48 protein-coding genes (2 of these 48 running past the window's edge) are annotated in these 57,671 nt (G+C 52.2%); 24 read left to right on the forward strand and 24 right to left on the reverse strand.

Annotation, left to right across the window (positions count from 1 at the left end; genetic code table 11):
* The 5 genes from OGX98_RS16635 to OGX98_RS16655 all read right to left on the reverse strand — a co-directional run.
* Positions 1-1,375, reverse strand: the 5' portion of a protein-coding gene (locus OGX98_RS16635) for a multidrug ABC transporter permease/ATP-binding protein (protein WP_286595600.1). 308 nt of this gene lie to the left of the window's left edge; only the first 1,375 of its 1,683 coding nucleotides appear in the window; it begins with the start codon at positions 1,373-1,375; its stop codon lies off the left edge, out of view.
* Between the two features lie 75 nt (positions 1,376-1,450).
* The gene (gene alkB / locus OGX98_RS16640) at positions 1,451-2,101 is read right to left on the reverse strand and encodes a DNA oxidative demethylase AlkB (RefSeq protein ID WP_045445403.1); all 651 of its coding nucleotides are present in this window, start codon (positions 2,099-2,101) and stop codon (positions 1,451-1,453) included.
* The gene (ada, locus tag OGX98_RS16645) at positions 2,101-3,165 is read right to left on the reverse strand and encodes a bifunctional DNA-binding transcriptional regulator/O6-methylguanine-DNA methyltransferase Ada (protein WP_286595601.1); all 1,065 of its coding nucleotides are present in this window, start codon (positions 3,163-3,165) and stop codon (positions 2,101-2,103) included. The genes alkB and ada overlap by 1 nt, the downstream gene beginning before the upstream one ends.
* 79 nt (positions 3,166-3,244) lie before the next feature.
* A complete protein-coding gene (apbE, locus tag OGX98_RS16650) occupies positions 3,245-4,300 on the reverse strand; it encodes an FAD:protein FMN transferase ApbE (RefSeq protein ID WP_225761202.1) in 1,056 nt (351 codons plus the stop codon).
* Positions 4,301-4,415: 115 nt separating this feature from the next.
* The gene (locus OGX98_RS16655; RefSeq protein WP_045445412.1) at positions 4,416-5,540 is read right to left on the reverse strand and encodes a porin OmpC; all 1,125 of its coding nucleotides are present in this window, start codon (positions 5,538-5,540) and stop codon (positions 4,416-4,418) included.
* Between the two features lie 740 nt (positions 5,541-6,280).
* Between OGX98_RS16655 and rcsD the strand changes: the two genes are divergently transcribed.
* A complete protein-coding gene (gene rcsD, locus OGX98_RS16660) occupies positions 6,281-8,950 on the forward strand; it encodes a phosphotransferase RcsD (protein ID WP_045445415.1) in 2,670 nt (889 codons plus the stop codon).
* 16 nt (positions 8,951-8,966) lie between these two features.
* A complete protein-coding gene (gene rcsB / locus OGX98_RS16665; RefSeq protein WP_045445418.1) occupies positions 8,967-9,617 on the forward strand; it encodes a response regulator transcription factor RcsB in 651 nt (216 codons plus the stop codon).
* Between the two features lie 65 nt (positions 9,618-9,682).
* On the opposite strand, the gene rcsC is transcribed toward rcsB, so the two are convergent.
* Complete coding sequence (rcsC, locus tag OGX98_RS16670; RefSeq protein WP_045445421.1) at positions 9,683-12,529, reverse strand: two-component system sensor histidine kinase RcsC; 2,847 nt, start codon at positions 12,527-12,529, stop codon at positions 9,683-9,685.
* Between the two features lie 166 nt (positions 12,530-12,695).
* On the opposite strand from rcsC, the gene atoS reads away from it, so the two are divergent.
* The 6 genes from atoS to OGX98_RS16700 all read left to right on the forward strand — a co-directional run bounded on the left by atoS (position 12,696) and on the right by OGX98_RS16700 (position 19,959).
* Positions 12,696-14,534, forward strand: coding sequence for a two-component system sensor histidine kinase AtoS (gene atoS / locus OGX98_RS16675; protein ID WP_286595675.1), 1,839 nt, complete (start codon positions 12,696-12,698; stop codon positions 14,532-14,534).
* A complete protein-coding gene (atoC, locus tag OGX98_RS16680) occupies positions 14,531-15,916 on the forward strand; it encodes an acetoacetate metabolism transcriptional regulator AtoC (protein ID WP_286595602.1) in 1,386 nt (461 codons plus the stop codon). The genes atoS and atoC overlap by 4 nt, the downstream gene beginning before the upstream one ends.
* A 196-nt stretch (positions 15,917-16,112) precedes the next feature.
* Positions 16,113-16,772, forward strand: a complete 660-nt coding sequence (gene atoD / locus OGX98_RS16685) for an acetate CoA-transferase subunit alpha (protein ID WP_286595604.1) — start codon at positions 16,113-16,115, stop codon at positions 16,770-16,772.
* A 2-nt stretch (positions 16,773-16,774) separates the two neighbouring features.
* A complete protein-coding gene (locus OGX98_RS16690; RefSeq protein WP_045445441.1) occupies positions 16,775-17,425 on the forward strand; it encodes a 3-oxoacid CoA-transferase subunit B in 651 nt (216 codons plus the stop codon).
* On the forward strand, positions 17,422-18,744 hold the full coding sequence (locus OGX98_RS16695; RefSeq protein WP_286595605.1) for a TIGR00366 family protein: 1,323 nt from the start codon (positions 17,422-17,424) through the stop codon (positions 18,742-18,744). The genes OGX98_RS16690 and OGX98_RS16695 overlap by 4 nt, the downstream gene beginning before the upstream one ends.
* A gap of 30 nt (positions 18,745-18,774) precedes the next feature.
* Positions 18,775-19,959, forward strand: a complete 1,185-nt coding sequence (locus tag OGX98_RS16700; protein WP_286595606.1) for an acetyl-CoA C-acetyltransferase — start codon at positions 18,775-18,777, stop codon at positions 19,957-19,959.
* 43 nt (positions 19,960-20,002) lie between these two features.
* Here the strand turns inward: OGX98_RS16700 and gyrA are convergent, their stop codons facing one another.
* Positions 20,003-22,639, reverse strand: a complete 2,637-nt coding sequence (gene gyrA / locus OGX98_RS16705; protein WP_045445460.1) for a DNA topoisomerase (ATP-hydrolyzing) subunit A — start codon at positions 22,637-22,639, stop codon at positions 20,003-20,005.
* Between the two features lie 158 nt (positions 22,640-22,797).
* Between gyrA and ubiG the strand changes: the two genes are divergently transcribed.
* The 4 genes from ubiG to yfaE all read left to right on the forward strand — a co-directional run bounded on the left by ubiG (position 22,798) and on the right by yfaE (position 27,748).
* Entirely contained in the window at positions 22,798-23,526 is a 729-nt protein-coding gene (ubiG, locus tag OGX98_RS16710; RefSeq protein WP_045445462.1) for a bifunctional 2-polyprenyl-6-hydroxyphenol methylase/3-demethylubiquinol 3-O-methyltransferase UbiG, read from the forward strand.
* 439 nt (positions 23,527-23,965) lie between these two features.
* Positions 23,966-26,251, forward strand: coding sequence for a class 1a ribonucleoside-diphosphate reductase subunit alpha (gene nrdA / locus OGX98_RS16715; protein WP_045445465.1), 2,286 nt, complete (start codon positions 23,966-23,968; stop codon positions 26,249-26,251).
* A 112-nt stretch (positions 26,252-26,363) separates the two neighbouring features.
* The gene (nrdB, locus tag OGX98_RS16720; RefSeq protein ID WP_045445468.1) at positions 26,364-27,494 is read left to right on the forward strand and encodes a class Ia ribonucleoside-diphosphate reductase subunit beta; all 1,131 of its coding nucleotides are present in this window, start codon (positions 26,364-26,366) and stop codon (positions 27,492-27,494) included.
* Positions 27,494-27,748: a ferredoxin-like diferric-tyrosyl radical cofactor maintenance protein YfaE gene (yfaE, locus tag OGX98_RS16725; protein WP_045445471.1), complete on the forward strand. Its 255-nt coding sequence runs from the start codon at positions 27,494-27,496 to the stop codon at positions 27,746-27,748. The genes nrdB and yfaE overlap by 1 nt, the downstream gene beginning before the upstream one ends.
* A gap of 37 nt (positions 27,749-27,785) precedes the next feature.
* Here yfaE and glpQ read toward each other — a convergent pair whose 3' ends face one another.
* Complete coding sequence (glpQ, locus tag OGX98_RS16730; protein ID WP_045445474.1) at positions 27,786-28,856, reverse strand: glycerophosphodiester phosphodiesterase; 1,071 nt, start codon at positions 28,854-28,856, stop codon at positions 27,786-27,788.
* A gap of 3 nt (positions 28,857-28,859) precedes the next feature.
* Positions 28,860-30,218: a glycerol-3-phosphate transporter gene (gene glpT, locus OGX98_RS16735; protein WP_045445476.1), complete on the reverse strand. Its 1,359-nt coding sequence runs from the start codon at positions 30,216-30,218 to the stop codon at positions 28,860-28,862.
* A gap of 270 nt (positions 30,219-30,488) precedes the next feature.
* Between glpT and glpA the strand changes: the two genes are divergently transcribed.
* The 3 genes from glpA to glpC are packed head-to-tail and all read left to right on the forward strand — an operon-like array spanning position 30,489 to position 34,553.
* Positions 30,489-32,117: an anaerobic glycerol-3-phosphate dehydrogenase subunit A gene (glpA, locus tag OGX98_RS16740; protein ID WP_286595609.1), complete on the forward strand. Its 1,629-nt coding sequence runs from the start codon at positions 30,489-30,491 to the stop codon at positions 32,115-32,117.
* On the forward strand, positions 32,107-33,366 hold the full coding sequence (gene glpB / locus OGX98_RS16745) for a glycerol-3-phosphate dehydrogenase subunit GlpB (protein ID WP_286595610.1): 1,260 nt from the start codon (positions 32,107-32,109) through the stop codon (positions 33,364-33,366). Before glpA ends, glpB begins: the two co-directional genes overlap by 11 nt.
* A complete protein-coding gene (gene glpC / locus OGX98_RS16750) occupies positions 33,363-34,553 on the forward strand; it encodes an anaerobic glycerol-3-phosphate dehydrogenase subunit GlpC (RefSeq protein ID WP_003834686.1) in 1,191 nt (396 codons plus the stop codon). Before glpB ends, glpC begins: the two co-directional genes overlap by 4 nt.
* Positions 34,554-34,601: 48 nt before the next feature.
* Here glpC and yfaU read toward each other — a convergent pair whose 3' ends face one another.
* From yfaU to OGX98_RS16780, 6 genes are all read right to left on the reverse strand, one after another.
* Entirely contained in the window at positions 34,602-35,405 is an 804-nt protein-coding gene (gene yfaU, locus OGX98_RS16755; RefSeq protein WP_200010178.1) for a 2-keto-3-deoxy-L-rhamnonate aldolase, read from the reverse strand.
* A gap of 25 nt (positions 35,406-35,430) precedes the next feature.
* Positions 35,431-36,720, reverse strand: a complete 1,290-nt coding sequence (locus tag OGX98_RS16760) for an MFS transporter (RefSeq protein WP_045445490.1) — start codon at positions 36,718-36,720, stop codon at positions 35,431-35,433.
* 56 nt (positions 36,721-36,776) lie between these two features.
* Complete coding sequence (gene rhmD / locus OGX98_RS16765) at positions 36,777-37,982, reverse strand: L-rhamnonate dehydratase (protein ID WP_200010180.1); 1,206 nt, start codon at positions 37,980-37,982, stop codon at positions 36,777-36,779.
* Positions 37,983-37,996: 14 nt separating this feature from the next.
* Positions 37,997-38,779: an IclR family transcriptional regulator gene (locus OGX98_RS16770; protein ID WP_045445492.1), complete on the reverse strand. Its 783-nt coding sequence runs from the start codon at positions 38,777-38,779 to the stop codon at positions 37,997-37,999.
* Positions 38,780-39,049: 270 nt separating this feature from the next.
* Positions 39,050-40,246 (reverse strand): nicotinamide mononucleotide deamidase-related protein YfaY, encoded by a 1,197-nt coding sequence (locus OGX98_RS16775; protein ID WP_045445495.1) that lies wholly within the window; start codon positions 40,244-40,246, stop codon positions 39,050-39,052.
* A gap of 105 nt (positions 40,247-40,351) precedes the next feature.
* Positions 40,352-40,894 (reverse strand): YfaZ family outer membrane protein, encoded by a 543-nt coding sequence (locus OGX98_RS16780; protein ID WP_045445497.1) that lies wholly within the window; start codon positions 40,892-40,894, stop codon positions 40,352-40,354.
* A gap of 228 nt (positions 40,895-41,122) precedes the next feature.
* On the opposite strand from OGX98_RS16780, the gene nudI reads away from it, so the two are divergent.
* The 8 genes from nudI (at position 41,123) to arnF (ending at position 49,183) form a co-directional block, all read left to right on the forward strand.
* On the forward strand, positions 41,123-41,548 hold the full coding sequence (nudI, locus tag OGX98_RS16785) for a nucleoside triphosphatase NudI (protein ID WP_045445500.1): 426 nt from the start codon (positions 41,123-41,125) through the stop codon (positions 41,546-41,548).
* Positions 41,549-41,809: 261 nt separating this feature from the next.
* Entirely contained in the window at positions 41,810-42,949 is a 1,140-nt protein-coding gene (gene arnB, locus OGX98_RS16790; RefSeq protein ID WP_286595676.1) for a UDP-4-amino-4-deoxy-L-arabinose aminotransferase, read from the forward strand.
* Positions 42,950-42,951: 2 nt separating this feature from the next.
* A complete protein-coding gene (gene arnC / locus OGX98_RS16795) occupies positions 42,952-43,935 on the forward strand; it encodes an undecaprenyl-phosphate 4-deoxy-4-formamido-L-arabinose transferase (RefSeq protein WP_200010183.1) in 984 nt (327 codons plus the stop codon).
* Positions 43,932-45,914 carry a bifunctional UDP-4-amino-4-deoxy-L-arabinose formyltransferase/UDP-glucuronic acid oxidase ArnA gene (gene arnA, locus OGX98_RS16800; RefSeq protein WP_286595611.1) on the forward strand — a complete coding sequence of 661 codons (1,983 nt, stop codon included), beginning with the start codon at positions 43,932-43,934 and terminating at the stop codon, positions 45,912-45,914. Before arnC ends, arnA begins: the two co-directional genes overlap by 4 nt.
* The gene (arnD, locus tag OGX98_RS16805; RefSeq protein WP_286595612.1) at positions 45,911-46,810 is read left to right on the forward strand and encodes a 4-deoxy-4-formamido-L-arabinose-phosphoundecaprenol deformylase; all 900 of its coding nucleotides are present in this window, start codon (positions 45,911-45,913) and stop codon (positions 46,808-46,810) included. Before arnA ends, arnD begins: the two co-directional genes overlap by 4 nt.
* Positions 46,807-48,465, forward strand: a complete 1,659-nt coding sequence (arnT, locus tag OGX98_RS16810) for a lipid IV(A) 4-amino-4-deoxy-L-arabinosyltransferase (protein ID WP_286595613.1) — start codon at positions 46,807-46,809, stop codon at positions 48,463-48,465. Before arnD ends, arnT begins: the two co-directional genes overlap by 4 nt.
* Positions 48,462-48,797: a 4-amino-4-deoxy-L-arabinose-phosphoundecaprenol flippase subunit ArnE gene (gene arnE, locus OGX98_RS16815; protein ID WP_045445513.1), complete on the forward strand. Its 336-nt coding sequence runs from the start codon at positions 48,462-48,464 to the stop codon at positions 48,795-48,797. The genes arnT and arnE overlap by 4 nt, the downstream gene beginning before the upstream one ends.
* Positions 48,797-49,183 carry a 4-amino-4-deoxy-L-arabinose-phosphoundecaprenol flippase subunit ArnF gene (arnF, locus tag OGX98_RS16820; RefSeq protein WP_045445515.1) on the forward strand — a complete coding sequence of 129 codons (387 nt, stop codon included), beginning with the start codon at positions 48,797-48,799 and terminating at the stop codon, positions 49,181-49,183. Before arnE ends, arnF begins: the two co-directional genes overlap by 1 nt.
* A 2-nt stretch (positions 49,184-49,185) precedes the next feature.
* On the opposite strand, the gene pmrD is transcribed toward arnF, so the two are convergent.
* The 9 genes from pmrD to OGX98_RS16865 all read right to left on the reverse strand — a co-directional run bounded on the left by pmrD (position 49,186) and on the right by OGX98_RS16865 (position 57,481).
* On the reverse strand, positions 49,186-49,449 hold the full coding sequence (gene pmrD / locus OGX98_RS16825) for a signal transduction protein PmrD (RefSeq protein WP_048220993.1): 264 nt from the start codon (positions 49,447-49,449) through the stop codon (positions 49,186-49,188).
* 106 nt (positions 49,450-49,555) lie between these two features.
* Positions 49,556-50,923, reverse strand: coding sequence for an o-succinylbenzoate--CoA ligase (menE, locus tag OGX98_RS16830; protein ID WP_286595614.1), 1,368 nt, complete (start codon positions 50,921-50,923; stop codon positions 49,556-49,558).
* Complete coding sequence (menC, locus tag OGX98_RS16835; protein WP_286595615.1) at positions 50,920-51,882, reverse strand: o-succinylbenzoate synthase; 963 nt, start codon at positions 51,880-51,882, stop codon at positions 50,920-50,922. The genes menE and menC overlap by 4 nt, the downstream gene beginning before the upstream one ends.
* Positions 51,882-52,739 (reverse strand): 1,4-dihydroxy-2-naphthoyl-CoA synthase, encoded by an 858-nt coding sequence (gene menB, locus OGX98_RS16840; protein ID WP_045445537.1) that lies wholly within the window; start codon positions 52,737-52,739, stop codon positions 51,882-51,884. The genes menC and menB overlap by 1 nt, the downstream gene beginning before the upstream one ends.
* A gap of 14 nt (positions 52,740-52,753) precedes the next feature.
* Entirely contained in the window at positions 52,754-53,512 is a 759-nt protein-coding gene (gene menH / locus OGX98_RS16845) for a 2-succinyl-6-hydroxy-2,4-cyclohexadiene-1-carboxylate synthase (RefSeq protein WP_286595618.1), read from the reverse strand.
* Positions 53,509-55,179 (reverse strand): 2-succinyl-5-enolpyruvyl-6-hydroxy-3-cyclohexene-1-carboxylic-acid synthase, encoded by a 1,671-nt coding sequence (menD, locus tag OGX98_RS16850; RefSeq protein ID WP_286595619.1) that lies wholly within the window; start codon positions 55,177-55,179, stop codon positions 53,509-53,511. The genes menH and menD overlap by 4 nt, the downstream gene beginning before the upstream one ends.
* 87 nt (positions 55,180-55,266) lie before the next feature.
* A complete protein-coding gene (gene menF, locus OGX98_RS16855; protein ID WP_045445548.1) occupies positions 55,267-56,565 on the reverse strand; it encodes an isochorismate synthase MenF in 1,299 nt (432 codons plus the stop codon).
* Between the two features lie 104 nt (positions 56,566-56,669).
* Positions 56,670-56,975: a stress response protein ElaB gene (gene elaB / locus OGX98_RS16860; protein WP_045445550.1), complete on the reverse strand. Its 306-nt coding sequence runs from the start codon at positions 56,973-56,975 to the stop codon at positions 56,670-56,672.
* A 53-nt stretch (positions 56,976-57,028) separates the two neighbouring features.
* Entirely contained in the window at positions 57,029-57,481 is a 453-nt protein-coding gene (locus OGX98_RS16865; protein WP_045445553.1) for a GNAT family N-acetyltransferase, read from the reverse strand.
* Positions 57,482-57,549: 68 nt separating this feature from the next.
* On the opposite strand from OGX98_RS16865, the gene rbn reads away from it, so the two are divergent.
* Positions 57,550-57,671, forward strand: partial view of a ribonuclease BN gene (gene rbn / locus OGX98_RS16870; RefSeq protein WP_200010207.1) — the 5' end (the start) only. 796 nt of this gene lie beyond the right edge of the window; the window shows 122 of its 918 coding nt (coding positions 1-122); its start codon is at positions 57,550-57,552; the stop codon falls past the right edge of the window.

Genomic DNA, 57,671 nt, shown 5'->3' on the forward strand with positions numbered 1-57,671 from the left:
CCACACGTTTTTTCTGCCCTTTAGACAGCTTCAGATTGAGGATGCGACCATCATTCAATTCCAGCTTGTGCGCCATCTTCAGATGATCCAACCACTTCGCCACCAGTTGCGGATTTGCGTCTCTCCCTTCAGGGCCCAACAGTTTGTCGAACAACCAGACGTCGGTGAACACCGCCGAGAATAGCTTGCGATAATCTTCTGGTTTTTCAATCGCTACCGCCTTGCCATCCAGTAAAATCTCACCAGACTGCGGCTGGTACAATCCGGTAAGCAGCATCGCCAGAGTAGATTTTCCACTGCCGTTGCCGCCAATCAGGAAGATCAGTTCGCCACGATGGATGGTCAGATTAATCGGCCCAACGGAGAACGCATTATCCTGATAGTGAAATACCACATTGCGCATTTCCAGCGTTTGCCAGTTCGGAAACGCGGTTGGTCGCGGAAACTCTGCCTTGAATGGTGCCAGTGAGAACTTATTCAGTTTGTTGAAAGCCACCTGCGCGGTGAGCAATGTGGGCAGCGCGCCGACGGCAGAGAGTAACGGCGTACGCAGGAACAGCAGCGTCAGCGAATAGGTCGCCGCCACTGCGGTATCTGCCCAGCCCAGACTATTAGCCATCCAGAACACCAGGCCAATTGCGCCCAGCATCATAATGTTGGACCAGTTGACTGCGCTCAGGTGGAAGGTATCGGCACGGATAATATGATGGCGATACTCTTTGGCATCCGGGACGTACAATTGGTTAAAGATATGCTCGGCACGTTCACGGTTGAGCGTCAGTTCTTTGCGCCCTTCCAGCACCGTCTGATAATCGTTATACAACTTGTCTTCTGTTTCACGCAGGGTAGCCATATGTTTGTACACCCGCGCCACCAGTACAAACCCGCCCCAGATAGTGATCGCCATCCAGATTGCCGTTACCAGCAGCATTTTGGTCGACAGCATCGCCAGATACGCCGCCGATCCTATGGTCAAAATAATTCCCTGTACCAGCTCAGGCAGACGGACGAAAGCGATGGTAATGTTGCGGATATCACTGGTCAAACCGGCCAGTAATGAGGCGCTACCAAGCTGCTCGATGCGCTCAACGTGGGTATCCAGTATACGTTTGATAAATTCGCTACGCAGGCGGTAGACAAAGTGGTGGCCCAGCGTGGTCAGCGCCAGCTGTGAGCCAAGCGTGACGACCATAAGTAACAGCAGCAGGCCGAGAAACTCCGGCAGCACCATCAGCGTGGTGTCGACCGTCTCAATCAGGCGCTGATTTATAAACGCAATCAGCCCAATTCCCAGCGCAGCGCTGGCAAGGCTGAGCGCCATTACGCTGATAAATGGCCAGCGATACTGCCGCCAGACAAGAAGTAAAAGTTCCATGTGTACAACCCGGACAAGTAATAACAGCCCGCAGTTTAAACATCTCAACGCTTACAGCAATAATAATTCTTATTTTTATTCCGCTTTACCCGCCTGGCGAAATGTCAGATTGTAACGACAGTCGGCCGTCAACGGATGATACCCCGTCTTAAGCGGCTGGATACCATGGTAAAACAGACGCGATTTCCCTCCCCATACCACCACATCACCATGTTCCAGCAGCAAACGTTTTAACGGATCATTACGCTGCAAACCACCAAACTGAAAGATCGCCGGTAAACCCAGCGACACAGATACAATAGGCGCTCGCAGATCGGGTTCGTCTTTATCCTGATGTAACGACAGTTTTGCGCCGGGGTTATAGCGGTTAATCAAGCAGGCATCCGGGTGAAAGTCAGGATAGCCTGCGGCAATTGCTGCCTGTTGACACAGGTCGACAAAAACGTCCGGTAATGGCGGCCAGCCTGCGCCAGTCAGCGGATCAACCGGAGAATAAAGGTAACCGTGCTGATCCGTCGTCCAGCCCAGATGACCACAGTTGGTCATCGCCACCGACATCGTATAACCGCCGGGCGTAACCATCTGGCGAAAAGGCGACAAGGTGGCGACAGATGAGATCGCCTGTAGTAAGGAAGGTGCGGCGTCAAACGCAAAACGTCGCAAAATTACCGCACCGGATGCCAGTGGCTCTTGCCAGGGTTTCGCATCTGCAAAGAGATCGAGCATTATGTTTCCTCGCCGGTAGTTTCACGTTGCAGGAGTTGTGCCTTACGCGCAACGCCCCAACGATATCCCGAAAGCGCACCATCACCGCGGATCACCCGATGACACGGGATCACAATCGCCAGCTTATTCGCCCCGCAGGCGCTGGCCACCGCGCGAACAGCCTTCGGTTTGCCGATTGCGCTGGCCAGTTGCTGATAGCTAACCGTCTCACCACAGGGAATAGCGCGTAGCGCCTGCCACACCTGCTGCTGGAATGCGGTTCCCCGGATATCCAGTGGTAAGGACAGTGGCCTGTTGCGCGTGTTAATCACGGCAATCACCTCACGCACATGCAGTTGGAATTGCGCATCTGCAGGTTCGTCAAACGCGGTGGGAAACAGTTCACGGAGCTCCGCTATCAACGTGGCATCGTCATCGCCAAGTAAAATCGCACAGATACCGCGTTCACTTTCCGCCACCAGGCAGCGACCCAGAGCACTGTCCGTAAGCGCGTAGCGCACAGATACTCTGTCGCCGCCTTTACGAAATTGTTTCGCCGTCATGCCCAGCGCCGCATCCGCTTTACGATAGTAGCTGCTGCTGTCGGGGAACCCGGCGTTAAGGATCGCCTGCGTTATCGGCTCCCCTTTCGCCAGCGCATCGCGCAGACGGCGAGCGCGCCAGGACTGCTGCCACGCTTTCGGGGTCATTCCTGTTGTCGCTTTGAACAGACGATGTAAATGGAACGGGCTCATCGCCACCTGTTGCGCTAATTCATCCAGCGTGAGGGGGGACTCTTGCTCTAAAAGCTGACAGGCGCGGGTAATCTTATCCAACCGATGTTGTTGCGCATTGTCTTTGTCCGGCTGACAGCGTTTACACGGCCGATACCCGGCAGCCAGTGCCTGCTGTGCATCCGCAAAGAAGCTGACATTTTTGCGCAGCGCATGTTTCGCCCGGCAGGAGGGACGACAAAAAATACCGGTAGTTTGAACGGCAAAGACAAACTGACCGTCGGCGTCTGTGTCGCGATCCAACACAGACTGCCAGCGGTCATCATCAGTCAGGCGTAAGATATTTTTCATTTTGGACTCCTTGGTTAAGCATAGCGCTTAGGCTCAGTGTGTCCGCATTGCATGATACAAAAACCCGTATTCTTGCTTTTTAATTTTTGTCGCTGACCAGAAAGCTTTTAAACTGTGGCGACATCCAGGTTTTAAACTCATCGCCCTCTTTCACGATCATATAAACTGCCAGCCCTTCACGACGCACGACCTCTTTGGCTTTATCCGTTCCGAGAACCATCAGTCCGGTATCCCAGCCGTCGGCTTCAAGCGCCGTCGGAGCAATTACCGTCACGGACACCAGATTGTGTTCGATCGGTCGACCGGATTGCGGCTCGATAACATGTGACAGACGCTTGCCATCCAGTTCGTAATAATTACGGTAACTACCGGAAGTACTGATCCCGTGCCCGTTAATATCCACAATCGCCTGCACCGCGTTTTCGCGATCGGTTGGTTTCTGAATCGCCACACGCCACGGATGCCCCTCGGCGTTCATTCCCCGGCTATTCAGCGCACCGCCCACGGAGACCAGATAACGAGCGATCCCCTCTTGTTCCATCAGGCGGGCCAGATGATCAGCGGCATAACCTTCTCCCACGGTGGAGAGATCAACGTACAATTCCGGCAAATCTTTTTGCAGGTAGTTCTGATGGGCCTCATTAACGACCTTCAGATGCGAAAGGCCAGTCTTCGCTTTTGCTGCATCAATTTGCGCCTGAGCAGGAATATGAACAGGTTGCTGATCCGGACCAAACCCCCACAGATTGACCAGCGGCCCAACGGTGATGTCCATAGCCCCATCCGTTTTTGCGCCGATACGTAACGCAGACGTTACAATATCCGCCAACGCGTCATTTACCGGCCATGGTGAAAGGCTTTTCGACAGGTTAAAGCGCATCAATGCAGAATCGTTTTTATAGGTAGAGAGAAGCTGATCGTCAGCATCAAGCTGAGTCTGGATCTTCGCCTGCAATTCCCCGGCGCGTTTGGCATCTATTCCCACCACACTGACCCGCCAGAAGGTTCCCATTGTTTTACCTTCCAGTACCGTGGCGGTCGGTGACGGGAGCTGAGCCGATTTCGGGGCCTCATCGCACCCGACAAAAAAGATCGTTGCAGCCAACAGGGCTACACGACAAAAATTCATATCCATACGTGATTATCCTCATGCAAACGGGCGCAAGAGTACACCAAAAATAGTTGTTTGTACGTCAGAAAAACGGCATTAAAAAAGGGCCCGCAGGCCCTTTGACAGAGATAAATGCAGATTAGAACTGGTAAACCAGACCCAGTGCTACGATATCATCGGTAGCAATGCCTGCAGCCTGGGTGAACGCATTGTCATCCAGCAGGTTGATTTTGTAATCAACATAGGTAGACATGTTTTTGTTGAAGTAGTAAGTCGCGCCAACATCAACATATTTCACGATGTCCTGGTCACCGAAGTTAGTGAAGCCATTGCTGATGTCTTTACCTTTTGACTGCAGGTAAGCAACGGACGGACGCAGACCGAAATCAAACTGGTACTGAGCCACAACTTCAAAGTTTTGTGCTTTGTCTGCGAAGCCATAAGCAGCAGTCTGGTTGCTGCCATTAGAGGTACCGAAACGGGTAGCGTTGTAAGACTGGGAGTACTGTGCTGCCAGGTATACGTTGTTCGCATCGTATTTCAGGCCACCGGTATAAACCGTTGCACGATCGCCGTTGCCGTATACGCCAACAGCATTTTGGTCAGCAGTACGTTTAGAGGTAGTAATCGCACCACCGATACCGAAGCCAGCACCCAGATCATAAGTCAGTGATCCGCCGTAACCGTCACCATTCTGAGTCAGCAGGCTACGACCACTTACGTTTTCACCGCTTACGCTACCATTTTTACCCTGGTACTGCAGAGCAAAGTTCAGACCATCAACCAGGCCGAAGAAATCAGTGTTACGGTAAGTCGCATAACCGTTACCACGCTGCTGCATGAAGTTATCAGCACCGTAGGTGTCGCCGCCAAATTCTGGCAGGACGTCAGTCCAGGACGTAACATCATAAGTCACGCCATAGTTACGACCATAATCGAAAGAACCTGCATCAGCGAATTTCAGACCTGCGAATGCCACACGCGTCCAGGCGTCGTTGCTGGCTTCACTCTGGTTACCCTGAATCTGGTATTCCCACTGGCCGTAACCGGTCAGTTGATCGTTAACCTGGGTTTCGCCTTTGAAGCCGATACGCATGTAAGTTTTATCACCATCATCACCTTTGTTATCGGAGAAATAGTGCAGACCATCGACTTTGCCGTACAGGTCTAATTTGTTGCCGTCTTTGTTGTAAATTTCAGCCGCATTTGCTGCGCCTGCCACCAGCAGAGCTGGTACCAGGAGGGACAGTACTTTAACTTTCATGTTATTAACCCTCTGTTATATGCCTTTATTGCTTTTTTATGCCACTGCATACTGATTAACGTTCATTAACCAGTCGGCAACTTCATTCTCCGCAAAAACACAGAATAATCCAACACGAATATGATACTAAAACTTTTAAGGTGTTTCATTTATCACCATAGATGTTTCAAAATATTAATATAAGGGAACTTTTTTAAATGTAAAAAACAGCCAAAATAAGCACGAATAATCAAGATTCATTACAAAATGCATAAAAATCAAATAATTGAGTTAGATTTACTCATAGCACTGAATGACAAAACAAAATCTTCACTCGCAACTAAAATAGTTCCGCTATCATCATTAACTTTATTTATTACCGTCATTCATTCATGAATGTCTGTTTACCCCTATTTCAACCGAATGCTCTGCGTTCGGTTTTTTTTTACCCTTCTTTACACAAAACTTACCATCCTGTGCTAACTCTCCTAAACTATAACGATTATTAACCCTCTCATCTCACATTCATCACGTATAAATTCATTAAATAATTTCTTGTTATTTAATGCTAAATTCTTAGGTCTTGCATTTATATTTGTACTTCACCCTGTACGCTGTACACCTTTACAGCGCTATGGCAGCAGCGAAATGCGCGGTAAAAAATGCTGTACTACGGGCGTTGCGTTAGTATGGCAATTCATACATTACCCTTTATACTGCCCCATCATCTTTAGCGTCGTTTTAACAGGTCATAAACACGAATGAGTCAGTCAGACACAACGGTTTCTACCCGATTCTCCCTGTTGCCGGGAAGTATTACCCGTTTCTTCTTATTACTGATCGTTGTGCTGTTGGTGATGATGGGCGTGATGGTCCAGAGTGCGGTTAACACCTGGTTAAAAGATAAAAGCTATCAGATAGTTGATATCACTCATGCTATCCATAAAAGGGTCGATACCTGGCGGTACGTAACCTGGCAGATCTATGACAACATTGCCGCCACAACCACCTCCTCCACCGCCGACGGGCTACAAGAGACTCGCCTTAAACAAGATGTTTACTATCTTGAAAAACCCCGCAGAAAGACCGAAGCGCTTATTTTCGGTTCACACGACAGCTCGACGCTGGAGATGACCCAGCGCATTTCGACCTATCTGGATACGCTGTGGGGAGCGGAGAATATTCCGTGGTCAATGTATTATCTGAATGGTCAGGACAATAGCCTGATCCTTATTTCAACGCTGCCGCTAAAAGATCTCTCTTCCGGCTTTAAAGAGTCAACGATAGGTAATATCGTCGATTCACGCCGTGCTGAAATGCTGCAGCAGGCCAACGCGCTGGACGAACGTGAAAGCTTCTCCTCCCTGCGCCGCCTGGCCTGGCAAAACGGACATTACTTCACGCTACGTACTACGTTTAATCAGCCGGGGCATCTGGCAACCGTCGTCGCTTTTGATTTGCCAATTAATGATCTTATCCCACCAGGAATGCCGCTGGACAGCTTCCATCTGGAACCGGATGCCACCTCAACGGCCGAACATCTTAATGAAAAAGAATCACCTGACAGCGTCAGTATCAGCTTTAACAACAGTAAAATTGAGATCTCCTCTGCGCTGAATTCAACGGATATGCGACTTGTCTGGCAGGTACCGTTTGGTTCATTGCTCCTTGAATCTTTGCAAAGCATCCTGCTACCGCTATTACTGAATATCGCCCTGCTTGCCCTGGCGCTGTTTGGCTATACCACCTTTCGCCACCTCCCTGCCCGCTCGACCGACGTGGCGCCAAACCTTGCCGCCAATAATGAATTACGCGTTCTGCGGGCCATTAATGAAGAGATTGTTTCCCTGCTGCCTCTGGGTTTACTGGTACATGACCAGGAGGCGAACCGTACGGTCATCAGTAATAAAATTGCCGACCACCTGCTGCCGCATTTAAATCTGCAAAACATTACCAGCATGGCGGAACAGCATCAGGGCATGATTCAAGCCACTATTAATAATGAACTGTATGAAATCAGGCTGTTCCGCAGTCAGATTTCACCGCGTACACAGATCTTTATCATTCGTGACCAGGACAGAGAAATTCTGGTTAATAAAAAGCTGAAACAAGCACAGCGTCTGTATGAGAAAAACCAACAGGCCCGCGCTGCCTTTATGCAGAATATAGGCAGTGCTCTGAAAGAACCCGCCAGAATACTTGCCGTCAACGCTGCCGCGCTAAATACGCCTGACAGTCAGAAACTGGCAAATCAGGCTGATATTCTGGTTCGTATGGTGGATGAAATCCAGTTGGCTAATATTCTGGAGAGCGACACCTGGAAAAGCGACCCAACGCTGTTTTCCATTCAGACGTTAATTGATGAAGTGGTCCCTGAAGTTCTGCCGGTGATTAAACGTAAAGGGCTACAGTTGCTAATCAAAAATCACCTCAGCGCCAGTGACGAGCGCCGTGGCGACCGCGATGCTTTGCGCCGCATTCTGATGCTGCTGATTCAGTATGCGGTAACCACTACCCAAATTGGTAAAATTACCCTCGAGGTTGACCAGGACGAGTCGGAAGCAGAACGTCTGACCTTCCGTATTCTGGATACTGGTGAAGGGATCACGTTAAATGAAATTGATAATCTGCATTTCCCGTTCATTAATGAAACGCAGAGCGATCGCTACGGTAAAGCAAATCCACTAACATTTTGGCTGTGCGATCAATTAGCCCGTAAACTGGGCGGACACCTGAATATTAAAGCACGGGAAGAACTTGGAACACGCTATATAGTCCATGTTAAAATGCCACTGCATGACCAGCATGCTGACATTGAAGAACGCCTGTTGGATGACGTCTGCGTGATGGTTGATGTCACCTCTAATGACGTACGTAGCATTGTGTTACGTCAGTTAGAAAACTGGGGAGCAACCTGCATCACGCCCGATGAACGGTTAAATAGTCAAGAATATGATCTCTTTTTAACTGATAATCCGTCTAATCTTACTGCCTCGGGCTTGCTTTTAAGCGATGATGAGTCTGGCGTGAGGAAAATTGGCCCTGGTCAGTTGCGCGTCAACTTTAATATGAGCAATGCGATGCAGGAAGCTGTCCTGGCGCTAATTGAAGAACAACTGGCGCAGGAAGAGATCCAACAACTCCCTCTCGGCGGAGATGAAAACGCCGAACTTCATGCCAGCGGTTACTATGCGCTCTTTGTGGACACAGTACCGGATGATGTTAAGAGGTTGTATACTGAGGCAGCAACCAGTGATTTCGCTGCGTTAGCTCAAACCGCCCATCGCCTGAAAGGCGTGTTTGCCATGCTTAATTTGGTACCCGGCAAGCAGTTATGTGAAGCGCTGGAACATCTTATTCAAGAGAAGGATGCTCCAGGTATAGAAAAGTATATCAGCGACATTGACAATTACGTCAAGAGCTTGCTGTAGCAAGGTAGCCCAATACATGAACACTATGAACGTAATTATTGCCGATGACCATCCGATTGTGCTGTTCGGCATTCGTAAATCACTTGAGCAAATCGAGTGGGTGAATGTTGTCGGCGAATTTGAAGACTCCACTGCACTAATCAACAATTTGCCAAAATTAGATGCCCATGTGTTGATTACCGACCTCTCCATGCCTGGAGATAAATACGGTGACGGGATCACGTTAATTAAATACATCAAGCGTCATTTCCCGAGCCTGTCGATTATCGTTCTTACCATGAACAACAACCCGGCTATCCTGAGCGCAGTACTGGATCTCGATATTGAAGGGATCGTCCTTAAACAAGGTGCGCCAACTGACCTGCCGAAAGCGCTGGCTGCGCTGCAAAAGGGCAAGAAATTTACCCCGGAAAGCGTCTCTCGTCTGCTGGAGAAAATCAGTGCCAGCGGTTATGGTGACAAACGTTTGTCACCAAAAGAGAGCGAAGTCCTGCGCCTGTTTGCCGAAGGTTTCCTGGTCACTGAAATCGCTAAAAAACTCAACCGCAGCATTAAAACCATCAGTAGCCAGAAAAAATCTGCGATGATGAAGCTCGGTGTGGAAAACGATATTGCATTGCTGAATTACCTGTCGTCCGTGACGTTGAGTCCGTCAGACAAAGACTAATTCACATAGAGCCTGGCTCTAAGCTCAGAAATGCCTGATAGCGCGTTACGCTTATCAGGCATTTTTTATACCCGCGTTTTTCTGACCCGCTCTGCGTAGACCGCCAGCGTTTGCTTCAGCACATCTAACGTCACAGGCTTGGACAGACAACTATCCATACCTGACTCCAGGCATCGCTGCTTCTCTTCTGCTAACGCATTAGCCGTCACACCGACAACCGGCAACGTTAAGCCCAACTGGCGAATGCGCTGCGTCAGACGATAACCGTCCATATTCGGCATATTGACGTCACTCAGCACAATGTCGATATGGTTTTTGCTCAATACATTTAGCGCATCCACACCGTCATTAGCAGTTTTACACTGATATCCCAGCGATCCCAGTTGATCGGCCAACAAACGGCGGTTTATCGGATGATCGTCGACCACCAGAATCATCATGTCATCGTTCGTGCTACCGATCTTATCCGGGGCTGGTAGCGCGCTGGAAAGTTCTTCATTGCCCAGTTCAACGCTGTAAATATGCGCCAATAGCACAGGCAACTCGTGCGGTGATGCCACACTGTGCACCCACTCACCCGGCGCTCTTTCCAGCGGAATACCAATATGGCGACGGCAGAAAATAACCGCTGCTCGCCCCTTCCAGGCCTGTTCCTGCGCATCATCAGCAATCAGTACATCATCCGCCTCAGGCTGCTGACCTTCATAGCGCAGTACTGTCATCCCCGCACTCGCCAGGCTGGTTTCGATAAAGTGATACAGCGAGGCGTTACGCACCGCCAGCCAGCAACGCGTACCCGCAAGGCCTTCAGCCCCTTTTTTCAGCGGGTATTGCGCACCATAAAGTGGAATACGCAACGTAAACTGGCTACCCATTCCCGGTTCAGAATCAACGGAGATATCTCCGTCCATCATGCTGATCAGTTTTTCACAAATTGCCAGCCCCAGCCCGGTTCCCTGGAAATTGCGCTGCACCCCTGTCCCCACCTGGAAGAAAGGATCAAACAGGCGCACGACCTCTTTGGCCGGAATGCCCACGCCGGTATCGCGCACGCGAATACTGAGGTAGTCACCGCTGCACTGCACATGCAGCACAATACAGCCGGTATCGGTGAATTTAATCGCATTGCTCAACAGGTTAGAAATCACCTGCTGCAGGCGCATCGGATCACCATTTAACGCCACCGGCACATCCGGTTCGATAAAACAGTACAACCCAAGTTGCTTGCGAACCACCAGCGGCAGGTAGTTGGCAGTAATATGGTTCATCACTTCTCGCGGTGAAAACTCACGCGGCTCAATCTTCAGCTGTTCAGATTCGATTTTCGAGAAGTCGAGAATATCGCTAATAATTTTCAGCAACAGACTGGAGGAGTTATTCATCGCCGTCACCAGGCGATCCACCCCATCAGGAAGTTCCTTCGTTTGCAGCAGGTCGAGATTACCGATAATGCCATACAGCGGGGTACGCAGCTCATGGCTCACCGTCGCCAGGAACATCGATTTAGACTGGCTTGCCTGTTCCGCCGCCTGAGCCATCTCCTGCAACGACTCTTCCATTTTGACGCGAGCGCTGACATCCACCAGTACACAAATCGCTACGTTTTCATTGCGATAACGTGAGTGCACAAAGCTGATTTGCAGATTGGTATTATTGCTGGTTAGCACATCAACAAAATTAACCTGCTGGCCGCAGATAATTTGCGTTAGCCGTTGCCGGTCCTCATGCGTCAGCATGTTCAGGTAGGTATGAGCCAGCTCATTGCTCAGGATGTTAATGCCGTCTATGGTGCGCAGAATACAAATGCCGACCGGCGCGGAAGCAACAATTTTACGGTTAAACTGCTCATGTTCTTCCAGTCGCTGCGCGTCACTTTCCGCAGGAATGAAGATACGTCGCTCATACATACGCATGAGCATAAATAGTGCCGCACCCACCAGCACATTCAGCAGAATCGCGTTCAGGATCAGCATGCGGATCCGCTCCAGTACCATATCGACCGGAACGGAATAGACAATGCTGAGTGATGATGGCGGCAGATTTTTCTTCAACACCAGCTCACGAAAACCCGGCGTATAACCAAACCAGGAGCGTTCCTGCATCCAGCGCGGTTCAGCTTTGATATTGCCTTCTGGACCGGTCAACGAAATCAGCGCATGACCATTTTCATCGAGGATTGTCACACCCATCGGCAAGTTGCCTGGTGTGAAGAAATTCTCCATACGAATCGGCTGCTCCACACCCAACATCGCCTGCAGGCGATTCGCCAGATAAACTGGTGTAAGCGCATAAAAATACCCTACACCGGGACGCGGCCCCTGGCTTATCCAGAACAGGTTATTGCCGTTTTCTTCCTGTGGCGCGTTACGGTATTTGATGATGCGCTCATGCAGCGCTTTCAGAGCGACGTCACGTTCGACAGGCATATCGCGCAGGCCGAAATTGGCCATGCAGAGGTTATCACTGCCGATCAGGAACACACGATTCAAATCGTAAGCGGCAGAAAAATTGTCTCGCCAGTAGCGCATAAACCACGCCAGCGATTCCAGCGATCCGCGCCAGGTATTCCCCATTACCGTACAGTCGGAATCGGCAAACAACGGCTCAAAATTAGGCACGACGGTTTTATCGTCCCGTGCCCGTTGGGACATCACACCGTTTTCCGCCGTTAAGCGATTTTCAGCAATATATTTCAGCTCTTTTATCACGTCAGAAGTGCGCTGAATGTAGCGTTGGGCCTGATCGGAGCTGAGGTTAAACTCCTGACGAATCTCAGACTCTCTCTGATGCAACGCATTCACAATGTAGAACACTGAAGCAAAAGCAATCAGAAGCCAAACCAGTAGCGCCAGCGCCCTGAACAGATAGCGTGAAACTTTTAGGGTTGCATGAACGGAAGCAAGGTATTTCAAAAGGGCGAAGCTCCGCCTCAGGGAATCAATAAAGTGTGGTTAAGGTAGCGGGAAATGCCCCGCATCGCAATGCCATCTCTTTGCGGGAGTATGATAGACCGCTGAGAAACCGTTGCCTCAACCCGTGATAATCGTGTTTGACCAAACACACTACATGGATGTCATGATGCGCAATCTGAAAGGGCTCATATGCCGCTTATATCCGCGACGTTTACGCAATCAGATGATCATGATGGCCATTCTGATGGTTATTGTACCAACAATATCTATTGGTTATATCGTAGAAACCGAAGGCCGTTCAGCAGTCTTATCTGAAAAAGAGAAAAAATTATCATCGGTAGTAACCCTGCTGAACGATGAGTTGGGCGATCGCTTTAGCCACTTCGATAATCTGCCGCGTGAAGCGCGTATTCGTGCGCTTAATGAAGAGCTGAGCTCCATTACAGAACGGATCACACAGGCGTTTCCCGGCGTGGGTGCAGGGTATTACCACAAAGCGCTGGATGCGATTATCACCTATGCACCCTCTGCGCTTTATCAAAGCAATGTTGGTATCACCATCGCGCCAGACCATCCCGGACATGAGGTGATGGACAACAACACCCCCGTGGTCTATTCAGGGCGACAAGTTCGCGGTGACATTCTCAACTCAATGATCCCAATAGAACGGCATGGCGAAGTCATTGGTTATATCTGGGCTAACGAACTGACGGAAGATATCCGCCAGCAGGCCTGGCGAATGGACGTCAGGATCATTGCCGTTCTGGCAGGCGGATTAGTCAGCAGCCTGCTACTTATCGTTCTCTTTTCACGCCGATTCGGCGCCAATATCGACATCATCACTGACGGGCTCTCGACGCTGGCGCAAAAAACACCAGCTCGTCTTCCCAACCTGCCCGGCGAGTTGGGACAAATTAGCCGCAGCGTCAATGCGCTGGCACAAACATTACGCGAAACCAAAACGCTTAACGATCTGATTATTGAGAACGCCGCAGATGGCGTCATTGCAATCGACAGACAGGGTGACGTCACCACCATGAACCCGGCGGCGGAGCAGATAACAGGCTATAAGCTACATGAGCTGGTTGGGCAATCCTATGCAAAGCTGTTTGCTAACACCGGGTTCTACAGCCCGGTGCTGGATACCCTGGAGTACGGTACCGAGCATGTCGCGCTGGAGGTCAGCTTTCCTGGGCGTGAACGAACTATTGAGATAAGCGTCACCACCAGCCGAATCCATAACGCTCATGGCGAGTTGATCGGCGCACTGGTGATCTTCTCAGATTTAACAGCCCGCAAAGAGACACAACGCCGGCTGGCACAAACGGAAAGGCTCGCCACACTCGGTGAACTGATGGCCGGGGTGGCCCATGAGGTACGTAATCCTCTGACGGCAATACGCGGGTATGTCCAGATCATCCGCCAGCAAACTTCTCAGCCGGAGCATCAGGAGTATTTATCCGTTGTGCTAAATGAAATTGATTCAATTAATAAAGTTATCCAGCAACTGTTGGACTTCTCACGCCCGCGGCAAAGCCAGTGGCAACAGGTTCGACTCAATGCGCTGATTGAAGAGACGCTGATCCTCGTGCAAACCTCCGGTATTCAGGCCCGTATCAGCTTTACAACAGAATTAGATGCCAGCCTGACAGCGATCGTCGCCGATCGAGAACTGCTCAAACAGGTGATCCTGAATATTTTAATCAATGCAGTACAGGCGATAGGCGCACGAGGTGAAATTCGGATCCGTACCTGGCAATACACCGCTTCGCAGCAGGCAGTAATGATTGAGGATAATGGCAGTGGGATTGATATCGCCTTACAGAAGAAAATATTCGATCCATTCTTTACCACAAAAGCGTCAGGCACAGGTCTGGGACTGGCACTGAGCCAGCGCATAATCAATGCGCATCAAGGGGATATCCATGTAGTCAGCATGCCTGGCTGCGGCGCAACTTTCACTCTTATTTTACCGATCAATCCTCAGGGAACCTTGTCAGAATGAAAACCACATACCGTATTCTCATCGTTGATGACGAAGAAAATGTCCGCCGTATGCTTACCACGGCCTTTTCGCTGCAAGGACATGAGACACACTGTGCCAGCGACGGCAAAGCAGCGCTTAGCCTGTTTGCTGACACACAGCCCGATGTGGTGCTGATGGACATTCGTATGCCAGAAATGGATGGAATCGACGCACTGAAAATCATGCGAACCCAGCAGCCACGGATCCCCGTCATTCTGATGACGGCCTACGCCGAAGTAGAAACGGCAGTAGAGGCATTGCGTAGTGGCGCATTTGACTACGTGATTAAGCCGTTTGACCTGGACGAACTTAACCTGGTGATTCAACGCGCATTGCAGTTACAGGCGATGAAGCAGGAGATCCGCAGTCTTCATCAGGCCCTCAGCACCAGCTGGCAATGGGGGCATTTCCTGACGACCAGCCCGCTGATGATGGATATTTGCAAAGATACGGCAAAAATCGCGCTCTCACAGGCAAATGTACTGGTTAGCGGCGAAAGCGGCACGGGGAAAGAACTGATAGCCCGCGCAATCCATTACAACAGCCGACGTTCCAGCGGTCCGTTTATAAAAATAAACTGTGCCGCGTTACCAGAATCATTGCTGGAGAGCGAGCTATTTGGTCATGAAAAAGGCGCATTTACCGGCGCGCAGACATTACGGCAAGGATTGTTCGAACGCGCTCATCAGGGGACGCTGTTGCTTGATGAAATTGGTGAGATGCCGCTGGTTCTACAGGCGAAACTACTACGAATTTTGCAGGAACGAGAATTCGAACGCATCAGTGGGCATCAAACCATTCGCGTTGATATTCGTATTATTGCCGCCACCAATCGCTGCCTGTACACAATGGTAAAAGAAGGAACCTTCCGCGAAGACTTGTTTTATCGGCTAAACGTGATTCATCTGGCCCTGCCCCCATTACGTGAACGCCGTGAAGACATCGCTCTGTTAGCTAACCATTTTTTACAAAAATTCAGTTCGGAAAATCAGCGAGATATCATTGAAATTGATCCGACAGCCATGTCAATCCTCACGGCCTGGCCATGGCCGGGAAATATTCGCGAACTGTCCAACGTGATCGAACGCGCGGTGGTCATGAATACCGGTGCGGTAATTTTTGCTGAAGACCTGCCCGCCCAGTTCCGCTCTCCCGTAAGCGCAATAACGGAAGTAAAACCCGCCCAGACCGGAGAGCGGAACCTGAAAGAAGAGATTAAACGCGAAGAAAAACGGATCATTGTTGAAGTCCTCGAACAGCAGGACGGAAACCGAACCCGCACCGCGCTAATGTTGGGGATCAGCCGACGCGCCCTGATGTATAAATTACAAGAATATGGTATCGACCCGTCAGGTTCCTGAGACAAAATTTGCTATGCAGAATTTTGCACACTGCGCAAAACTCTGCATAGTTCATTGACTTCCCGCTCACATCCCGCTTAAAAATAATCAATATAGCTCAATGAGTTAGAAATTTTCACATCTGTATTATCATTCTGGCGCCCTGCTTGCAATTCCCTGAGCGTACCCAAAATGGAGTATGTCAAAGGGAAACATAATGAAAACAAAACTGATTACCTTACAAGACGCCGCAGGCTTCTTTCGTGACGGCATGATCATCATGGTCGGTGGCTTTATGGGTGTTGGCACACCGCCTCGCCTTGTCGAAGCCTTACTTGAATCTGGCGTCAGGGATCTGACGCTAATTGCCAACGATACCGCATTTGTCGATACCGGGATCGGACCATTGATCGTCAATGGTCGGGTAAGCAAAGTGATTGCTTCACACATTGGCACCAATCCTGAAACCGGACGCCGCATGATTGCAGGCGAGATGGACGTCCAACTGGTTCCGCAGGGCACTCTCATTGAGCAAATCCGTTGCGGCGGCGCGGGTCTCGGCGGTTTTCTGACGCCAACCGGCGTTGGTACCGTAGTTGAAGACGGCAAGCAAACCATGACGCTTGATGGCAGAACCTGGCTGCTCGAACGCCCGTTACGTGCAGACCTGGCGCTTATTCGCGCTCACCGCTCAGACATGCTGGGCAATCTTACCTACCAACTTAGCGCCCGCAATTTCAACCCACTGATTGCCCTCGCCGCCGACATCACGCTGGTTGAGCCAGATGAAATGGTCGAAACAGGTGAGCTTCTTCCTGACCAGATAGTCACCCCTGGCGCCGTTATCGACCATATCGTTATTCCACAGGAGAGCTAATCATGGATGCTAAACAACGTATTGCGCGCCGCGTGGCGCAAGAGCTTCGCGATGGCGATGTTGTAAATTTAGGCATTGGCCTGCCGACGATGGTCGCCAACTACCTGCCAGATGATATTCATATCACGCTACAGTCTGAAAACGGTTTTCTGGGACTTGGTCCGGTAACGACCGCGCATCCTGATCTGGTTAACGCGGGTGGGCAGCCGTGTGGAATTTTGCCGGGTGCTGCCATGTTTGACAGCGCCATGTCATTTGCGCTTATTCGCGGTGGCCACGTCGATGCCTGTGTACTCGGTGGGTTACAGGTCGATGAACAGGCTAACCTCGCCAACTGGGTCGTCCCCGGCAAAATGGTACCAGGCATGGGCGGCGCGATGGATCTGGTGACGGGTGCTCGTAAAGTGATTATCGCCATGGAACATTGTGCGAAAGATGGCTCGGCGAAAATCCTCCGTCACTGCACGATGCCGCTCACGGCTCAGCATGCAGTGCACATGCTAGTGACCGAGCTTGCTGTCTTCCGTTTCCTTGATGGCAAAATGTGGCTCACGGAAATTGTCGAAGGCTGCGATATCGCTACTCTGCGTGAGAAAACTGAAGCGCAGTTCGACGTCGTCAGCGATCTGGTCATCCAGCGAGGTGACGAATGATTGGCCGTATATCTCGCTTTATGACGCGCGTGGTCAGCCGCTGGCTTCCTGACCCACTGATTTTTGCAATGTTGCTCACGCTGCTGACCTTTGGGATCGCGCTGTGGCTGACGCCGCAAACGCCAGTCAGCATGGTGAAATTCTGGGGGGATGGGTTCTGGAACCTGCTGGCGTTTGGTATGCAGATGGCGCTGATCATCGTAACCGGTCATGCGTTAGCGAGTTCAGGGCCGGTTAAAAGCCTGCTGCGCACGGCGGCCTCAGCAGCAAAAACCCCCGCTCAGGGTGTGATGCTGGTGACTTTTTTTGGTTCGGTTGCCTGTGTGATCAACTGGGGTTTCGGTCTGGTCGTTGGGGCGATGTTTGCCCGTGAAGTCGCCCGACGGGTCCCTGGTTCCGATTATCCGTTGCTGATTGCCTGCGCCTACATCGGTTTTCTCACCTGGGGCGGCGGTTTCTCCGGCTCAATGCCGTTGCTGGCAGCAACGCCGGGCAACCCGGTTGAGCATGTCGCGGGGTTGATCCCCGTCGGCGATACCCTGTTTACCGGTTTTAATATCTTCATCACGCTGGCGCTGATAGTAGTGATGCCGTTCATCACGCGCATGATGACGCCGAAGCCGTCTGATGTCGTCAGTATCGACCCTAAATTACTGCTTGAAGAGGCGGATTTTCAGAAGAAATTACCCACGGATGCCCCGCCGTCAGAAAAACTGGAAGAGAGCCGTATTCTGGCCCTGATCATCGGTGCATTAGGAATTGCTTATCTGGCCATCTATTTCGCTGAGAAAGGCTTCAACATCACCATTAACACCGTCAATCTGATGTTTATGATTGCTGGTCTGCTGCTGCACAAAACGCCAATGGCCTATATGCGCGCCGTCAGCGCCGCAGCACGCAGTACCGCCGGGATCCTGGTGCAATTCCCCTTCTACGCCGGTATTCAGTTGATGATGGAGCACTCAGGTCTCGGCGGACTGATTACCGAGTTCTTCATCAACGTCGCCAATAAAGACACTTTCCCGCTGATGACCTTTTTTAGCTCTGCGCTAATTAACTTTGCCGTGCCATCAGGCGGCGGACACTGGGTTATTCAGGGGCCATTCGTTATGCCAGCTGCGCAGGCACTTGGCGCTGACCTCGGCAAGTCAGTCATGGCTATCGCCTATGGCGAGCAGTGGATGAACATGGCGCAACCGTTCTGGGCGCTGCCTGCACTGGCTATCGCCGGGCTGGGTGTGCGCGACATCATGGGGTACTGCATCACCGCCCTGCTCTTTTCCGGGGTCATTTTTGTTATCGGTCTGACCTTGTTCTGACGGCAACCACTCACTTTAAAGGAACAGAAGATGAAAAATTGTGTCATCGTCAGCGCGGCACGTACCGCTATTGGCAGCTTCAACGGCGCCCTGGCGACCACCAGCGCCATCGAATTTGGGGCTACCGTAATTAAATCCGCACTTGAGCGCGCCCACCTTGACCCGCAGCAGGTTGATGAGGTCATCATGGGCAACGTGTTGCAGGCAGGTCTCGGACAAAACCCGGCACGCCAGGCATTGTTAAGAAGTGGTCTCTCCGACACCGTTTGCGGTTTTACCGTCAACAAAGTGTGCGGCTCAGGTCTCAAAAGCGTCGCACTTGCCGCGCAGGCAATTCAGGCCGGGCAGGCACAGGCAATTGTCGCCGGAGGTATGGAAAACATGAGCCAGGCCCCCTACCTGTTAGACGCCAAAGCCCGCTGGGGGTATCGCCTCGGAGATGGACAGCTATCCGATGTCATCCTGCGTGACGGTCTGATTTGCGCCACCCACGGTTACCATATGGGGATCACGGCTGAAAATGTTGCCCGTGAATACGATATCAGCCGGGAGATGCAGGATGAACTGGCGCTGATTTCGCAGCATAAAGCAGTGGCTGCGATAAATTCCGGCGCGTTTCAGGCGGAAATAGTGCCCGTCAGCGTGACATCCCGAAAAAAAACCATTGTCTTTGAGCGTGATGAATTTCCAAAAGCTGACTCTACGGCTGAAGGTCTTGCCGCGCTGCGTCCGGCCTTCGACAAAGCAGGCACCGTCACTGCAGGTAATGCTTCGGGGATCAACGATGGTGCTGCAGCCCTGGTAATAATGGAGGAATCTGCGGCGCTGGCTGCGGGACTGAAACCTTTGGCACGTATTAAAGCGTACGCCAGCGGCGGCGTCGCACCAGCGATGATGGGAATGGGGCCGGTACCGGCGACGCAAAAAGCGCTGCAGCTGAGCGGGCTGCAACTGTCCGATATCGATCTTATCGAAGCCAACGAGGCGTTTGCCGCGCAGTTCCTGGCAGTGGGTAAAACGCTGGGCTTTGATACGCAAAAAGTTAACGTCAACGGCGGGGCTATCGCGCTTGGTCATCCTATCGGTGCCAGCGGAGCACGTATTCTGGTCACGCTACTTCATGCCCTACAGGCGCGGGATAAAACGCTCGGACTGGCAACGCTGTGTATTGGCGGCGGTCAGGGAATTGCCATGATCGTGGAAAGGATGAACTAAAAAAAAGGGCCGGATTTCTCCGGCCCTTCTCATAACAGCTTAATTACTCTTCTGCGTCATCCGCAGCATCGTCATCACTTTCCGCTTCAGGCGCGATATCATCGTCCCCTTCTGCGGCGCTACCGTCGATAGAATCAAGCTCTTCATCATCAACCGGTTCAGCAACACGTTGCAGACCCACGACATTTTCATCTTCCGCAGTACGGATGAGGATAACGCCCTGGGTGTTACGCCCTACCACGCTGATTTCCGACACGCGAGTACGCACCAGCGTACCGGCATCGGTAATCATCATGATCTGGTCGCTATCTTCAACCTGCACCGCGCCAACAACAGAACCGTTTCGCTCGGTGACTTTAATTGAGATAACGCCCTGCGTCGCACGAGACTTGGTCGGATACTCTTCTGCTGCGGTACGTTTACCGTAGCCGTTCTGCGTTACGGTCAGGATGGCACCTTCACCGCGCGGAACAATCAGAGAAACGACTTTGTCTTCTCCTGCCAGTTTGATACCGCGTACGCCGGTCGCAGTACGACCCATCGCACGGACGGCGTCTTCTTTAAAGCGCACCACTTTACCGGCGGCAGAGAACAGCATAACTTCATCGTTACCTGCTGTCAGATCCACGCCAATCAGCTCGTCGCCTTCGTTAAGGTTAACCGCAATGATACCGGCAGAACGCGGACGGCTGAACTCGGTCAGCGCCGTTTTCTTCACGGTGCCGCTGGCGGTTGCCATAAAGACGTTCACGCCCTCTTCGTACTCGCGTACTGGCAGAATAGCGGTAATACGTTCGTTAGCTTCCAGCGGCAGCAGGTTGACGATTGGACGTCCACGCGCGCCACGGCTCGCTTCCGGCAGCTGGTACACCTTCATCCAGTACAGACGGCCACGGCTGGAGAAGCAGAGGATCGTGTCATGGGTGTTGGCCACCAGCAGGCGGTCGATAAAGTCTTCTTCTTTAATACGTGCTGCTGACTTACCTTTCCCGCCACGACGCTGTGCTTCGTAGTCAGTTAACGGCTGATATTTAACGTAGCCCTGATGAGACAAGGTCACGACAACATCTTCCTGGCTAATCAGATCTTCGATATTGATGTCAGCGCTGTTGGCAGTGATTTCAGTACGACGCTCGTCGCCGAACTGTTCACGGATAAGCTCCATCTCTTCACGGATAACTTCCATCAGACGATCGGCGCTGCCCAGAATGTGCAGCAGTTCAGCGATCTGCTCCAGCAGCTCTTTGTATTCGTCGAGCAGTTTCTCATGCTCAAGGCCAGTCAGTTTCTGCAAACGCAGATCCAGAATCGCCTGGGCCTGCTGTTCTGTCAGATAGTACTGACCGTCACGCACGCCGAACTCAGGTTCCAGCCATTCAGGACGCGCGGCGTCGTCACCAGCACGTTCCAGCATGGCGGATACGTTACCCAGTTCCCAGGAACGGGCAACCAGCGCAGCTTTCGCTTCAGCCGGGGTTGGCGCACGGCGGATCAGTTCGATGATCGGGTCGATGTTTGCCAGCGCAATCGCCAGCGCTTCAAGGATGTGTGCACGATCGCGAGCTTTACGCAGTTCAAAAATAGTACGGCGTGTAACCACTTCACGACGGTGACGCACGAAGGCTGCGATAATGTCTTTCAGGTTCATGATCTTCGGCTGGCCATGGTGCAGTGCAACCATGTTGATACCGAAGGAAACCTGCAGTTGGGTCTGAGAGTAGAGGTTGTTCAGGACCACTTCCCCGACCGCGTCGCGTTTTACTTCAATCACGATGCGCATACCGTCTTTGTCAGACTCGTCACGCAGCGCGCTGATGCCTTCAACGCGTTTGTCTTTCACCAGCTCAGCGATTTTCTCGATCAGGCGTGCTTTGTTCACCTGATACGGAATTTCATGCACGATGATGGTTTCACGACCGGTTTTCGCGTCAGCTTCGACTTCCGCACGCGCACGAATGTACACTTTGCCGCGACCGGTACGGTAGGCTTCTTCGATACCACGACGACCGTTGATGATCGCGGCGGTCGGGAAGTCCGGGCCAGGAATGTGTTCCATCAGCCCTTCAATGCTGATGTCTTCATCGTCAATGTATGCCAGACAGCCGTTGATCACTTCCGTCAGGTTGTGCGGCGGAATGTTGGTCGCCATACCTACCGCGATACCGGACGAGCCGTTCACCAGCAGGTTAGGAATTTTGGTCGGCATCACGTCAGGAATACGTTCGGTACCGTCGTAGTTATCGACGAAATCAACCGTTTCTTTTTCCAGGTCAGCCATCAGCTCGTGGGCGATTTTCGACATACGGATTTCCGTATAACGCATCGCTGCTGCGGAGTCGCCATCGACAGAACCAAAGTTACCCTGACCATCCACCAGCATATAACGCAAGGAGAATGGCTGCGCCATACGAACAATGGTGTCGTAAACGGCGGTATCACCATGAGGGTGGTATTTACCGATTACGTCACCAACGACACGGGCAGATTTTTTATAGGCTTTATTCCAGTCGTTGCCCAATACGTTCATGGCGTAAAGTACGCGACGGTGTACCGGCTTCAGGCCATCTCGGACGTCCGGCAGCGCACGGCCAACAATGACCGACATCGCATAATCCAGATACGAGCTCTTCAGCTCTTCCTCAATGTTGACCGGTGTAATTTCTCTCGCAAGGTCGCTCATCTAACCGCTATCCCTCTACTGTATCCCGGATTCAAAGGTCGCAAATTATAACACACCCGTGCAGATTCAGGTAAATGGATTCCCCCAGAGAGAGGCTTTATTCATCCCGTCAGGCTGATATACTCGTTTGTATTGCTAATTCAGGAGTAGAAGCCCCAATGAATGCCGAAAAACCCCCGGTAACTCACAACGTTGACCATGAAGAAATTGCCAAATTTGAAGCAGTCGCGTCGCGCTGGTGGGATCTTGAGGGCGAATTTAAGCCTCTGCACCGCATTAACCCACTGCGCCTGGGCTACATTACCGAGCGCTCAGGTGGACTGTTTGGTAAAAAAGTTCTCGACGTCGGTTGCGGCGGCGGCATTCTGGCGGAGAGTATGGCGCGCGAAGGTGCTACGGTCACCGGTCTGGATATGGGCTTTGAACCGTTACAGGTAGCCAGACTTCACGCGCTGGAAAGCGGTATTCAGGTTGAATATGTGCAAGAAACCGTAGAAGAGCACGCCGCAAAACATGCGCATCAATATGACGTTGTAACCTGCATGGAAATGCTGGAACACGTTCCGGATCCGCAGTCAGTGGTCAGATCCTGCGCCAGGCTGGTAAAACCGGGTGGCGAAGTCTTTTTCTCCACGCTTAACCGCAATGGCAAATCCTGGCTGATGGCGGTGGTCGGGGCGGAATATATTCTGCGTATGGTGCCAAAAGGCACACATGACGTGAAAAAATTTATTAAGCCTGCTGAGTTGTTAGATTGGGTTGACCAGACTGTACTGAAGGAACGTCATATGACGGGTCTGCATTACAACCCGATCACTAACACCTTCAAACTGGGCCCAGGCGTCGACGTTAACTATATGGTACATACCACCGCACAAGCCGAGTAACACGCTCCATTACAAAGGCCGGATAAAGGGTTCTCCCCGCCATCCGGCATTTAGTTTGTTTGACCACGCTTTACTGCAATACCTACCAATCATTAGTAGCATCGCTAACGCAATTTTTGCGCCAAATCATAAGAACCTTCTGCACCTTCGACGAAGAAATCAGCACTCGATCAAATTTTCTATTTTTTTTCTCAATTATTGACATCCTCGCCAGGCCTTATAAGACGCGCACTTAGCGATTCTCACCCTTTTGCAACCTCAATTTAACCTCAAAATCAACTCTTGTGCTGAAAAGAATCCCTACTAGAATACTCACCATATAGCGTCTATTTTATCAAACAACCCCTATATATAGTATTTATCCACAGACTTAGTCACAACATGGCTCTGTGGATAATATGGGGGATATTTTTTCTTTCACGGACAGGTAAAAAACCACATGAATCAGAGTCTGCTGGTGACAAAGCGTGATGGTAGTACAGAGCGCATCAATCTCGACAAAATCCACCGAGTTCTGGATTGGGCGGCAGAAGGACTGAATAACGTATCGATTTCTCAGGTCGAGCTGCGCTCCCACATTCAGTTTTATGACGGTATCAAAACCTCCGATATCCATGAAACTATCATCAAAGCTGCCGCAGACCTGATCTCCCGCGATGCGCCGGATTATCAGTATCTGGCTGCCCGCCTGGCAATTTTCCACCTGCGTAAAAAAGCCTATGGTGAATTTGAACCGCCAAAACTGTTCGACCATGTAGTGAAAATGGTTGAAATGGGCAAATACGACAATCATCTGCTGGAAGACTACACGGAAGAAGAGTTCAAGCAGATGGACTCGTTCATCGTACACGACCGCGATATGACCTTCTCCTATGCTGCTGTTAAGCAGTTAGAAGGCAAATACCTGGTGCAAAACCGTGTTACCGGTGAGATTTATGAAAGTGCGCAGTTCCTCTACATTCTGGTAGCAGCCTGCCTGTTCTCTAACTATCCACGTGAAACCCGCCTGGAATACGTTAAACGTTTCTACGATGCCGTTTCTACGTTCAAAATTTCGCTGCCGACGCCAATCATGTCTGGTGTGCGTACTCCGACCCGTCAGTTCAGCTCCTGCGTACTGATCGAGTGTGGTGACAGCCTGGACTCTATCAATGCCACTTCCAGCGCGATTGTGAAATACGTTTCCCAGCGAGCAGGGATCGGTATCAACGCCGGCCGCATTCGTGCGCTGGGTAGCCCGATCCGCGGTGGTGAAGCGTTCCACACCGGCTGTATCCCGTTCTACAAGCACTTCCAGACCGCAGTCAAATCCTGCTCTCAGGGTGGCGTACGCGGCGGTGCTGCTACGCTGTTCTATCCAATGTGGCATCTGGAAGTTGAAAGTCTGCTGGTGCTGAAAAATAACCGTGGCGTTGAAGGTAACCGCGTTCGTCACATGGACTACGGTGTGCAAATCAACAAGCTGATGTACACCCGTCTGCTGAAAGGCGGCGACATCACCCTGTTTAGCCCATCCGATGTCCCGGGTCTGTACGATGCGTTCTTCGCCGATCAGGATGAGTTCGAGCGTCTGTACACCCAATATGAAAACGATGACAGCATCCGTAAGCAACGCGTAAAAGCGGTCGAACTGTTCTCACTGATGATGCAGGAACGCGCTTCTACTGGCCGTATCTACATTCAGAACGTTGACCATTGCAACACCCACAGCCCGTTTGACCCGGCCATCGCACCGGTGCGCCAGTCCAACCTGTGCCTGGAAATCGCCCTGCCAACCAAACCGCTGACCGACGTTAACGACGAAAACGGTGAGATTGCGCTGTGTACGCTGTCAGCATTTAACCTCGGCGCAATTGAGAGTCTGGACGAACTGGAAGAGCTGGCTGTACTGGCTGTTCGCGCACTGGATGCACTGCTGGATTACCAGGATTATCCAATTCCGGCGGCAAAACGTGGCGCAATGGGCCGTCGTACGCTGGGTATTGGCGTGATCAACTATGCCTACTGGCTGGCAAAAAATGGCAAGCGTTACTCTGACGGCAGCGCAAATAACCTGACTCACAAAACCTTTGAAGCCATTCAGTATTATCTGCTGAAAGCCTCTAACGAACTGGCAAAAGAGCAAGGCGCGTGCCCGTGGTTTAATGAAACCACCTATGCCAAAGGTATTCTGCCGATCGATACCTACAAAAAAGATCTGGATGCGATCGTCAGCGAAGCACTGCATTACGACTGGGAACAACTTCGTGAATCGATCAAGACTCACGGCCTGCGTAACTCCACGTTGTCTGCCCTGATGCCGTCCGAAACCTCTTCGCAGATCTCCAACGCCACCAACGGCATTGAACCCCCACGCGGCCACGTGAGTATTAAAGCCTCTAAGGATGGGATCCTGCGCCAGGTTGTGCCGGACTATGAGCACCTGAAAAATGCCTATGAATTGCTGTGGGAAATGCCGAACAACGACGGCTACCTGCAACTGGTCGGCATTATGCAGAAGTTTATTGACCAGTCTATTTCAGCGAATACTAACTACGATCCGTCACGCTTCCCGTCCGGAAAAGTGCCGATGCAGCAGTTACTGAAAGATCTGCTCACCGCCTACAAATTTGGTGTGAAAACGCTGTACTATCAGAACACCCGTGACGGTGCAGAAGATGCGCAGGATGATCTGGTGCCGTCCATTCAGGACGATGGCTGCGAAAGCGGCGCATGTAAGATCTGATGAATGATGCCGGGTGGCGCTACGCTTACCCGGCCTACGATTGCACGGTTTGTAGGCCGGACGCGGTGCCTGCACCGCCATCCGGCGCTCATACCACAAAGGATTCACATCAATGGCATACACCACATTTTCACAGACGAAAAATGACCAGCTACTGGAACCGATGTTCTTCGGCCAGCCGGTGAACGTTGCACGCTACGATCAGCAAAAATATGACATCTTCGAAAAATTGATCGAAAAGCAACTCTCTTTCTTCTGGCGCCCAGAAGAGGTCGATGTCTCTCGCGATCGCATCGACTACCAGGCACTGCCAGAACATGAAAAACACATTTTTATCAGCAACCTGAAGTATCAGACGCTGCTGGACTCCATTCAGGGACGTAGCCCAAACGTGGCGCTGTTGCCGCTGATCTCTATCCCTGAGCTGGAAACCTGGGTTGAAACGTGGGCGTTTTCTGAAACAATCCACTCACGCTCCTACACCCATATCATCCGTAACATCGTTAATGATCCGGCGATAGTGTTTGACGATATTGTCACCAACGAACAGATCCAGAAACGTGCGGAAGGGATTTCCAGCTACTACGACGAATTAATCGAGATGACCAGCTACTGGCATCTGCTGGGCGAAGGTACGCACACGGTAAATGGCAAAACGATTGTCGTGAACCTGCGTGAGCTGAAGAAAAAACTATATCTGTGCCTGATGAGTGTTAACGCACTGGAAGCGATCCGTTTCTACGTCAGCTTCGCCTGCTCTTTCGCCTTTGCCGAACGTGAATTGATGGAAGGCAATGCCAAAATCATTCGCCTGATCGCCCGCGATGAAGCGCTGCACCTGACAGGTACGCAGCATATGCTGAATCTGTTACGCAGCGGCGTGGACGACCCGGAAATGGCAGAGATTGCCGAAGAGTGCAAACAGGAGTGCTACGACCTGTTTGTACATGCTGCACTGCAGGAAAAAGAGTGGGCAGACTATCTGTTCCGCGACGGTTCGATGATCGGTCTGAACAAAGATATTCTGTGTCAGTACGTCGAGTACATCACCAATATTCGTATGCAAGCGGTGGGACTTGATCTGCCGTTCCAGACACGCTCTAACCCGATCCCGTGGATCAACACCTGGCTGGTGTCTGATAACGTTCAGGTTGCGCCACAGGAAGTGGAAGTGAGCTCATATCTGGTCGGCCAAATCGACTCCGAAGTGAACACCGACGATCTGAGTGATTTCCAGCTCTGATGGGCCGCATTACCCTGCGCATTTCTGGCACACAGTTGTTGTGCCAGGATGAACATCCTTCCCTGCTCGCTGTGCTCGAATCGCACAATGTTGAGGTCGAATATCAGTGTCGTGAGGGCTATTGTGGTTCCTGCCGTACGCGTCTGGTAGCAGGACAGGTGGACTGGATTGCAGAGCCTTTAGCCTTTATTCAGCCAGGTGAGATCTTGCCCTGCTGTTGTCGGGCAAAAGGGGATATTGAGATAGAAATGTAGTTTTGTCGGGTGACGGCGAAGCCGCCACCCGGCACATTTAGCGCTTCTCTTTCAAAAAGCTCACCGCTTTATCCGGGAAATCAGTAAACAGCCCGTCAACACCCGCCTTGTTATACAGAATGTCATACAGCTGATTCACGTCAGTCGCGTAATCCGGCAGTTGATCGGCACGAACGGTATAAGGATGCACAACCATCTTGTTCTGATGAGCGTCCTGAACCATTGCGGTTAATGAGATATTGCCTTGCTTAGATTTCTCATCAACCAGCATGTGGTAATCCGGCCCAATGCCGTCCGCATACTCTGCCACCTGCTTCATCGCACCCGGTTTAAACATCCAGTCGTAGTTGTAATTAACCCAACTACCGTCTGGTTTTTTCTCCTGGGTTTCATTCCAGTCAGTGTACGCAATCAACTGCACCAGATTGAGATCCATCCCCATCTTCGGTTCCAGTTCATTTTTAATGCGTTTTAGCTCTGCGACGTCAAAACACTGCAGATAGACATTGTCTTCCTTGCCGGTATACCCATACTTTTTGAGTACCTCCAGCGTCTTAGCCGCAATATCCTTCCCTTCCTGGTGATGGAACCACGGTGCTTTCATTTCCGGGTAAATACCGATGTTCTTACCGGTGGAATGATTTAATCCCTGAACGAACTCAATCTCTTCTTCGAAAGTGTGCACGCGGAAATCAGATTTACCCATCGGGAAACGCCCTGGATATGTCTGCACCTTTTTGCCGTTTTCGATATCGAAGCCTTCAGTAAATTTCAGCGATTTGATCTCATCCAACGTAAAGTCGATAGCGTAGTAACGTCCATCTTTACGGGCACGATCCGGAAAGCGTTCGGCAACGTCGGTTACACGGTCAAGATAGTGGTCATGCAGGACGACCAGATGGTCGTCCTTAGTCATCACCAAATCCTGCTCCAGATAATCCGCACCCTGCGCATAGGCCATCGCTTTTGCGGGCAGCGTATGCTCCGGTAAATAGCCGCTTGCTCCACGGTGTGCAATCACAATCTTGTCTGCAGCGATGGCCGCACTGCTGACCACCATACCGGTCAACATCAGCGCTACGCTGAGACTTTTCAATGTCGTTTTCATCTATTAGCCCCCGTTACGCTTCAGTTCCATCTCTTTGTGATGACGTTTTTCACCAATCATGACGACCACCAGCAGAATAACCGCCAGCACGCTGCCGCCAATCATCACCATAAAGCCGCCATCCCAGCCGAAGAAGTCAACGGTGTAACCGACAATGGCGCTTGCCGCCACAGAACCGCCCAGGTAACCGAACAGTCCGGTAAAGCCTGCCGCCGTACCCGCCGCTTTTTTCGGTGCCAGTTCCAGCGCATGCAGACCGATCAACATTACCGGGCCGTAGATCAGGAAGCCGATGATAATCATACAAGCCATATCAACGTTCGGGTTTCCTGCCGGGTTCATCCAGTAGACGATCGTCGCAATAGTCACCAGCGTCATAAAGAACACACCGGTTGCGCCACGGTTACCACGGAAGACTTTATCCGACATCCAGCCGCATAACAGGGTGCCCGGGATACCTGCGTATTCATATAAGAAGTAAGCCCAGGAAGATTTATCCAGTGCGAAATGCTTCACTTCTTTCAGATAGGTCGGCGACCAGTCAAGGATGCCGTAACGCAGTAAATAGACGAACACGTTGGCGATGGCGATGTACCACAACAGTTTGTTCGGCAGAACGTACTGCATGAAGATCTGCTTCGCAGTCAGCTCTTCTTCTGCTTTTTCGTTGTAATCATCCGGATAGTCGTTCTTGTACTCTTCAATCGGCGGCAGACCGCAGGACTGCGGGGTATCGCGCATCAGAGCAAAGGCAAACAGGGCAACAACAATCGCGCCAAATGCCGGCATGTACAGCGCCGCTTTCCAGTCGTTAAACCAGGCCATCCCCAGCAGGAACAGCAGCGGTGGCAGACCACCACCAACGTTATGCGCGCAGTTCCAGACGGAAACGATGCCACCACGCTCTTTCTGTGACCACCAGTGCACCATGGTACGGCCACACGGCGGCCAGCCCATCCCCTGGAACCAACCGCAGAGGAACAACAGCACAAACATCACGGCAATGCTCGATGTCGCCCACGGTACAAAGCCCATAAACAACATCACTGCCGCAGCCAGAATCAAACCAGCGGGCAGGAAAACGCGCGGATTCGAGCGGTCCGAAACGGACCCCATGATGAATTTCGAAAAACCATAAGCGATGGAGATACCAGACAACGCAAAGCCCAGATCGCCACGAGAGAAACCCTGCTCAACCAGATAAGGCATCGCCAGGGCAAAGTTCTTACGTACCAGGTAGTACGCGGCGTAACCAAAAAAGATCCCCAAGAAAATCTGCCAGCGCAATCGACGATAGGTCGGATCGATCTCCGCTGCAGGCAAACGCGCTTTGTGTGGCGCCGGTTTAAAAATGCTCAACATATTGTAGCCTCCGTGGCCGTCTTTCGTTCGAAGGAAACACTGCAGTTTGTCGTAACAACCCTACCGCTCCCAGTGTGGCCGCGATGTTAAGGAATCATTCGGTGCAATAATGTGAATTACAGCACATATTGTTACAGTTTTATGACAAATGTTCATAAAGACGCACGGAATCACGTTTCATTTTCGAATTATGAGCGATTATGCGCGAAATCAAACAATCCATGTTTTTTATGTGGCTAAATGATAAAAAACGAACTGTGAGGAAAAACAATGAAAACTCGCGACTCGCAAACAAGTGACGTGATTATCATTGGTGGAGGAGCAACAGGTGCAGGGATCGCACGCGACTGTGCCCTGCGCGGCTTGCGCGTCATCTTAGTAGAGCGCCACGATATCGCTACGGGCGCAACGGGGCGTAACCATGGTCTGCTGCACAGCGGTGCGCGCTACGCCGTCACCGACGCTGAATCTGCTCGCGAATGCATCAGCGAAAACCAAATTCTGAAACGTATCGCCCGCCATTGCGTCGAGCCGACGGACGGTCTGTTTATTACGCTGCCGGAGGATGAACTCTCCTTCCAGGCCACCTTTATTCGCGCCTGTGAAGAAGCGGGCATCCGCGCAGAAGCGATAGACCCGCGGCAGGCGCGCATTATCGAACCGGCGGTAAACCCGCAACTGATTGGCGCAGTAAAAGTCCCGGACGGTACCGTGGATCCCTTCCGTTTAACCGCAGCCAATATGCTGGACGCACGCGAGCACGGAGCCGTGATCTTAACGGCCCATGAAGTGACCGGACTGATTCGTGAAGGAGCGACCGTCTGCGGCGTGAACGTACGTAACCATCTTACGGGTGAGATGCAATCCCTGCATGCACCGGTAGTGGTGAATGCCGCCGGGATCTGGGGTCAGCGTATTGCGGAATATGCCGATCTGAGCATTCGCATGTTCCCGGCGAAAGGTTCGCTGCTGATCATGGATCATCGCATTAACCAGCATGTCATCAACCGCTGTCGTAAGCCGTCCGACGCCGATATTCTGGTGCCTGGCGATACCATCTCGCTGATCGGTACGACCTCACAACACATTGATTACGACGATATCGACAGCAACCGTGTCACCGCAGAAGAGGTGGATATTCTGTTGCGTGAAGGCGAGAAGCTGGCACCGATTATGGCGAAAACGCGCATTTTACGCGCTTACTCCGGCGTGCGTCCTCTGGTTGCCAGTGATGATGACCCTAGCGGTCGCAACGTCAGCCGCGGCATTGTGCTGTTCGATCACGCCGAACGCGACGGGCTGGATGGGTTTATCACTATCACTGGCGGGAAGCTTATGACCTACCGCCTGATGGCGGAATGGGCGACCGACGCAGTATGTCGCAAACTGGGTAATTCCCGCCCTTGTACCACGGCGGATACCGCACTGCCTGGGTCGCAGGAATCTACCGAGCACACGCTAAAACGCGTCATCTCTTTGCCAGCACCACTTCGTGGCTCAGCGGTATACCGTCACGGCGATCGCACTCCAGCCTGGCTTAGCGAAGGTCGTCAGCACCGCAGTCTGGTCTGTGAATGCGAAGCGGTCACGGCGGGAGAAGTGCAATATGCCGTCGAGAATTTAACCGTTAACAGCCTGCTGGATTTACGTCGCCGCACCCGCGTCGGCATGGGGACATGCCAGGGTGAACTGTGTGCCTGCCGTGCCGCAGGTTTGCTGCAACGTTTTAATGTCACCACCGCGGCGCAATCCATCACTCAGCTATCCGAGTTCCTCAATGAGCGCTGGAAAGGCGTGCAACCTATCGCCTGGGGGGATGCGTTACGCGAAAGCGAATTCACGCGCTGGGTTTATCAGGGATTGTGCGGTCTGGAAAAGGAGCACCAGGATGAAATTTGATACCGTCATTATCGGCGGCGGCCTCGCCGGACTGCTGTGCGGCCTGCAACTGCAAAAAAGCGGGTTGCGCTGCACGATTGTCACTCGCGGCCAAAGCGCGCTGCATTTTTCCTCCGGTTCACTGGATTTGCTCAGCACTCTGCCGGATGGTCAACCGGTCACTAACATTGAGACGGGGCTGAACGCGTTGTGCACTCAGGCTCCTGCGCATCCTTATAGCGTTATCGGAACACAAAATGTGCTGGAACTGGCACAACAGGCACAGACTTTGCTGGAAGGATCCGGAGCACGTTTGCAGGGGGACGTTCACCAGGCGCATCAGCGTGTAACACCGCTGGGGACCCTGCGTTCAACCTGGTTAAGCTCGCCGGAAGTCCCGGTCTGGCCACTGTCAGCTCAGCGCATCTGCGTGGTAGGCATTAGCGGTCTGCTGGATTTTCAGGCACATCTCGCTGCCGCCTCATTACAGCAGCGCAACCTCAGCGTCGAAACGGCTGAAATCGATCTGCCGGAACTGGATGTTCTGCGCGACAACCCAACCGAGTTTCGCGCCGTTAACATCGCACGCCTGCTGGATAACGAAGACAAATGGCCGCTGCTTTACGACGCGCTGCTGCCGATAGCAAAAACCTGCGACATGATCATTATGCCAGCCTGCTTCGGACTGGCTGACTCCCGGCTCTGGCAATGGCTCAACGATCGTCTCCCCTGTTCGCTTAATTTACTGCCAACCCTGCCGCCTTCAGTCCTGGGCATGCGTCTGCATAATCAGTTGCAGCGCCAGTTTGTACGCCAGGGTGGGATCTGGATGCCTGGCGATGAAGTGAAAAAAATCACCTGCCAGGACGGGTTGGTGAGCGAAATATGGACCCGCAACCATGCTGATATTCCATTGCGTCCACGCTTCGCTGTACTCGCCAGCGGCAGTTTCTTTAGCAGCGGGCTGGTCGCCACTCGCGAGGCCATTCACGAACCGATTATGGGGCTGGATGTCCAGCAAACCGCGACCCGAGCAGAGTGGTATCAGCGTGATGTATTCGATCCACAACCGTGGCAACAGTTCGGCGTGACAACGGATGACGCACTGCGCCCTGCTCTTGCGGGAAAAACAGTAGAGAACATGTTTGCCATCGGTTCTGTACTTGGCGGATTTGACCCTATCGCACAGGGTTGTGGAGGCGGCGTATGCGCAGTTAGCGCCTTGCATGCCGCACATCATATTGCGAAACGTGCAGGAGGCCTGCAATGAGCGACACACGTTTTGAAAGCTGTATCAAATGCACAGTGTGCACCACCGCCTGCCCGGTCAGTCGTGTAAACCCGAGCTATCCTGGCCCCAAACAGGCTGGTCCGGACGGTGAACGTCTGCGTCTGAAAGATGGTGCGTTATATGACGATGCACTGAAATATTGCATCAACTGCAAACGCTGCGAAGTCGCCTGCCCCTCAGATGTGAAAATTGGCGATATTATCCAGCGTGCGCGCGCCAAATACGACACGACGCGCCCGTCACTCCGTAACTTTGTCTTAAGCCATACCGATTTGATGGGCAGTGTTTCCACGCCGTTTGCGCCGATAGTCAACACCGCCACGTCGTTGAAACCGGTACGCCAGCTTCTTGATTACGCACTAAAAATCGATCACCGTCGTACGCTGCCGAAGTACTCCTTTGGTACATTCCGCCGCTGGTATCGCAGCGTTGCTGCCCAGCAGGCACAGTATCAGGATCAGGTCGCCTTTTTCCACGGCTGCTTTGTGAACTACAACCATCCCCAGCTCGGCAAAGATCTGATTAAAGTGCTGAACGCGATGGGTACCGGCGTACAACTGCTGAGTAAAGAGAAGTGCTGCGGTGTTCCGCTGATCGCCAATGGTTTTACCGATAAAGCACGTAAACAAGCGGTAAGTAATGTGGCCTCACTCAGAGAAGCCATTGACGGGAAAGGCATTCCGGTGATCGCCACCTCTTCAACCTGTACCTTTGCGCTGCGCGATGAATACCCGGAAGTGCTGGATGTCGACAACTCAGGCCTGCGCGAACATATTGAGCTGGCCACCCGTTGGCTGTGGCGCAAACTGGATGAAGGCAAAACGCTGCCGTTGAAAACGCTGCCGCTGAAAGTGGTCTATCACACTCCCTGCCATATGGAGAAAATGGGCTGGACGCTCTACACGCTGGAGCTGCTACGACAAATTCCGGGGCTTGAATTGACAGTGCTGGATTCTCAGTGCTGCGGGATCGCCGGAACTTATGGCTTCAAAAAAGAAAACTATCCGACATCACAGTCTATTGGCGCCCCCCTGTTCCGCCAGATCGAAGAAAGCGGTGCGGATATCGTCGTTACCGACTGCGAAACCTGTAAATGGCAGATTGAGATGTCTACAAGCAAGCGCTGTGAACATCCGATCACTCTGCTTGCCAAAGCATTGGGTTAACGCTGCTCGCTGCTGCCCGATGGTATTCCACCATCGGGCAAGCAAGTATCAATAACTGCTTTTGAGCTTTTGCACAGCCTTGTCAGATTTAAACATCGCCAACCTGCGATCCAGCGCTTCACTATAGAGCATCGTGTCCACGCCTACGGCAACAAAGTTCGCCCCCCACTGCAGACATTTTTGCGCCATCGCCGGATCGACAGCGAGAAATCCCGCTGCTTTTCCGGCTGCACGAATGCGGCGGATGCTCTCTTCAATGATTCGCTGCACCTCAGGGTGCCCGGCGTTATCCGGATAACCTAAAGACGCAGAGAGATCTGCCGGACCGATGAAAACACCATCGATACCTTCCACATCCAGGATCGCGTCCAGATTATCCAGCGCCGTTTTACTTTCGACCTGCACCAACAGACAGAGCGACTCATTAGCCTGCGCCATGTAATTATCAATACGTCCCCAACGCGCTGCACGGGCCACGCTGGCCCCAACTCCACGCTCTCCCACCGGAGGATAACGCGTCGCGGAAACCACCTGACGTGCCTGTTCTGCGCTGTCCACCATCGGGATCAGCAGCGTCTGTGCACCGATATCCAGCACCTGCTTAATCAACGCCTTGCTGCCTTCAATCGGACGAATCACTGGCTGACTGGCATAGGGCGCAATAGCCTGAAGCTGGTGATAGAGGTCCTGTACCGTGTTCGGCGCATGCTCACCATCAATGAGCAACCAGTCATAACCCGATGTTGCTGCAATTTCCGCCATATAGGAGGTGGTCGAACTGAGCCACAAACCAATCTGGACTTCCCCTTTGCGCAGCGCTTCTTTAAAAGGGTTTGATAACAATGCGTTCATAACGATCCTTACAACGTAGATAAGATTAATGATGCACCGCGCCCATTTGCGAAGCAGGACGGCTGACTTTCAGGGTGAAGATAATGACTGAACCAATAACTGCGACACATGCCAGGGTCAGAAGCCCTGCTGCATCACTGGCAAAAACGGTTTCAGCTTTAACCCGCAAGATGGGGGCCAGAAATCCCCCCACCGCGCCAAACAGGTTTACAAAACCAATACCCGCAGCCAGCGCGGTACCAGAGAGCAATTGAGTCGGCATTGTCCAGAACACCGGCTGGACGGCAATAAAGCCCGCGGCCGCCACACATAAAGCCAGAATAGCCAGCACCGGAGACACCAGACCGGAAACGCCAATCCCGATCCCTGCGGCTAACAACGTCAGGGCCGCCACATTGCGCCGGTCACCGGTACGATCGGAGTAGCGCGGGATGAGCCAGGTACCGAACAGGGCAACCACCCACGGAATAGCCGTCACCACGGACGCAGTAAAGCCAACTTTGGTTCCCAATAGTGCCGCAACCTGGGTGGGCAGGAAGAAGATCAATCCATAGACCGCTACCTGAATCGTCAGATAAATAATTGCCAGTTGCCAGACACGCCCATTGCGCAAAGCATCTGACAGTTTTGAGGTGACCTTTTTCTCTTCTTCGCTCGCCAGTTGACTGATGAGAACGGCTTTCTCTTCCGCATTAAGAAAGCGCGCCTCCTGTGGTGTGTCGTCCAGCCAGAAGAAGGTGAAAACGCCTGCACCAACCGCCAGCAAACCTTCGATAACGAACATCCAGAACCATCCCGGATGCCCCATAAAACCGTGCATTTCTAACAGCGCGCCGGAAAGCGGCGATCCCAGAGTTAACGCCAGCGGTGCCCCCATGTAAAACAGCCCCATAATGCTGGCGCGGTTACGCTGCGGAAACCATTGCGACGTCAGGTAGATCATGCCGGGGAAGAAACCGGCTTCCGCCGCCCCCAACAAGGTACGGATAATCAGGAACTTTGCTTCGGTATCCGCCCACGCCATCGCCGCAGAGAGAAATCCCCACAGCAGCGTGGTGGTGCCAATCCAGCTTCTGGCGCCAAATTTACGCATCAGCAGGTTGGCTGGTACGCCCAGGAACGCGTATACCACAAAGAAAATTCCCGCCCCTAGTGCATAGGCTTCATTACTCAGCCCGGTATCAATCTGATACGTCTCTTTGGCAAAACCAATGTTCGAGCGATCCAGAAATGCCAGCACATACAGCGCCAACATAAAGGGAATCAAACGCGCACGGTTTTTCTTCACTACACCGTCAAGTAAAGTGGTTGTCATCACAAGATCCTCAAAGAAATGAGGGCGTTGCCGTGGATAAGGCAACGCACTGGTCATTAGTGGCTGTAGGGGCGCTTCAGATTGCAGTCACGGTTAAGCTCGACGCCAAAGCCAGGCTTATCAAGTACCGACTTATGGATCCGTCCGTTCACCGGCACTGGCTCATCCAGCAGGATAGGGTCGAACTGCGGACGCATCGTTGAACAATCCGGGCTGGTCATCAGGAACTCACTAAACGGGGTATTCGTGAAAGTGATAACCGCATGGTGCGAATAGACCGATGAGCCGTGCGGCACCACCAGTTGTCCACGCGATTTGGCAATTGCGGCAATTTCCACCAGCGTGGTTAATCCACCACACCAGCCGACATCAGGCTGCATGATATCAATGCCGGTTTCAGACAGCGTACGGAAGGACTGCAGCGTGCCGTGGTGTTCACCGCTGGTCACCATCATGCCTGCCGGTGCATTGCGCTTCAGCTCACGATAACCTTCATATTGCTGTGGCGGCAGACACTCTTCGATCCATTTCAGGTTATGCGGCGCACAGGCATGCGCCAGTTTGGTGGCATAGTTCACGTCCTGGCTCATCCAGCAGTCGAGCATCAGCCAGAAATCCGGGCCACATTTCTCACGCATATCGGCCACCATCGCGGCATCTTTGCGAACACCCGCGTCCCCATCGTGCGGCCCCCAATGGGTCGGCATTTTCCCGCCGATAAAGCCCAACTCTTTTGCCAGATCCGGACGTGCCCCGGTGGCATAGAACTGAATTTCATCACGAACCGCGCCACCCAGCAGTTTGTAGACCGGTAATCCCACGACCTTGCCAAACAGATCCCAAAGCGCGAGATCCACGCAAGAGATGGTGTTCATCACCAGACCGCCAGAGCCAGAATAATACATTGTGGCACCAAGCATCTGATCGTGAATGAGTTTAATATCACTGACGCATTTGCCTTCGATAAAGCGATTAAGATGCTTTTCGACAATAAAGCAGCCCATCTCTCCAGCCGTCGAGACTGCAAACCCCGTCTGACCGTTTTCTGCCTCCACTTCGACAATCAACGTCCCCAGCACGTTTATGCCGAAAGACTGGCGCGACTGTTCATACTCACGGTATTTGCTCATTGGCGTAGCAATGTGATCGTCAATCCAGTGATGAGCGCCCTGGTCATGATAATCACCACCGCCCGCCCCTTTCTCCGCCGTAGCACCGCCGGTAAACCAGGCACGAACATGTTTAATTTTTGGTAGGGTCATGATGTTCTCCATTATTATGATGCGAGTGAATCGAAGGGACTTTTCCAGCCCAACAGACGTGAAATATCTTTGGCGCAGGCAATTGCCTTCCCGGCCAGGTAATCACGATTCTCTTCGTTGATTTGTAAACGAGTGCCAACCACTGAAATCGCGGCAGTCAGCGTATTACTGGCATTAAAAACGGGAGCGGCAACACAGCGAACATCCGGGTAATCCTCGCCGTTATCAAAACTCCATCCACGCTGGCGAATGCGCTCCAGTTCATCATTCAGTTGCTGAGGATCAGCAATTGTGGTCGGCGTCGCCTTCTCCCATACCAACTGGTCAATAATGGTTTTGCGTACTGCGGCAGGCTGCCAGGCCAGCAAACATTTGCCGATGCCAGAGCGATACAGAGAAAGACTTTTTCCCTCATGAGAACGCACGCTGATGGTGGACGAGGATTCCACTTTCAGAATGTAATACGCGCTTTCGTGGTCGATGAGCCCCAGATGACAAAGCAGATCGGTTTCATCCATAAGCTGTGTCAAGCGCGGACGCGCCAGCTCACGCAGATCCATTTTGCTCAACGCATGCCCCGAGAGTTCAACCAGTTTGGTCCACAGGCAGTAGTTCTCCTGATGATCAATACTGAGAAAGCGCTGACGCTTCAGTTCGTTTAACAACAAATAAGCGGTGCTTTTCGGAATACCCAACGTATCCACAATCGTTGCGGCGCTGCACGGGCCGATACGCGCAATAAGATTGAGAATTTCTATCGCTCTGGTAAGCGCGGGGACTTTGCTTGATTCCAACATACTGGACTCCGGTCTGAGATACTGGAATCAGTGTGTTCGGTCAACAGGGTTAAAATTGTGAAGCACATCAAATCCCGCCTTTCTTCCAGCAGGCTGGAAAGATTACGTATAAAAATGTGAACCACAGCACGGATTTTTCCACAGGGAGTACAACAGGTTGGACAATAATGCAGGAGAAATTGCCGAATGGCGGGGGAACGTCTACTCACACACATAAGCAGACGTTCACTTAAAGCCCGATAAGCGCAGCGCTATCGGGCAATTTACAGGCTAGATCGTCAGCGACTCAACCACTTCAATCCAGCCGTGTTCGCTGGCAAGATCCTGCCCGTTTAGCCAGCGACGCAGCATATTTAGCGCCATCATCGCGCAGACTTCCTGACGAACCGGCAAGCTATAGCGATTCGCATTCAGTCGCACGCGCAAGGCATATGTACCATCGGGCGTTGCCAGGGCAAAGTTAATATGTTCGTTTTCGAAACCTGATACCGCCAACGCCAGCTCAGCATAATGGTTGCCGCGTCGTTCAGTTATCCAGTGCGCCGTTTGCGCCAGCGTTTCTTCCTGAGAGGGGACCACCTCGCTGGCCAGCAGTGGGGCGTTAGCACGGGAAAGTTGCAGAGCAACCAGACCACCGGTGAACTGTTCGCTCAACGTCAGGCTGTACTGGCGTTCCTGTAACTTACGGGCGATTTGCGCGGGTAATCCTTCCGTCCCCTCAAAAATCATGTTCTGTCCGGCGACCCGTTTAACTTCCGGCCACAGCGCCATCATCGCTTCACGTTGGGAATCCGGCCCGGTGAGTTTCAACTCGATAATTGGCATGGATGAGCGATACCCCATTGTCACCCCTGCCGGTAGTGACAGAGAATCCAGGCTCTGTGCCAGATCGCTTTCAGAGCGGCCAAAGGTGGTTAATCGCAGACATAGAGGGGGCTGAGAGAGCGAGAAACGCTCACGCAAGCGCGGCAGGATCTCATGCTCGATCATGACTTTAAATTCTGACGGCACGCCCGGCGTAAAGAACATCAGGCAGCGGTTTAGCTTAACGGCAAAGCCACATGCAGTGCCCACCGGATTATTAATAAACTCCGCGCTGGCAGGAAGCTCGGCCTGTTTGCGATTGCTCGGCGCCATCACGCGGCCGCGCTCGCGGAAAAAGCTCTCCATCTGGGCCAGCCATGGCTCATGCAGCACCAGTCCCTCACCTTTTGCCGTTGCCGCTGCCAGTGCACTCAAATCATCGCTGGTTGGCCCTAAGCCGCCATTGACGATCAACACATCGGCGTGTTCACTACGCTCACGCAAGATAGCGACCAAATCGTCAAGATTGTCGCCTACCGTGTTACGGCGCGTTAACGGTAATCCCTGATTAAAGAAAAAATCGGCCAGCCAGGCAGCGTTGGTGTCGACGATCTGCCCGTGCAACACTTCATCCCCGGTGGATAGCATCTCCACATTTAACATTGTGTTCTCCTGCTTTTGTAATAGAAACACTATAACGCAATGCAGGGGGAACATGGAGAAGGAAGAGGAGTAAAACAGGCGCAGCAGAACGCCGCGCCAGGAAGATTAGAAGCTGGCGCTAACCCCAACGTACGGGCCGTCAGCAATCGCGTTATCACGGTTGCCATCTTTACCGGCCAGATTCAGGTAGCGATAACCCGCTTCAATGCTCAGTGGACGCATAATCGTCAGGCGCGCACCGGCATTCGCTTCTTCAAAGCTGTCGATACCGCTGGAGAGCGAGTCCGGAGAGTAATAGTATTCGCCAAACAGACGGAGGCTGTCGCCAATCGGCCACTGCAGACCACCACCAACAGCCGCCGCATAACCTTCATCACCATCCTTCGGATTGGTGTAAATACCTTTGCCGCCAACAGTAGCCAACAGCGGTCCAAGCGGGATATTCAGACCAAGACCCAGACCAGCCGCGTCGCCATCGTCATCGTTGTGCATCCAGTTGCCGCTTACCGCTAATCCGGTTGACTCGGTGCCAAAGCCGACGCCAATGTTGGTGTAATCTTCACCAGCCTGACCATTGATGCTGATGGCATTAGCCGATGCGGAAACAAACAGCATTCCGGCAAGTCCTAACAGTACGCTTTTTTTCATTTTTACCCTTTCCAGCAAGCAAGTAATTAATGTGCCCCAAAACCGCAGGATTGTACTGCCAACAGCAAAGGAATCAATGAGCTAAAAAAGCGATCTAATAACATATTGTAACGAAATACTACCCGAAACCGTTTCAATAAGTGACGATGGAATTGACAATAATCACTTTAACCAACGCGTCAGCTCCCGTATTCTTTTGCCTCATCTCTCTACATAAGGAACATAACCGTGCGTCAAAGGACAATTGTTTGCCCATTAATTCAAAATGAAGGCTGTTATTTGCTGTGTAAAATGGCCAACGATCGCGGTGTTTTTCCCGGTCAGTGGGCGTTATCGGGCGGTGGCGTGGAACCTGGCGAACGTATCGAAGAAGCCCTGCGACGGGAAGTAAGGGAAGAGTTAGGCGAGCAGCTTGTGTTGACCGATATCACCCCCTGGACATTCAGCGATGATATCCGCACCAAAACGTATGCTGACGGCAGGCAGGAAGAGATTTACATGATTTATCTGATCTTCGACTGCATTTCTGCCAATCGCGAAGTGAACATTAATGAAGAGTTTCAGGATTTCGCCTGGGTAAAACCAGAAGATCTTGGACATTACGACTTAAACATCGCCACCCGAAAGACATTAACATTAAAAGGATTACTGTAAGTACAACGCTGCTTCTTAGAATCACCTCGCTGACTTAATATCTTTATGCACCAGCCCTTCGGGGCTGAGCAAACAAAATGTTTAATATCAATTAAATAACCATTAATCTCTTCTGCATCGCCCTCTTTTCTCCACCTTAAATCCTTAAGGATAAATTAACCTTCGATCATTAACCTTTGTAGCCTGATGAAATAATTAACGCGCGCTTGTTTGTCATAAAAATAAACCTACGACTGCGTTTAATGGCTTGAAGGAATAATGATGTCTGACTTTTTGCCCTTCTCTCGCCCGGCAATGGGTACTGAAGAACTTACCGCAGTTAAGGCGGTTCTGGATTCAGGATGGATAACCACCGGCCCTAAAAACCATGAGCTGGAGGAGGCGTTCTGTCGGCTTACGGGAAACCAACATGCCGTTGCCGTCTGCTCTGCCACCGCAGGTATGCACGTCACGCTGATGGCATTGGGTGTGGGTGAAGGCGATGAAGTCATCACGCCGTCAATGACGTGGGTTTCTACGCTCAACATGATTGTCCTGCTGGGAGCCACGCCGGTCATGATCGATGTCGACCGCGATACGCTGATGGTAACACCGGAGCAAATTGAAGCCGCTATTACGCCACGAACCAAAGCTATTATACCGGTGCATTACGCAGGTGCTCCCGCCGATCTTGACGCGATTTACGCTATCGGCGAGCGCTATGGGATCCCGGTGATAGAAGACGCAGCCCATGCCGTGGGAACGTTATATAAAGGTCGTCATGTTGGTGCTCGCGGCACGGCAATCTTCTCCTTTCACGCCATCAAAAATATTACCTGTGCGGAAGGCGGGCTGGTTGTTACTGACGACAAACAGCTGGCTCAACGGTTACACAGCCTGAAATTTCACGGCCTGGGAGTGGATGCGTATGACCGACAAACCTACGGCCGAGCCCCGCAGGCAGAAGTTCTCACGCCGGGATACAAATACAACCTCACCGACATCAATGCGGCTATCGCCCTGACGCAACTGGGCAAACTGGCGCAACTGAACGCGCGCCGCGCGGAAATTGCCCAACAGTACCAGCAAGCGCTGGCTGATTCACCTTTTCAGCCGCTGAACCTGCCGCAGTGGTCGCATGTACACGCCTGGCACCTGTTTATTATTCGTGTCGATGAAGCACGCTGCGGTATAAGCAGAGATGCGTTAATGGAAGCGCTTAAAGCCAGAGGTATTGGTACCGGCCTGCATTTTCGCGCCGCACACACGCAAAAATATTATCGCGAACGTTTCACTACCCTTTCGCTTCCTGATACGGAATGGAATAGCGCGCACATCTGTTCGCTGCCGTTATTCCCTGACATGACCGCCGATGATACCCGGCGCGTGATTACAGCACTTCGCCAGATAGCAGGACAATAATCATGTTTGAAGCCACGCCGATTAAGAAAGTCTCGGTGGTTATTCCCGTGTTTAACGAACAGGAAAGCCTGCCAGAGTTAATTAAACGTACCTGCGCCGCCTGCGAAAAGCTGGGAAAAGAATACGAAATTCTGCTGATCGATGACGGCAGCAGCGATAATTCCGCTCAACTGATGATGGAGGCTTCTCATGCGCAGAACAGCCATATTGTCTCTATTCTGCTCAACCGAAACTACGGGCAACACTCGGCAATTATGGCCGGTTTTAGCCACGTTACCGGCGACTTGATTATCACGCTGGATGCCGATTTACAAAACCCTCCGGAGGAGATCCCCCGGCTGGTTGCCACAGCTGATGAAGGTTTCGATGTCGTCGGAACGGTGCGCCAGAACAGGCAAGACAGTGTGTTTCGTAAGACCGCCTCACGGATGATCAACCATCTGATTCAGCGAACCACCGGAAAAGCGATGGGAGATTACGGCTGCATGCTGCGTGCTTATCGCCGTCACATCGTTGATGCCATGCTGCATTGCCAGGAACGCAGCACCTTCATTCCGATTCTGGCCAACATTTTTGCCCGGCGTGCGACGGAAATCCCGGTGCACCACGCGGAACGTGAATTTGGCGATTCTAAGTACAGCTTCATGCGCCTGATTAACCTGATGTATGACCTGGTGACCTGCCTGACAACCACACCACTGCGTATGTTGAGTCTGCTGGGCAGCGTGATTGCCGCCACGGGTTTCACTCTGTCCGTCCTGCTGGTCATTCTTCGCCTGACGCTAGGCCCACAGTGGGCTGCGGAAGGGGTATTCATGCTGTTTGCCGTACTGTTCACGTTTATCGGCGCACAGTTTATAGGCATGGGATTACTCGGCGAATATATCGGTCGCATCTATAACGATGTCCGTGCCCGCCCCCGTTATTTTGTTCAACACGTTATTCGTCCACAAACCACGCACTCAACCGAGGAACACCACGCATGAAAGCCGTCGTATTTGCTTATCACGATATGGGATGTCAGGGAATTCAAGCCTTGTTGGATGCAGGTTATGAAATCGCAGCTATTTTTACCCACGCCGATAACCCTGCTGAGAAAGCATTTTTCGGTTCGGTTTCCCGGCTGGCGGCCAGCGCAGGCATACCGGTTTACGCCCCTGACGAGGTCAATCATCCGCTATGGATTGAACGAATTAGCCAGCTCGCGCCAGATGTTATCTTCTCGTTCTACTATCGTCATTTACTGAGCGATGACATTCTGAATCTTGCGCCTGTGGGTGCCTTTAACCTGCACGGCTCGCTGCTGCCCAAGTATCGTGGCCGCGCACCGCTGAACTGGGTTTTGGTCAACGGAGAAACAGAAACGGGCGTGACGCTTCATCGCATGGTAAAACGCGCGGATGCGGGCGCTATTATTGCTCAACAACGTGTTGCCATTTCCCCCGACGACGTAGCCTTAACGCTGCATCATAAACTGTGCCAGACTGCCCGGCAGGTTCTCGAACAGGCGCTGCCGGCTATCAAAACGGGTGACTTTCAGGAACGCCCTCAGCAGGAAACAGAAGCCACCTGCTTTGGTCGACGGACACCGGACGACAGCTTCCTCGACTGGCGTAAACCTGCAGCGCAGTTACATAACATGGTACGTGCCGTATCCGATCCCTGGCCGGGCGCATTCAGCTACGTGGGAACACAAAAATTCACTGTCTGGTCATCACGACTGTCTGCTCATCGCGCTGCAGCCCAGCCAGGGACCGTGCTTTCAGTGTCACCATTACTGATTGCCTGTGCTGATGGGGCGCTCGAAATCATCACCGGGCAAGCTGGCGATGGTATCACTATGCAGGGATCGCAGTTGGCGCAAGTGCTGGGTCTGGTTGCGGGGTCTCATCTGAACAGCCAGCCGCTTTCCACCCGCAAACGTCGTACTCGTGTTTTGATCCTCGGCGTTAATGGTTTCATTGGTAATCATCTGACAGAACGCCTGCTGCGCGAAGATAACTATGAAGTCTATGGGCTCGATATTGGTAGCGATGCGATTGGGCGTTTTCTGCAACACCCGCGGTTCCATTTTGTGGAAGGCGATATCAGTATTCATTCCGAATGGATTGAATATCATGTGAAAAAATGCGACGTCGTGCTGCCGCTGGTGGCGATTGCCACGCCGATTGAATACACCCGTAATCCGCTGCGCGTCTTTGAACTTGATTTTGAAGAGAACCTGAGGATCATTCGCTACTGCGTGAAATATCAAAAGCGCATCATTTTCCCCTCCACCTCAGAAGTTTACGGGATGTGTAGCGATAAGGTCTTTGATGAAGACAGCTCAAACCTTACCGTTGGCCCGGTCAATAAACCACGCTGGATCTACTCAGTGTCCAAACAGCTTCTGGATCGCGTCATTTGGGCGTATGGCGAAAAAGAGGGATTACGCTTCACGCTGTTCCGTCCGTTTAACTGGATGGGACCACGTCTGGACAGCCTCAACGCTGCGCGTATCGGTAGCTCACGCGCCATTACTCAGCTGATCCTGAATCTGGTGGAAGGGTCACCGATTAAGCTGATTGAAGGCGGTAAACAGAAGCGCTGCTTTACTGATATTCGCGATGGTATCGAAGCTCTGTTCCGTATCATTGAAAACGACGGCGGACGCTGCGACGGCGAGATTATCAATATTGGTAATCCGGATAATGAAGCCAGTATTCAGGAACTGGCGGAAATGCTGCTGGCCTGCTTCGAAAAACATCCGTTGCGCCAACACTTTCCACCATTTGCCGGTTTTCGTGACGTCGAAAGCAGCAGCTACTATGGTAAAGGTTATCAGGACGTTGAACACCGGAAACCCAATATTCGCAATGCCAAGCGCTGCCTGAACTGGGAGCCCTCCATCGAAATGCTGGAGACTGTGGAAGAAACCCTGGATTTCTTCTTGCGCAGTGTGGATATCACGGAACAGAGATCATGAAACGGGTAGGCTTGCGTATTGATGTCGATACCTTCAGGGGGACGCGCGAAGGCGTACCCCGCCTGCTGGAGACATTGAACCGACATAACGTTCGGGCAAGTTTTTTCTTCAGCGTTGGGCCTGACAACATGGGACGCCATCTCTGGCGTCTGGTAAAGCCGCAGTTTCTATGGAAGATGCTGCGCTCAAACGCTGCCTCCCTCTACGGATGGGATATTTTGCTGGCAGGTACCGCGTGGCCTGGAAAAGAGATCGGCCAGGCCAATGCGGCAATTATTCAGCAAACGGCTCTGGTTCACGAAACCGGGTTACATGCCTGGGATCACCACGCCTGGCAAGCTCGCAGCGGGAACTGGAATGACAAACAGCTGATCGATGATATTTCCCAGGGTATCACCGCTCTCGAAGCCATTACCGGACAGCCTGTCACCTGTTCTGCCGTTGCCGGCTGGCGTGCCGATGCACGCGTTGTCCACGCAAAAGAAGCGTTCAAGCTGCGTTATAACAGCGACTGTCGGGGAACATCGTTATTCCGCCCAGTGCTTGAGACAGGCAAAACAGGCACGCCGCAAATTCCCGTTACCTTACCGACATGGGATGAAGTGGTTGGCGGGGAAGTGCAAGCTGTCGATTTCAATTCCTGGATCCTCTCCCACATGCTGATGAACAGAGGAACATCTGTGTACACAATTCATGCGGAAGTCGAAGGTATCGCATTTCATCAGGATTTTAACACTCTACTGATTCGCGCAATTGATGCGGGGATTACGTTTTGTCCACTTGGCGATCTGCTGCCGGACGACATTAACACGTTGCCATCAGGACAAATCATACGTGGCAAAATACCCGGCAGAGAGGGATGGCTCGGCTGCCAGCAACCAGTGAGCGCGACATGATGAGATCCATACGCAACATAATGGCATTTATCGCCTTTATTGCGCTGTATTACGTTTTACCCATCAATAGCCGCATGCTCTGGCAGCCTGACGAGACGCGCTATGCTGAAATCAGTCGGGAAATGCTGAACGCGGGCGACTGGATAGTCCCGCACTTTTTAGGGCTACGCTATTTTGAAAAACCCATTGCCGGATACTGGCTAAACAGCATCGGGCAATGGCTCTTTGGTGCCACCAACTTTGGCGTCAGGGCAGGTGCAATTTTTGCTACACTGCTGACCGCACTGCTGGTAGCCGGATTTGCAATGCGGTTATGGCAGGATAAACGCACAGCCTTACTCTCTTCAGTCATTTTCTTAACGTTTTTCTCCGTTTACAGCATCGGAACCTACGCGGTTCTTGATCCTATCATCGCACTCTGGCTCATGGCGGGCATGTTCTGTTTTTGGGAAGGCATGCAGGCCACCAGTAAAAAACGCAAAATCATCGCTTTTTTACTGCTAGGGTTAACCTGCGGTATGGGAGTAATGACCAAAGGTTTTCTCGCGCTGGCCGTCCCGGTGCTCAGCGTACTGCCATGGGTCTGGGTGCAAAAACGCTGGAAAACATTTTTTATCTACGGCTGGCTGGCAATTTTAGGCTGTATAGCGATTGTTCTGCCGTGGGCGATGGCCATTGCACAATGCGAACCTGACTTCTGGCATTACTTTTTCTGGGTCGAACATATTCAGCGGTTTGCGCAGGTGGATGCCCAGCATAAAGCGCCGTTCTGGTATTACCTGCCTGTGTTTATCGCAGGCTGCCTGCCCTGGCTTGGCCTGCTGCCTGGCGCACTGCGTACGGGCTGGCGTGAACGTGATTTTCCGCGCAGTGCCTTGTACCTGCTGAGCTGGATAATCATGCCGATACTGTTTTTCAGTATCGCCAAAGGAAAATTGCCGACCTATATTCTTTCCTGCTTCGCACCGCTTGCGATCCTCACTGCGCGTTTCGGCCTGCAGGCAGCACAAAAGGGTTCCATTGCCTTACGTGTTAATGGCTGGATTAACATCCTGTTTGGCGTGCTCGGCATTGTCGCAACTTTTATCGCGTCCTCGTTGGGGCCGTTAAAGTCGCCTGTCTGGACGCATATTGAAACCTATAAGGTTTTTTGTGTGTGGGGCATTTTTATTAGCTGGACTTTTTTTGGCTGGTATACGCTGAACAGTACCGAGAAAAACTGGAAATTCGCAGCGCTTTGTCCACTGGGACTGGCGCTGTTGTTTGGCTTTTCAATACCCGATCGGGTCATGGAATCTAAGCAGCCTCAGTTTTTTGTTGAGATGACCAAAGAGTCGCTGGAGTCGAGTCGTTATATTCTCTCCGATAACGTAGGCGTCGCTGCGGGCCTGGCCTGGAGTCTGAAACGCAACGACATCATCATGTACGGACAAACGGGCGAGTTAAAATACGGACTCAACTACCCGGATGCCAGAGGCCGCTTTGTCAGCCGGGATGACTTTGCAAACTGGTTAGCACAACATCGTCAGGAAGGAAACATTACCCTCGTGTTGTCAATTTCGAAAGGTGAAGATATTAATCAACTTGCCATTCCGCCTGCTGACTATATCGATAATCAGGGACGCCTGGTTTTGATTCAGTATCGACCAAAATGATCTGGATAATCCTGGTTCTTGCCAGCCTGCTCAGCGTCTGCGGACAACTATGCCAGAAGCAGGCCACTCGCCCGGTACCCGTCCACGCGCGAAAACGTCATATTACGCGGTGGGTTGTCCTGGCTCTGGCCTGTCTGGGTCTGGCTATGCTGCTCTGGATGGCAGTATTGCAGAACATTCCCGTCGGCATCGCCTATCCGATGCTGAGTCTCAACTTTGTATGGGTCACACTGGCTGCATGGAAAATCTGGCGCGAACCTGTCACAAGGCGTCACTGGCTGGGGGTTGGGCTGCTCATCACCGGCATCTTTATTCTTGGGAGCGCAGTGTAATGGGCATATTTTGGGGTTTGTGCAGCGTTTTCATTACTTCTGCCGCTCAACTAAGTCTGGGTTATGCGATGGATAGTCTGCCGCCGATACAATATCCGCAGGCGTTTATATCCGCTTTATTGTCCACCAGCATCGGGGCGCTAGCCCTGTATGCCGGTCTGTTGGGGTATTTACTGTCAGTTATCTGCTGGCATAAAGCCCTGCACCAGCTGGCTCTGAGCAAAGCATATGCCCTGCTCAGCCTCAGCTATGTGCTGGTATGGGTAGCATCGATGATTTTACCCGGCTGGCAGGGGACTTTCTCATTGAAGGCGTTTGCTGGAGTGTTGTGCATCATGGCAGGGCTGATGATGATTTTTCTGCCTTCTCCCGGACAGGCTTCCTGAGGTTATTTGCCCTCAGACAGATGCAACAGACGCTGCCAGTCGTCACAGTGGTATTGTCTGGCATCTATTATTTTAATCACCCGTGATGTATCAAGATTAATACAATACAAAGCATCTTTCAGCGGTGAAAGAAGATCGCCGACATTAACCCGCTCAGAGGTTTGCGCCTCAGCCAGCATCTTCAGTGAGCCGCCGCTATCGCAAATTACGATATAAATTTTCCCTGTCTTTTTGAGACAGCAAGACTTCTTCACATGCCATTCCATAGCGCACCTGTTTGTTAATAAATATCATAACAAGTTACGCTTTAGCAGATAAACAAAACAACAATGGGTATGGAATGGCAAAATGAGATGTAAAATGAATGCGGCCTTAATCTTTATCGTTGGCACGAACCCAGTCAAGCAACGCACGGCGAGAAACTTTAATACCACCGGTTTTCAGCTCTGGCGGTAATGTCAGCCAACGCACCGGCTGCTGAAAACGCGCCAACTTATCGTTAATCCATTCGGCAAGGTCAATTTTTCCAGCGTCAGCGTCATATTCAACGACTGCTACCGGGCGATGCCCAAACTCTCTGTCTTCTACCGGAACAATAAAGGCTTGCAGAACCTGCGGATGCGACGTAATCACGCGCTCCACCTCTTCTGGCTGGATACCTTCCCCACCGCTAAAGAACAGATTATCCAGGCGGCCGACAATGGTTAACTTACCGTCATTTAATACCCCACGGTCGCGGGTGGCAAACCAGCCTTCAGCATTAACCAGTGGGTTAAGTTTCCCGTTACGCCAGTACCCTTGTGCCATACTGGCGGCTCGCAGCCAGACTTCATCATTAACAATTCTGACTTCTCTGCCCGGCAAAGGGGAGCCTACATCGCCCAGACCATCCGCTTCTTTTGCGCAAACCGTAGAGGCAAATTCCGTCAGCCCGTAACCGCACCAACAACGAATCCCGTGCTCGCGCGCCTGTTCAGTCAGTTCAACGGGGATTGCCGCACCTCCCAGCAATACGGCTTTCAGCGTTACCGGTGTTTTATTCACCAGCAAACGCCAGAGCTGTGTGGGCACGAGCGAAGCATGGGTACAGCCAATCAACATCTGTTCCAGCGGCTGCTTGTCACGCACGGTTATTCGCGCGCCCGCAAACAGCCAGCGCCACAGAATACCCTGACCAGATACATGAAATAACGGCAGTGAGAGCAGCCAGTCATCTTTTGTACCAAACGGGATAAGCGACAGCACGCCCTGTGCGCTAGCCAGATGAGCCTCGCAGGTATGGACAGCCGCCTTAGGTAACCCGGTTGAACCGGAGGTTAACGTCATCGAGCTCAAACGCTGGGGCAGCCAGGCGACAGCATACTCGCCAGACTGTTCGCGCATTCGCAGTGGCGTCAGCGCTGAAAATGTATCGTCGCCTTCCAGATTCAGCGCAAAATACAGCGTTAAATCAGGTACCAATGTCTCCAGCAATGACCGAGGCAGTTGTGGATTCACAGGTAAAACCCTGGCTCCGCACTGCAACAATGCCAGCCAGGCCATCAGAGACCGGGGATGATTCCAGGCTCGCAACAGTACGCCATCGCCCTCTTCCACGCCCTGAGCGGCAAACCCTGTAGCCAGAGCGTCTACCTGGGTGCAGAGATCTCGCCAGCTTAGCACCTCATCATTGAGGCGTAAGGCTGGCGCATCTCCCCGAACCTGCCGCCAGTGACGCCACGGCCAGTCAGGGAAGCTCATAACAACCGTTCCAAAGAATCAATGTCGACACACGGCAACATGCTGCCCGGCCAGCTGCGTACCTGCTGGCATTGCATCAGACTAAGCGTATCCAGACCAGGAATGGTCTGTGGCGTCAGCCAGGCGGCAATCCGGGCCAGTTGAGTTAAGCCCAGGCTCGACTCAATAGACGAACTGATTACTGCCGTAAGCCCCAGCGCGTGCGCCGCCTCAACCTGTTCGCGAACCTTATCCAGACTGCCGGTGAGCGTTGGTTTGATGACGACCGCACTCACACCCTCTTCAGCTATAAAGGTAAAGTCTGCTTCACGCAGGCTTTCATCCCAGGCGATGCTAATCCCGGTTTCGCGAGCAAACGCGCGCGAATCGTCGCGGGTTTTACACGGCTCTTCGAGAAAAGCAATGCGCGCGCGATACTCCGGATTAACATATTTCGCGAACTGCTGCGCTTTAAGCGGCGTCCAGGCACGGTTAGCATCAAGACGCAGATGTAACGTGGGGATCGCCTCAAGCAACAGGTTGACGACCATGCCGTCGCGTACCGCTTCATACAGACCGACTTTCACCTTCGCGACCTTCTCGCCCGGCATGTCTGCCAGCTGCAAAACCAGATCGTCAGGATCGCCCGTACACAACGGCGCAGCGCGATAGTCCGCCGCATCAGGCAATGCCCCCTCAAGTTCAGCCAGCGCACAGCTTGCGCCAAAGGCCACTGAAGGCATCGACGGTAAGGTTGAATCCCCCTGTAACCAGCTGTTTACCCAGCTCAGCAGCGCAGTTTGCGCCTCTTCCCAGGTTTCCTGGCTGAAGCCCGGCAGTGGGGAGATCTCTCCCCACCCTTCGTGCTCGCCGTCACGAAGACAAACGTACAGCCCGTCACGCGTTTTTAACCGCCTGTCGCGCAGAATCACCCCCGCGTCCATGGGGATCTGCCAGCGGTATACCTGCGCGCTACGCATTACGGATTCCGTTTGAATTTGCTGAAGTCAGGCTGACGTTTCTGGTTAAAGGCGTTACGGCCTTCCTGTCCTTCTTCCGTCATGTAGAACAGCATGGTGGCGTTACCAGCCAGTTCTTGCAGACCCGCCTGACCATCACAATCAGCGTTCAGCGCAGCTTTCAGGCAACGCAGCGCCATCGGGCTGTTTTGCAGCATTTCGCGACACCAGCGTACGGTCTCTTTTTCCAGATCCGCCAGCGGAACCACGGTATTGACCAGGCCCATATCCAGCGCCTGTTTTGCATCGTACTGACGGCACAGGAACCAGATTTCACGCGCTTTTTTCTGGCCGACAATGCGCGCCATGTAAGAGGCACCCCAACCACCGTCGAATGAACCGACTTTTGGTCCAGTCTGACCGAAGATGGCGTTTTCTGCTGCAATAGTCAGGTCACACATCATGTGCAGCACGTGGCCACCGCCAATGGAATAACCCGCAACCATCGCCACAACAGGCTTCGGACAGGTACGAATCTGACGCTGGAAGTCCAGCACGTTCAGGTGATGCACACCGGAGTCATCCTGGTATCCGCCGTAGTCACCGCGCACTTTCTGATCGCCGCCCGCGCAGAACGCTTTGTCGCCAGCACCCGTCAGGATAATCACGCCAATGTTATCGTCATAACGTGCATCCGCCAGCGCCTGAATCATCTCTTTAACGGTAACAGGGCGAAATGCGTTGCGTACCTGCGGACGATTAATGGTGATTTTTGCGATACCGTCGGTGGATTTTTCGTAGCGAATGTCGGTGTAGCCTTCAGAGCAATCGAGCCATTCTACCGGTGCGTAAAGCATTGTTTCATCAGGATAGATCATAAAATGTCCTTTAGTCAGCGACGCAGAATCTGAGCCAGACAGTCCACCACGCCTGCGGGATTATCCCGATGCGCGTTGTGTCCGGCGTTACGAATCACATGGTTCGGTACAGACATTTCCGTCGCCAAAGCGCGGAATTTATCGTCACGTTCACCACATAAATAATAAAACGGAAATGTGCACGTAGTGAGTTGCGCACGTAAATCAGGTTGGACGGCAAGCGAGGTAGCCTCCAGCATTGCAGCCAACGTAACACCATTATTATGGCTGCGCAGCGCCACGAGCGCCTGTCGTTGTACAGGGCTTAACGAGGCGAAAACTGGCTGTTGATACCAGTCATTAAACACATCACGCAACGGTTCCCTGCGAAAACGTGCGGCCCAGCGGCCATCTGAGAGACGACGCTGAATCCGCTCATCTTCGCGTTGTAGCCCAGGATGTCCACCTTCAACAACCAATCCGTAAAGTCCCGGCATCCCCTGGCAGGCCGCCATCATCGCGACTCTGCCGCCAAGAGAATATCCCACCAACCAGTAGTTAAGTATGTTGTAACTAAATAAAGTATTACGCAGCAATTCACTGACGTCATCAAAGCCCCTCACGCGAATGTCAGCAGAACCGCCGTGTCCTGGCAGATCGATGTACAATCGCGAGTAGTTTTGAAACGTCTCGCCGACCGTTTGCCATTCCTGACAATCACCTGAGAATCCGTGCAGGAAAACCAGCCAGGGATAACCCGCCTGGCCCTCATTCGCCTGCGCGTGCAGGATCATAGATGGCTCACCTGTGCCAGCAGTTGCTGCAGAGTTTGCGCCCCGTCAGTTTCATTCACTACCAGCTCAATCACCGTTGCAGCAGGGGTTCGCCAGGCATTCGCCAGCGCGCTTTCCAGTTGCTCCCAGCTTTCCGGTCGGTGATATTTCAGGTTGAACATGGCTGCCGCGTGATCAAAGTGGACGTTCTGCGGCATCAGATAGAAGCGTTCGCGTTCGCTTTGTGGCGTTGGCAGTAGTGAGAAAATCTGACCGCCGTTATTATTCACCACAATCAATACGAACGGAGCAGAGACCTTGCGTAATAACGCCAGTGCATTCAGGTCATACAGCGCGGATAAATCGCCGACAATAGCCAGCGTCGATTTCGCGCTGGCGCGTTGTACGCCCGCGGCTGTAGACAACAAACCGTCGATACCGCTCGCCCCACGATTGCTGTAAACCGGATAACCGACAGGAAGCTGCGACAGTGCGTCTATCAGACGCACCACCAGACTATTACCCACAAACAGCTGTCCCTGTTCAGGTAGATAATCCCGAATGCGGTGCGCCAGTTGTGCTTCTCCGAAGGTATCACGACGTGCCACCACCGCTTGCCAGGATTGTTCTGCGAGACGTGGAATCTCCACGCACCAGGGCTGACGCTTCTCAGCCGGATGCAGTTCCAGCCAGTCACTTATCTTCGCGACTAACCGGCGTCCACGATGATGAGCCGGATCCAGACGTCCTTCGATATTATCGACAATCCAGTATTCCTGCGGATCGCAACTGGCCTGCCACTGCAGCAGACGTTTCCCGGTCAGGCTACTGCCGAGCTGCACCACAATCTGCGCCTGCTGTAACTCAGCCACCGCTTTTGCATTACCCAGCCACAGATCGGCACATGGCAACGGTTGCCCGGTTTGCGACAACACATCGCCAATCAGCGGCCAGCCTAACGTCTGCGCCCAGAGTGCAACTTTCTTGCCCTCTTCCGCACTCATGCGACCGGCAATCACCACGCCACGTTTTTGTCGCCAGAAAAACCAGTCACGCTGCTTATCACTTTCCAGCCGACGTGATTCGCTCAGCCACGGTTTGTCATCCTGCCACCAGTCACCAAGGCGCTGTTGCCACTCAACGCCAGTTTCATCCATATCGCCATACAGCGGTTCTGCAAACGGGCAATTTATGTGTACTGCGCCGCTATGCAGTGAGGCTAATGCGTTATCAATGGTGGAAACCAGCCAGCTTGCCGGAATATCCTGCGTTGGACGTGGTAAAGAGAGCGTTTGCGATGGATGTGAGGCAAACATACCCGCCTGGCGAATCGCCTGATTCGCCCCGCAATCAATCAGTTCTGGCGGCCTGTCCGCCGTAAGTAAAATCAGTTTTTCACCGGTCAGACCCGCTTCGATCAGCGCCGGATACAAATTCGCCACTGCCGTGCCGGAGGTCACAATCACTGCAACAGGTTGTCTGCTGACCTTTGCCAGCCCTAAAGCCAGATGCCCAAGCCCACGCTCGTCAAAATGCGTATGGTGTATAAAAGCAGAGTTTTCCGCTGCAGCCAGAGTCAACGGCGTCGAACGTGAGCCAGGCGCAATGCAAACATGCCTGACGCCGTGGCGAGTGAGTGCTTCCAGAATGACCGCCGCCCAGCGTCGGTTAAATGCGCTTACTGACATGAGATTGTCCGGTATCAATATTGCGACACAGTATAAAGAATCGAATAAATGGATTTTTGATATGAGTCGGGAATATACACGAAATCATTATCCTTCCATCTGTAATAAAGTACGTAACCCTGCCGCTTTATTGTCTATTTCCTGCCATTCCTGCTCTGGATCTGAGCCACGCACGATCCCCGCCCCGGCATACAGGCGTACCACGTTTGCATTAATTTTCGCAGAACGTAACGATACGCAAAACTCGCTTTGGCTCAGAGAGAGATATCCCGCAGATCCGGCATACCATTCGCGTTCAAAAGGTTCATGATGCTGGATAAACTCGCGCGCCAGCTCGCGCGGAATACCTGCCACGGCGGCCGTCGGCTGTAGCTGCATCAGGCAAAGCGCGTCATCTGGCTGATTCAATGCCGTCCAGATACAACGCCGCAAATGCTGCACTTTGCGTAATCTAAGCACCTGCGGGGGAAGCACGTCGAGCGTTTGCGTGCAGTTCTGTAACCGCTGGCAGATATCTTCCACCACCAGCATATTCTCACGCTGGTTTTTATCATCTTTCATTAGCCATTCACCAAGCTGCCAGGCCCGGTGATCGTCAGGATGATTAGCGACAGTTCCGGCCAGCGCTTCGGTACGCAAAGCGGTGTCACGCCGCCGCCACAGGCGTTCGGGAGACGAACCAAGAAAAGCGCATTCGGCGGAGAATGCCATAAAGAAATGGTAGCAGTTGAGGTTTAAACGACGGCTTGAAGCCATTACCGCTGCGGCATGCACCGGATGAGAGAACTGTAAATCGGTGGCCCTCGCCAGCACCACTTTATCGAGATCTTCTCTGGCGATGGTTTGCGTGGCAAGTTCAATCAGGCGTGTCCAGCCAGCTTTATCAGGCCAGTGCTGTTCACCGGTCAAATTCAGGCGCAATGTGGGAAGTGGCTTAACACTGGCAAGTGCTGAGAGAAATGCGCCAGCACGCGCAGCATCTTCGCGCAGAGAAACATCACTATAAAGATGTAACCGTAAAGTCGCCATTCCTGCGCAGCGTCGCCACTCCAGACGGGGTAACAGTAGATTACCGCGTTGAGGCTCGAACGCATTCAATCCCCAGATCCGTAGTTCTGGATTATCTTCATGCTGGCGTAAAAACTGCTGGGCAGATTCGAGAGAAGAGAATGTGGCGGTAGCTCCCAGCACAGCAGCTTCTTCATCACCGTTACGCTGCTGCCAGTAAAACTGCGGCCAGACGGGTTGGCTGGCCAGCCATCCTAAAGCGTCAAATGCATCGTTCAGCGGGAAAGGTATATCGTAAATACGAATTCCAGGTGCTGCTGGTATCTCTTGCGACAAATGGCGCATCAGACTTTCCAGCGCAGTAGTGATTGAATGCACGCGGACCTCTCCCTGTTAAAAACCTCTCATTATACGGGGTACTGAACAGAAAAAGCAGTACCCCCGTTTAGGGAGTACTTACTATTGCGAAGAGGGTGCTGAATTTATCGCCGTGCCAACAATAAACCCATCACTAAACCGACCGTTGCGCCGACGCCAATCCCACGCCAGGGCTTTTCATGTACATAGTCATCAGCCCGGCAAACTGCCTGCTTCGCGCGATAATAATAGCTGTCAGAGGCATGGCTTACGCGATTTCTCACATCCTCCAGCGCCTGCTCAGCGCGCGCTTTTAACTCAAGATACTTCTGGTCAGCAGGATCACCCGATGAACGCAGCACTTCTTCCAGCGTTTCACTGAGTAGTTCCAGGTCGTCGTCAATACGTGATTCATCAGAACGAAAAGACATTATATTCTCCCTTTCTATTTACGTATCCACTAACTATAGACAACAGTGGCTATTTACGCCTCACGCGCCATGCCTATGTGTGGGATACCATCTTCGTCATAGATATCCGTTACCGGCATAAAACCAAAGCGTGCGTAAAAGGATTGCAGATGTGCCTGTGCGCCGAGATATAACGCCTTGTGCGGCCAGTGCTGCGAGCACGATGCCAACGTCTGCGCCATCAGCTGTTGACCCAGTTTTTCACCACGTAACGCTTCGCTTACGATCACTCGACCAATCACTACCGGCTCCAGATCCTCGTCACTTTTCAGAATCCTCGCATACGCTACCAGTTGACCGTTATACCACCCCAGAATATGACGGTTTTCACCCACCAGATCATCGCCGTCCACATCCTGATACGGACACTGTTGCTCAACGACAAACACCGCGCAGCGAAGCTGAAGAATGGCATACAGTTGCTGGACGTTCAGTTCTGTATGGTGGAGATCTTGCCAGTGAATCATTGTCTGCCCCTTTGTTGTGATAACCTGAACACCCTGCCTCAATGATGGCGAAAAGTGTAACGCAAAAGATGGAATTACTATTTTTAGGCACGTCTGCGGGTGTTCCCACTCGCTCACGCAATGTAACGGCAATACTACTGAATCTGCAACATCCCACGCAGGCGGGGCTATGGCTTTTCGATTGCGGCGA

Origin of the sequence: Citrobacter sp. Cm046 (assembly GCF_030333065.1) — a bacterium.
In the GTDB taxonomy this organism is placed as follows: Bacteria; Pseudomonadota; Gammaproteobacteria; order Enterobacterales; family Enterobacteriaceae; genus Citrobacter; species Citrobacter murliniae.

Excerpts from the sequence above, each read along its gene's own strand:
- alkB (WP_045445403.1), bottom strand. The coding sequence starts at position 2,101 with ATGCTCGATCTCTTTGCAGATGCGAAACCCTGGCAAGAGCCACTGGCA.
- ada (WP_286595601.1), bottom strand. The coding sequence starts at position 3,165 with ATGAAAAATATCTTACGCCTGACTGATGATGACCGCTGGCAGTCTGTG.
- apbE (WP_225761202.1), bottom strand. The coding sequence starts at position 4,300 with ATGGATATGAATTTTTGTCGTGTAGCCCTGTTGGCTGCAACGATCTTT.
- OGX98_RS16655 (WP_045445412.1), bottom strand. The coding sequence starts at position 5,540 with ATGAAAGTTAAAGTACTGTCCCTCCTGGTACCAGCTCTGCTGGTGGCA.
- rcsD (WP_045445415.1), top strand. The coding sequence starts at position 6,281 with ATGAGTCAGTCAGACACAACGGTTTCTACCCGATTCTCCCTGTTGCCG.
- rcsB (WP_045445418.1), top strand. The coding sequence starts at position 8,967 with ATGAACACTATGAACGTAATTATTGCCGATGACCATCCGATTGTGCTG.
- atoS (WP_286595675.1), top strand. The coding sequence starts at position 12,696 with ATGCGCAATCTGAAAGGGCTCATATGCCGCTTATATCCGCGACGTTTA.
- atoC (WP_286595602.1), top strand. The coding sequence starts at position 14,531 with ATGAAAACCACATACCGTATTCTCATCGTTGATGACGAAGAAAATGTC.
- atoD (WP_286595604.1), top strand. The coding sequence starts at position 16,113 with ATGAAAACAAAACTGATTACCTTACAAGACGCCGCAGGCTTCTTTCGT.
- OGX98_RS16690 (WP_045445441.1), top strand. The coding sequence starts at position 16,775 with ATGGATGCTAAACAACGTATTGCGCGCCGCGTGGCGCAAGAGCTTCGC.
- OGX98_RS16695 (WP_286595605.1), top strand. The coding sequence starts at position 17,422 with ATGATTGGCCGTATATCTCGCTTTATGACGCGCGTGGTCAGCCGCTGG.
- OGX98_RS16700 (WP_286595606.1), top strand. The coding sequence starts at position 18,775 with ATGAAAAATTGTGTCATCGTCAGCGCGGCACGTACCGCTATTGGCAGC.
- gyrA (WP_045445460.1), bottom strand. The coding sequence starts at position 22,639 with ATGAGCGACCTTGCGAGAGAAATTACACCGGTCAACATTGAGGAAGAG.
- ubiG (WP_045445462.1), top strand. The coding sequence starts at position 22,798 with ATGAATGCCGAAAAACCCCCGGTAACTCACAACGTTGACCATGAAGAA.
- nrdA (WP_045445465.1), top strand. The coding sequence starts at position 23,966 with ATGAATCAGAGTCTGCTGGTGACAAAGCGTGATGGTAGTACAGAGCGC.
- nrdB (WP_045445468.1), top strand. The coding sequence starts at position 26,364 with ATGGCATACACCACATTTTCACAGACGAAAAATGACCAGCTACTGGAA.
- yfaE (WP_045445471.1), top strand. The coding sequence starts at position 27,494 with ATGGGCCGCATTACCCTGCGCATTTCTGGCACACAGTTGTTGTGCCAG.
- glpQ (WP_045445474.1), bottom strand. The coding sequence starts at position 28,856 with ATGAAAACGACATTGAAAAGTCTCAGCGTAGCGCTGATGTTGACCGGT.
- glpT (WP_045445476.1), bottom strand. The coding sequence starts at position 30,218 with ATGTTGAGCATTTTTAAACCGGCGCCACACAAAGCGCGTTTGCCTGCA.
- glpA (WP_286595609.1), top strand. The coding sequence starts at position 30,489 with ATGAAAACTCGCGACTCGCAAACAAGTGACGTGATTATCATTGGTGGA.
- glpB (WP_286595610.1), top strand. The coding sequence starts at position 32,107 with ATGAAATTTGATACCGTCATTATCGGCGGCGGCCTCGCCGGACTGCTG.
- glpC (WP_003834686.1), top strand. The coding sequence starts at position 33,363 with ATGAGCGACACACGTTTTGAAAGCTGTATCAAATGCACAGTGTGCACC.
- yfaU (WP_200010178.1), bottom strand. The coding sequence starts at position 35,405 with ATGAACGCATTGTTATCAAACCCTTTTAAAGAAGCGCTGCGCAAAGGG.
- OGX98_RS16760 (WP_045445490.1), bottom strand. The coding sequence starts at position 36,720 with ATGACAACCACTTTACTTGACGGTGTAGTGAAGAAAAACCGTGCGCGT.
- rhmD (WP_200010180.1), bottom strand. The coding sequence starts at position 37,982 with ATGACCCTACCAAAAATTAAACATGTTCGTGCCTGGTTTACCGGCGGT.
- OGX98_RS16770 (WP_045445492.1), bottom strand. The coding sequence starts at position 38,779 with ATGTTGGAATCAAGCAAAGTCCCCGCGCTTACCAGAGCGATAGAAATT.
- OGX98_RS16775 (WP_045445495.1), bottom strand. The coding sequence starts at position 40,246 with ATGTTAAATGTGGAGATGCTATCCACCGGGGATGAAGTGTTGCACGGG.
- OGX98_RS16780 (WP_045445497.1), bottom strand. The coding sequence starts at position 40,894 with ATGAAAAAAAGCGTACTGTTAGGACTTGCCGGAATGCTGTTTGTTTCC.
- arnB (WP_286595676.1), top strand. The coding sequence starts at position 41,810 with ATGTCTGACTTTTTGCCCTTCTCTCGCCCGGCAATGGGTACTGAAGAA.
- arnC (WP_200010183.1), top strand. The coding sequence starts at position 42,952 with ATGTTTGAAGCCACGCCGATTAAGAAAGTCTCGGTGGTTATTCCCGTG.
- arnA (WP_286595611.1), top strand. The coding sequence starts at position 43,932 with ATGAAAGCCGTCGTATTTGCTTATCACGATATGGGATGTCAGGGAATT.
- arnD (WP_286595612.1), top strand. The coding sequence starts at position 45,911 with ATGAAACGGGTAGGCTTGCGTATTGATGTCGATACCTTCAGGGGGACG.
- arnT (WP_286595613.1), top strand. The coding sequence starts at position 46,807 with ATGATGAGATCCATACGCAACATAATGGCATTTATCGCCTTTATTGCG.
- arnE (WP_045445513.1), top strand. The coding sequence starts at position 48,462 with ATGATCTGGATAATCCTGGTTCTTGCCAGCCTGCTCAGCGTCTGCGGA.
- arnF (WP_045445515.1), top strand. The coding sequence starts at position 48,797 with ATGGGCATATTTTGGGGTTTGTGCAGCGTTTTCATTACTTCTGCCGCT.
- pmrD (WP_048220993.1), bottom strand. The coding sequence starts at position 49,449 with ATGGAATGGCATGTGAAGAAGTCTTGCTGTCTCAAAAAGACAGGGAAA.
- menE (WP_286595614.1), bottom strand. The coding sequence starts at position 50,923 with ATGAGCTTCCCTGACTGGCCGTGGCGTCACTGGCGGCAGGTTCGGGGA.
- menC (WP_286595615.1), bottom strand. The coding sequence starts at position 51,882 with ATGCGTAGCGCGCAGGTATACCGCTGGCAGATCCCCATGGACGCGGGG.
- menB (WP_045445537.1), bottom strand. The coding sequence starts at position 52,739 with ATGATCTATCCTGATGAAACAATGCTTTACGCACCGGTAGAATGGCTC.
- menH (WP_286595618.1), bottom strand. The coding sequence starts at position 53,512 with ATGATCCTGCACGCGCAGGCGAATGAGGGCCAGGCGGGTTATCCCTGG.
- menD (WP_286595619.1), bottom strand. The coding sequence starts at position 55,179 with ATGTCAGTAAGCGCATTTAACCGACGCTGGGCGGCGGTCATTCTGGAA.
- elaB (WP_045445550.1), bottom strand. The coding sequence starts at position 56,975 with ATGTCTTTTCGTTCTGATGAATCACGTATTGACGACGACCTGGAACTA.
- OGX98_RS16865 (WP_045445553.1), bottom strand. The coding sequence starts at position 57,481 with ATGATTCACTGGCAAGATCTCCACCATACAGAACTGAACGTCCAGCAA.